Source organism: Streptomyces canus, assembly GCF_001514145.1.
GTDB classification, from domain to species: domain Bacteria; phylum Actinomycetota; class Actinomycetes; order Streptomycetales; family Streptomycetaceae; genus Streptomyces; species Streptomyces canus.
Genome location: NZ_KQ948658.1, coordinates 179,699 through 237,369, shown reverse-complemented (window position 1 = coordinate 237,369; position 57,671 = coordinate 179,699). Strand labels below are relative to the sequence as shown.

At 71.5% G+C, this 57,671-nt stretch carries 48 protein-coding genes (2 of these 48 running past the window's edge); 28 read left to right on the top strand and 20 right to left on the bottom strand.

All coding sequences use genetic code 11. The annotated features are described in order from the left end of the window. On the top strand, positions 1-1,882 hold the 3' portion of the coding sequence (pepN, locus tag AQJ46_RS10550) for an aminopeptidase N (RefSeq protein WP_059205822.1). 716 nt of this gene lie to the left of the window's left edge; only the last 1,882 of its 2,598 coding nucleotides appear in the window; the start codon falls outside the window, past its left edge; it ends in the stop codon at positions 1,880-1,882. A gap of 206 nt (positions 1,883-2,088) precedes the next feature. Then, positions 2,089-3,147: a hypothetical protein gene (locus tag AQJ46_RS10545; RefSeq protein WP_059205319.1), complete on the top strand. Its 1,059-nt coding sequence runs from the start codon at positions 2,089-2,091 to the stop codon at positions 3,145-3,147. An 86-nt stretch (positions 3,148-3,233) separates the two neighbouring features. Here AQJ46_RS10545 and AQJ46_RS10540 read toward each other — a convergent pair whose 3' ends face one another. The 6 genes from AQJ46_RS10540 to AQJ46_RS10515 form a co-directional block, all read right to left on the bottom strand. Then, entirely contained in the window at positions 3,234-4,418 is a 1,185-nt protein-coding gene (locus AQJ46_RS10540; protein ID WP_059205318.1) for a glycosyltransferase, read from the bottom strand. A 143-nt stretch (positions 4,419-4,561) separates the two neighbouring features. Continuing rightward, the gene (locus AQJ46_RS10535; protein WP_208616909.1) at positions 4,562-5,704 is read right to left on the bottom strand and encodes a serine hydrolase domain-containing protein; all 1,143 of its coding nucleotides are present in this window, start codon (positions 5,702-5,704) and stop codon (positions 4,562-4,564) included. A gap of 98 nt (positions 5,705-5,802) precedes the next feature. Next, positions 5,803-7,566, bottom strand: a complete 1,764-nt coding sequence (locus tag AQJ46_RS10530; protein WP_059205317.1) for a TIGR03767 family metallophosphoesterase — start codon at positions 7,564-7,566, stop codon at positions 5,803-5,805. 231 nt (positions 7,567-7,797) lie between these two features. After that, entirely contained in the window at positions 7,798-8,244 is a 447-nt protein-coding gene (locus AQJ46_RS10525; protein ID WP_059205316.1) for an NUDIX hydrolase, read from the bottom strand. 9 nt (positions 8,245-8,253) lie between these two features. Then, positions 8,254-9,135 (bottom strand): pyridoxamine 5'-phosphate oxidase family protein, encoded by an 882-nt coding sequence (locus AQJ46_RS10520; protein ID WP_059205315.1) that lies wholly within the window; start codon positions 9,133-9,135, stop codon positions 8,254-8,256. Positions 9,136-9,137: 2 nt separating this feature from the next. After that, on the bottom strand, positions 9,138-9,581 hold the full coding sequence (locus AQJ46_RS10515) for a VOC family protein (RefSeq protein WP_059205314.1): 444 nt from the start codon (positions 9,579-9,581) through the stop codon (positions 9,138-9,140). 123 nt (positions 9,582-9,704) lie between these two features. Here AQJ46_RS10515 and AQJ46_RS10510 point away from each other — a divergent pair, with 123 nt between their 5' ends. Beyond that, complete coding sequence (locus AQJ46_RS10510) at positions 9,705-10,247, top strand: CGNR zinc finger domain-containing protein (RefSeq protein ID WP_059205313.1); 543 nt, start codon at positions 9,705-9,707, stop codon at positions 10,245-10,247. Between the two features lie 242 nt (positions 10,248-10,489). Continuing rightward, entirely contained in the window at positions 10,490-13,783 is a 3,294-nt protein-coding gene (locus tag AQJ46_RS10505) for a S8 family serine peptidase (RefSeq protein WP_059205312.1), read from the top strand. Positions 13,784-13,844: 61 nt separating this feature from the next. Here AQJ46_RS10505 and AQJ46_RS10500 read toward each other — a convergent pair whose 3' ends face one another. Together AQJ46_RS10500 and AQJ46_RS10495 are read right to left on the bottom strand one after the other, a co-directional pair. Further along, positions 13,845-14,555: a hypothetical protein gene (locus AQJ46_RS10500; RefSeq protein WP_059205311.1), complete on the bottom strand. Its 711-nt coding sequence runs from the start codon at positions 14,553-14,555 to the stop codon at positions 13,845-13,847. A 1-nt stretch (position 14,556) separates the two neighbouring features. Then, positions 14,557-15,078, bottom strand: a complete 522-nt coding sequence (locus AQJ46_RS10495; protein WP_059205310.1) for a sigma-70 family RNA polymerase sigma factor — start codon at positions 15,076-15,078, stop codon at positions 14,557-14,559. Positions 15,079-15,283: 205 nt separating this feature from the next. Between AQJ46_RS10495 and AQJ46_RS10490 the strand changes: the two genes are divergently transcribed. Next, positions 15,284-16,300 carry an aspartate-semialdehyde dehydrogenase gene (locus AQJ46_RS10490; protein ID WP_059205309.1) on the top strand — a complete coding sequence of 339 codons (1,017 nt, stop codon included), beginning with the start codon at positions 15,284-15,286 and terminating at the stop codon, positions 16,298-16,300. Here the strand turns inward: AQJ46_RS10490 and AQJ46_RS10485 are convergent. Beyond that, entirely contained in the window at positions 16,297-16,776 is a 480-nt protein-coding gene (locus AQJ46_RS10485) for a DUF1203 domain-containing protein (RefSeq protein WP_059205308.1), read from the bottom strand. The genes AQJ46_RS10490 and AQJ46_RS10485 overlap by 4 nt on opposite strands. A 142-nt stretch (positions 16,777-16,918) precedes the next feature. Here AQJ46_RS10485 and pepN (AQJ46_RS10480) point away from each other — a divergent pair, with 142 nt between their 5' ends. Next, on the top strand, positions 16,919-19,495 hold the full coding sequence (gene pepN / locus AQJ46_RS10480) for an aminopeptidase N (protein WP_059205307.1): 2,577 nt from the start codon (positions 16,919-16,921) through the stop codon (positions 19,493-19,495). Positions 19,496-20,125: 630 nt separating this feature from the next. Here the strand turns inward: pepN (AQJ46_RS10480) and AQJ46_RS10475 are convergent. Next, positions 20,126-21,373: a M14 family zinc carboxypeptidase gene (locus tag AQJ46_RS10475; RefSeq protein WP_059205306.1), complete on the bottom strand. Its 1,248-nt coding sequence runs from the start codon at positions 21,371-21,373 to the stop codon at positions 20,126-20,128. Between the two features lie 356 nt (positions 21,374-21,729). Here AQJ46_RS10475 and AQJ46_RS10470 point away from each other — a divergent pair, with 356 nt between their 5' ends. Beyond that, positions 21,730-22,992, top strand: coding sequence for a HesA/MoeB/ThiF family protein (locus AQJ46_RS10470; RefSeq protein ID WP_059205820.1), 1,263 nt, complete (start codon positions 21,730-21,732; stop codon positions 22,990-22,992). After that, a complete protein-coding gene (locus AQJ46_RS10465) occupies positions 22,989-24,155 on the top strand; it encodes a hypothetical protein (protein ID WP_059205305.1) in 1,167 nt (388 codons plus the stop codon). The genes AQJ46_RS10470 and AQJ46_RS10465 overlap by 4 nt, the downstream gene beginning before the upstream one ends. Here the strand turns inward: AQJ46_RS10465 and AQJ46_RS10460 are convergent. The 3 genes from AQJ46_RS10460 to AQJ46_RS10450 form a co-directional block, all read right to left on the bottom strand. Further along, positions 24,145-24,903 (bottom strand): SDR family NAD(P)-dependent oxidoreductase, encoded by a 759-nt coding sequence (locus tag AQJ46_RS10460; RefSeq protein WP_059205304.1) that lies wholly within the window; start codon positions 24,901-24,903, stop codon positions 24,145-24,147. The two genes, AQJ46_RS10465 and AQJ46_RS10460, sit on opposite strands and share 11 nt — an antisense overlap. A gap of 77 nt (positions 24,904-24,980) precedes the next feature. Further along, positions 24,981-26,291 (bottom strand): sigma-70 family RNA polymerase sigma factor, encoded by a 1,311-nt coding sequence (locus AQJ46_RS10455; protein WP_059205303.1) that lies wholly within the window; start codon positions 26,289-26,291, stop codon positions 24,981-24,983. A 264-nt stretch (positions 26,292-26,555) separates the two neighbouring features. Further along, complete coding sequence (locus tag AQJ46_RS10450) at positions 26,556-27,278, bottom strand: GNAT family N-acetyltransferase (RefSeq protein ID WP_059205302.1); 723 nt, start codon at positions 27,276-27,278, stop codon at positions 26,556-26,558. Positions 27,279-27,636: 358 nt separating this feature from the next. Here AQJ46_RS10450 and AQJ46_RS10445 point away from each other — a divergent pair, with 358 nt between their 5' ends. Continuing rightward, complete coding sequence (locus tag AQJ46_RS10445; RefSeq protein WP_225887293.1) at positions 27,637-28,506, top strand: carbon-nitrogen hydrolase family protein; 870 nt, start codon at positions 27,637-27,639, stop codon at positions 28,504-28,506. Between the two features lie 179 nt (positions 28,507-28,685). Here the strand turns inward: AQJ46_RS10445 and AQJ46_RS10440 are convergent, their stop codons facing one another. Continuing rightward, positions 28,686-29,633 (bottom strand): EamA family transporter, encoded by a 948-nt coding sequence (locus AQJ46_RS10440; RefSeq protein ID WP_059205300.1) that lies wholly within the window; start codon positions 29,631-29,633, stop codon positions 28,686-28,688. Between the two features lie 104 nt (positions 29,634-29,737). Here AQJ46_RS10440 and AQJ46_RS10435 point away from each other — a divergent pair, with 104 nt between their 5' ends. Next, positions 29,738-30,250 (top strand): MarR family winged helix-turn-helix transcriptional regulator, encoded by a 513-nt coding sequence (locus tag AQJ46_RS10435; protein WP_059205299.1) that lies wholly within the window; start codon positions 29,738-29,740, stop codon positions 30,248-30,250. On the opposite strand, the gene AQJ46_RS10430 is transcribed toward AQJ46_RS10435, so the two are convergent. Next, on the bottom strand, positions 30,247-31,686 hold the full coding sequence (locus AQJ46_RS10430; RefSeq protein WP_059205298.1) for an FAD-dependent monooxygenase: 1,440 nt from the start codon (positions 31,684-31,686) through the stop codon (positions 30,247-30,249). The two genes, AQJ46_RS10435 and AQJ46_RS10430, sit on opposite strands and share 4 nt — an antisense overlap. A 113-nt stretch (positions 31,687-31,799) precedes the next feature. Here AQJ46_RS10430 and AQJ46_RS10425 point away from each other — a divergent pair, with 113 nt between their 5' ends. Beyond that, complete coding sequence (locus AQJ46_RS10425; RefSeq protein WP_059205297.1) at positions 31,800-32,393, top strand: TetR/AcrR family transcriptional regulator; 594 nt, start codon at positions 31,800-31,802, stop codon at positions 32,391-32,393. An 81-nt stretch (positions 32,394-32,474) separates the two neighbouring features. On the opposite strand, the gene AQJ46_RS10420 is transcribed toward AQJ46_RS10425, so the two are convergent. The 3 genes from AQJ46_RS10420 to AQJ46_RS10410 form a co-directional block, all read right to left on the bottom strand. Further along, positions 32,475-32,750, bottom strand: a complete 276-nt coding sequence (locus tag AQJ46_RS10420) for a hypothetical protein (RefSeq protein ID WP_059205296.1) — start codon at positions 32,748-32,750, stop codon at positions 32,475-32,477. A gap of 123 nt (positions 32,751-32,873) precedes the next feature. Continuing rightward, positions 32,874-34,928, bottom strand: coding sequence for a 4-alpha-glucanotransferase (gene malQ, locus AQJ46_RS10415; protein ID WP_059205295.1), 2,055 nt, complete (start codon positions 34,926-34,928; stop codon positions 32,874-32,876). Continuing rightward, positions 34,929-35,141: a hypothetical protein gene (locus AQJ46_RS10410; RefSeq protein ID WP_057609534.1), complete on the bottom strand. Its 213-nt coding sequence runs from the start codon at positions 35,139-35,141 to the stop codon at positions 34,929-34,931. It lies immediately after the preceding gene. A gap of 175 nt (positions 35,142-35,316) precedes the next feature. Here AQJ46_RS10410 and AQJ46_RS10405 point away from each other — a divergent pair, with 175 nt between their 5' ends. Genes AQJ46_RS10405 through AQJ46_RS10395 form a run of 3 tightly spaced genes read left to right on the top strand, consistent with a single transcriptional unit; the run spans position 35,317 to position 37,936 of the window. Next, the gene (locus tag AQJ46_RS10405) at positions 35,317-35,850 is read left to right on the top strand and encodes a PadR family transcriptional regulator (RefSeq protein ID WP_059205294.1); all 534 of its coding nucleotides are present in this window, start codon (positions 35,317-35,319) and stop codon (positions 35,848-35,850) included. Continuing rightward, a complete protein-coding gene (locus AQJ46_RS10400) occupies positions 35,847-36,545 on the top strand; it encodes an ABC transporter ATP-binding protein (protein ID WP_059205293.1) in 699 nt (232 codons plus the stop codon). Before AQJ46_RS10405 ends, AQJ46_RS10400 begins: the two co-directional genes overlap by 4 nt. Before the next feature lie 44 nt (positions 36,546-36,589). Then, complete coding sequence (locus AQJ46_RS10395; protein WP_059205819.1) at positions 36,590-37,936, top strand: hypothetical protein; 1,347 nt, start codon at positions 36,590-36,592, stop codon at positions 37,934-37,936. Between the two features lie 87 nt (positions 37,937-38,023). Here the strand turns inward: AQJ46_RS10395 and AQJ46_RS10390 are convergent, their stop codons facing one another. Continuing rightward, on the bottom strand, positions 38,024-38,560 hold the full coding sequence (locus AQJ46_RS10390) for an HNH endonuclease (protein ID WP_020116449.1): 537 nt from the start codon (positions 38,558-38,560) through the stop codon (positions 38,024-38,026). 282 nt (positions 38,561-38,842) lie between these two features. Between AQJ46_RS10390 and AQJ46_RS10385 the strand changes: the two genes are divergently transcribed. From AQJ46_RS10385 to AQJ46_RS10350, 8 genes are all read left to right on the top strand, one after another. Continuing rightward, positions 38,843-39,952 carry a mechanosensitive ion channel family protein gene (locus AQJ46_RS10385; protein WP_059205292.1) on the top strand — a complete coding sequence of 370 codons (1,110 nt, stop codon included), beginning with the start codon at positions 38,843-38,845 and terminating at the stop codon, positions 39,950-39,952. 147 nt (positions 39,953-40,099) lie between these two features. Further along, on the top strand, positions 40,100-40,936 hold the full coding sequence (locus tag AQJ46_RS10380; RefSeq protein ID WP_059205291.1) for a hypothetical protein: 837 nt from the start codon (positions 40,100-40,102) through the stop codon (positions 40,934-40,936). A 202-nt stretch (positions 40,937-41,138) separates the two neighbouring features. Then, positions 41,139-42,332 (top strand): ROK family transcriptional regulator, encoded by a 1,194-nt coding sequence (locus AQJ46_RS10375; protein WP_057609542.1) that lies wholly within the window; start codon positions 41,139-41,141, stop codon positions 42,330-42,332. 54 nt (positions 42,333-42,386) lie between these two features. Next, entirely contained in the window at positions 42,387-43,730 is a 1,344-nt protein-coding gene (locus AQJ46_RS10370) for an ABC transporter substrate-binding protein (RefSeq protein ID WP_059205290.1), read from the top strand. 2 nt (positions 43,731-43,732) lie between these two features. Beyond that, positions 43,733-44,674: a carbohydrate ABC transporter permease gene (locus tag AQJ46_RS10365; RefSeq protein WP_057609544.1), complete on the top strand. Its 942-nt coding sequence runs from the start codon at positions 43,733-43,735 to the stop codon at positions 44,672-44,674. A gap of 2 nt (positions 44,675-44,676) precedes the next feature. Continuing rightward, on the top strand, positions 44,677-45,570 hold the full coding sequence (locus AQJ46_RS10360) for a carbohydrate ABC transporter permease (protein ID WP_059205289.1): 894 nt from the start codon (positions 44,677-44,679) through the stop codon (positions 45,568-45,570). A gap of 6 nt (positions 45,571-45,576) precedes the next feature. Next, positions 45,577-46,842: a 6-phospho-beta-glucosidase gene (locus AQJ46_RS10355; RefSeq protein WP_059205288.1), complete on the top strand. Its 1,266-nt coding sequence runs from the start codon at positions 45,577-45,579 to the stop codon at positions 46,840-46,842. Further along, a complete protein-coding gene (locus AQJ46_RS10350) occupies positions 46,833-47,804 on the top strand; it encodes an N-acetylglucosamine kinase (protein WP_059205287.1) in 972 nt (323 codons plus the stop codon). The genes AQJ46_RS10355 and AQJ46_RS10350 overlap by 10 nt, the downstream gene beginning before the upstream one ends. Here the strand turns inward: AQJ46_RS10350 and AQJ46_RS10345 are convergent. Next, positions 47,792-48,382: an AAA family ATPase gene (locus AQJ46_RS10345; protein WP_225887292.1), complete on the bottom strand. Its 591-nt coding sequence runs from the start codon at positions 48,380-48,382 to the stop codon at positions 47,792-47,794. The two genes, AQJ46_RS10350 and AQJ46_RS10345, sit on opposite strands and share 13 nt — an antisense overlap. A 198-nt stretch (positions 48,383-48,580) precedes the next feature. Between AQJ46_RS10345 and AQJ46_RS10340 the strand changes: the two genes are divergently transcribed. From AQJ46_RS10340 to AQJ46_RS10315, 6 genes are all read left to right on the top strand, one after another. Next, on the top strand, positions 48,581-50,044 hold the full coding sequence (locus tag AQJ46_RS10340) for a hypothetical protein (RefSeq protein ID WP_079072211.1): 1,464 nt from the start codon (positions 48,581-48,583) through the stop codon (positions 50,042-50,044). A gap of 14 nt (positions 50,045-50,058) precedes the next feature. Beyond that, entirely contained in the window at positions 50,059-51,123 is a 1,065-nt protein-coding gene (locus AQJ46_RS10335; RefSeq protein WP_059205818.1) for a glutamate ABC transporter substrate-binding protein, read from the top strand. Positions 51,124-51,179: 56 nt separating this feature from the next. Then, positions 51,180-52,511: a hypothetical protein gene (locus AQJ46_RS10330; protein ID WP_059205284.1), complete on the top strand. Its 1,332-nt coding sequence runs from the start codon at positions 51,180-51,182 to the stop codon at positions 52,509-52,511. Positions 52,512-52,536: 25 nt separating this feature from the next. Continuing rightward, complete coding sequence (locus AQJ46_RS10325) at positions 52,537-55,071, top strand: serine/threonine-protein kinase (RefSeq protein WP_059205283.1); 2,535 nt, start codon at positions 52,537-52,539, stop codon at positions 55,069-55,071. Further along, positions 55,072-56,373, top strand: a complete 1,302-nt coding sequence (locus AQJ46_RS10320; protein WP_057609551.1) for a PP2C family serine/threonine-protein phosphatase — start codon at positions 55,072-55,074, stop codon at positions 56,371-56,373. A 110-nt stretch (positions 56,374-56,483) separates the two neighbouring features. Then, positions 56,484-57,671, top strand: the 5' portion of a protein-coding gene (locus tag AQJ46_RS10315; protein ID WP_059205282.1) for a vWA domain-containing protein. It continues 159 nt past the right edge of the window; 1,188 of the gene's 1,347 nt are visible here — the first part of the coding sequence; the start codon lies at positions 56,484-56,486; the stop codon falls past the right edge of the window.

The window sequence follows — 57,671 nt, the reverse complement described above, 5'->3', positions numbered from 1 at the left end:
CCTGGTCACCAAGCAGGGCCTGGACTTCTTCCACGACCACTTCGACTACCCGTACCCCTTCGGGAAGTACGACCAGGCGTTCGTGCCCGAGTACAACCTCGGCGCGATGGAGAACCCGGGGCTCGTCACCTTCCGCGAGGAGTTCATCTTCCGGGGCAAAGTCACCCAGGCGTCCTACGAGGGCCGGGCCAACGTCATCCTGCACGAGATGGCGCACATGTGGTTCGGCGACCTGGTCACCATGGTCTGGTGGGACGACCTGTGGCTGAAGGAGTCCTTCGCGGACTTCATGGGCACCTTCGCGAACGTCGGCGCGACCCGCTTCAAGGACGCCTGGATCACCTTCGCCAACCGCCGCAAGGCCTGGGCCTACCGAGCCGACCAGCTGCCCTCCACGCACCCCATCACCGCCGACATCCGCGACCTCCAGGACGCCAAGCTCAACTTCGACGGCATCACGTACGCCAAGGGCGCCTCCGTACTGAAGCAGCTCGTCGCGTACGTCGGCCAGGACGCGTTCCTGGAGGGCGCGCGGCGCTACTTCAAGCGGCACGCGTACGGCAACACGCGCCTCGGCGATCTGCTGTCGGTGCTCGAGGAGACCAGCGGGCGGGACATGGGCGCGTGGGCGCGGTCCTGGCTCCAGACGGCCGGGGTCAACTCCCTCACCCCGCAGGTGCTGCTGAGCGCCGAGGGGCGGGTCGACGAGCTGGCGGTCGTGCAGGAGGCGGCCGCTCCTGCCCCGGCGGACCACCCGGAGCTGCGGCCGCACCGGGTGGCGGTGGGCCTGTACCGGCGTACGCCCGAAGGGGCTCTGGAGCGGTACGCGCGCGCCGAGGTGGACGTCGACGGCCCGCGGACGGTCGTGGCGGAGCTGGCCGGTGCCGAGGCGCCGGAGCTCGTGCTGGTCAACGACGACGACCTGACGTACTGCAAGACCCGCTTCGACGCGGGGTCCCTGGAGACCCTGAAGTCGGGACTCGGTGATCTCACCGACCCGCTCGCCCGCGCCCTGTGCTGGTCGGCGCTGTGGAACATGACGCGGGACGCGCTGCTGCCGGCCAGGGAGTTCATCGACATCGTGCTGCGCTTCGCGGGCCGTGAGTCCGACATCGGCGTCCTGCAGATGCTGCACGCCTGGGCCGAGTCGGCGGTGGTGCACTACGCGGCGCCCGAGTGGCGCGAGCGGGGTGCGGGGCTGCTCGCCGAGGGGGCCGAGCGGGAGCTGCTCGCCGCCGGGCCGGGCAGCGAGCAGCAGCTGGCGTGGGCGCGGTTCTTCGCGCGGACGGCCGAGAGCCCGGCGGGCCTGGACCTGTTGCAGGGCCTGCTGGACGGCACGGCGGCCATCGACGGGCTGGACGTCGACCAGGAGCTGCGGTGGGCGTTCCTGCAGCCGCTGACCGTGTGGGGTCTGGCCGACGAGAAGGCACTGGCCGCCGAGCTCGCCCGCGACGACACCGCGTCCGGCAAGCGCCATCAGGTCCGCTGCCTGGCCGCCCGTCCGTCCGAGGCGGTCAAGGCGCAGGCGTGGGCGCAGGTCGTGGAGTCCGACGCGCTCTCCAACGCCCTGGCCGAGGCGACCATCTCGGGGTTCAACCAGCCGTCCCAGCGCAATCTGCTGGAGCCCTACTCGGAGAAGTACTTCGCGGTGATCGAGCGGATCTGGCAGGACCGTTCGATCCAGATCGCGATGAACACCGTCTCCGGGCTGTTCCCCTCCCTCCAGGACCCGCGGACGACGCTGGACGCGGCGGACGCGTGGCTCGCGGCCCACGAGGACGCGGCACCGGCGCTGCGGAGGCTGGTGCTGGAGGGGCGGGACGATCTGGCGCGGGCGCTGCGGGGGCAGGAGTGCGATGCGCAGGCCGTCAACCACGGATGACCTTTGGCCTGAGCTTGGGCTCCCGGTAGCCGTTACGAAATCCGTTCAATAGCAGCCGTAACCCCTGGCCTCACCCGAATGGACCAGGGGTTTTCACTCCCTGGTCGGCACCCGAACACCCGTCCTTTAGTACTGCCTTGTCCGTATTTGTCGACAGGCGTGTAACAGCGGTTATCGGGCGGTCCGAACGCGGGAATCTCCGCTGCATGAACCACAACGCCCCGCACCCCCCGCTCTCCCCCCGCCCCCTGCGTCACCTCTCCGAGGTGCACCGCCGTGTCGTGACGGCCGGCCGGCTCCGTACGAGCGGTGTCTCGGTCGCCGAAGCGAACGAGCAGTGCCGGCCCGGCGGCCCCTGGCAGCAGATCCTCCCGGGTGTCTTCCTGCTCCACCCGGGCCCGCCGACCAGCGAGGAGCGTCTGCACGCGGTGCTGATGTACGCGGCACGGGAGTCCGCCGCCGGGGTCCCGGCCCAGCCGGGCGCTCAGGAGCCGCACCGCCCGGTGTACACGGAGGCGATGATCACCGGCCTCGCGGCGCTGACGCTGCACGGCTTCAGCTCGACCCCGCCGCTGCTCTCCCTGGACCGGATCGACGTCCTGGTCCCGAGGATGCGCCGGCTGCGCTCGACGCGCGGCGCGCGGATCGTCCGCACATCGCCGCTCCCGGCCGCCGAACAGGTCACCGGCGTCCCGGTCGCCCCGGTCCCGCGCGCCCTCGCCGACGCGGTCACCGAACTGACGGACGCGGGCGCGGTACGCCGGCTGCTGACGGAGGCGGTCCGCGGCGGCCACTGCGAACCGGCCGCCGTCGTCCGGGAGCTGAACGAGGCCAGGCTGCTCGGCCGCCCGCACGTGGTGGACGCGGTGGACTCCCTGCTCGCCGAGGGCCGCGCCATCGCGGAGGACCGCCTGTACCGCATGGTCCAGGAGTACGGCCTCCCGGACCCGGTGTGGAACGTGGATCTGAGGCTGCCGGGCGGGCCGCACCTGGGCGGCCTGGACGCGTACTGGCCGGAGCAGGCGGTGGCGGTCGAGCTCGACACCCGCGCGCCCCGGCAGGGCCGTCGGCAGGAGGACGACGCCGTGTGGTCCGAGTACGCCCGCAAGCGCGAACACCTGGAGCGCCTCGGCATCACGGTCGTCCACGTCACCCCCCGCAAACTCCGCGACGCGATGGAACAGCAGGCGACGGTGATCCGTACGGCCCTCATGGCCTCCTGCGACCGGGATCCCGCCGCGTATGTCGTGGTGCTGCCCCGGTAGTGACGGACCGGGGCAGGACCAGGAGGGGAGAGGAGGGGCCACGGCGCCGGGGAGCCGGGGCCCCTCCTCGTCGCGAGCGTGCTGCGCTAGAACAGGTCGGGCAGCGCCGGGCGGGGGATGCCCGCGGCGGCGCGGTCCAGCAGGGCCGCGTACGACGCGATCATCCTCGTACGGCTGAAGCGTTCGCGGTTCGCCGTGAGGGCCGGAGCGAGGTCGGCGCGTGCGGCCGCCGCCTGTGACCAGGCCGTCGCGATCACCTCCGGGTCCGGGGCCGTGACCAGCCCGTGGCCCGCCACGATCGCCGCGCTGTCGCCGACGTCCGTCGCCACCGGGACCGCGCCGCACATCATGCCCTCGATCAGGCACAGCGGGGCCGCCTCGCCCCAGGCGGACGTGAGGGCGACGACGTCGGAGGCGGCGTACAGCATCTCCATGTCGCGCCGGACGCCCAGCAGGCGCACCCCCCGGTCCGCCAGGGCCGTCGCCCCTTGGAACGCCGTCGCGAGGTCCGTGGTGAGCCCGGGGTTCTCCGCCGTCATGCCCGCCCCGCACATCAGCACCTGTCCGTCCGGGACCCGGCCGAGCCAGGCGCGGGCGGCGGCGAGCAGCAGGGGGACGTTCTTCATGCCGTCGTAACGGGCGGCGAAGACGACCACGGGGGCCGCGGGGTCGATGCCGAGCTCCGTGCGGACCGCGAGGCGGCGGGCCGCGTCGGGGCGGAAGCGGAAGAGGTCGACGCCGTTGGGGATCACGTGGAGCAGGTGGGAGGGGATCCCGGCGGCCCGGTACGCGGCCCGGGTCGACTCGGCGCAGCAGACGCAGGCCACGACCGTGCCGTCGGCGATGGCCGCCTTCAGTTCGTCGAGGGCGGTGCCCTGGTTCTCCGGGTCGGAGCGGTGCAGACAGACCACGACCGGGCGGCGCGGCAGGCCCGCCTGGTTGAGCAGCGCCAGGGGCTGTTCCTTGAGGGAGAGGATGACGTCGGCGCCGGCCGTCGCCCGGGCTGTTCCGGCCAGCTCCGGGCCGGTGAAGTCGGCCGAAACGCCGTTGCCGTTAAACGTGCGGCCGAGGGAGGTGACGCCCACGCCGGCCGCGGTCAGCGCCCGGTAGCAGGTGTCGTCCTCCATCCGCTGCCGGGTCGCCTCCCGGTGGACCTCGCCGTGCAGGCTCAGCACCTGATGGTGCTGGCCGCCCTCGGTGAGGCCCAGCACGATGTCGCTGTGCACGATCCGGGCCCCACCGGAGAAGAAACCCTCGTACACCGACAGCACTCGCAGTTCGTGTCCCGTACGCACACGACCACCCGCCTTGCACACAGATCGAGCCATCCCCGTGAAGTGCGGGTTAGCCGATATGAGGCGGTACAGACATTACGTCCGGATGAACGGCGTGCTTCGGGTCCGAGTCGGTGCGACTACTCGCCACAAAACTCCGCCTCGACCACCGCGTCGGTGTCCCCCGACCAGTCGGCGTTGAAGTTGAAGGCGACGGAGTGCCGGCCGTCGGCCGTGGTCACGGCCACGGAGCTGGAGCCGTGAATGCCGCCGTCGTGGCCCCAGACGTGAACCCCACAGCTGAGCTTTCGGTCCATGAGACCGAGACCGTAGCCGGCGTTCGGGATGCCCTCGACGGCCACCGTCGTCTTCATCTCCTTCAGCTGCTTCGGCGGGAGCAGCCGGCCCTTCAGCAAGGCCGCGTAGAAGCGGTCCAGGTCGGCCGAGTCGGAGATCATCTCGCCCGCCGAGGAGGCGAGGGAGGGGTTCAGTCTCGTGACGTCGTACGTCGGCCCCGTCGCCGTCCGGGCCAGTTTGGAGTAGGCCCGGCTGCTGGGCTGCGGGACGGTGACACTCGTGCCCGGCACCGAGGTGGCGGTCAGGTGCAGCGGGTCGATGACGCGGTGCCGGATCTCCTCGCCGTACGACCGTCCGGTGACCTTCTGGATCACCATGCCGGCCACGACGTAGTTGGTGTTGGAGTAGTTCCACGACGTGCCCGGCGCGAAGTCCGGCTGGTGGGCCATGGCGACCGCGACGAGCTGCTCGGGCGTGTTCGTGTCGTAACGGTGCTCGAGGAAGCCGTCCTTGAGGAAGTACGTGCGCCCGAAGGTCTCGTCCGCGGTGTAGTTGAAGATCCCACTCGTGTGGTTGAGGAGCTGCCGGACGGTGATCCGGCTTCCGTCGTGGCCGTTGCCGTGGACCACGCCCGGCAGCCACTTCTCCACCGTGTCATCGAGCGACAGCCGCCCCTCCGCCTCCAGTTGGAGCAGCACGGTGGAGACGAAGGTCTTGGTGATGCTGCCGACGCGGTAGCGGTCGTCCACCGAACGCGGCGCGTGCGTCTTGAGGTTGCCGACCCCGGCGGTGGTCGACCAGGTGCTCCCGCCGTCCTTCGCCGTCAGCGTCACACCCGGGACGCCGTCCTGCACCGCGGCGCGGACGGCCTTCCGGGTGGCGTCATGGCCGCCGTCCCCGGCTCCGGCCGCCATCGCCGGCGCGGCGAAGCCCACCGTGAGCGCCACCGCCGCCGTCGCCACCACCACTGTCGTACGTACCGTCATGTCTTCCCCCTGTCCGGGCACGCTCGGCGAGCGTGATCGGCGGGAGAGACCCGCGCCCGCGAGGGAAGGTTGAGGTGATCAGAAGAGTTGATCCGTTTTCAGCCCTTCTTGAGGACCAGCTCCGTGTTCCGGTCCCCCGGGCCGCCGCCGAGCGTGCTGCTGGAGCCGGGGGCGTTGTAGGCCAGTTCGCGGTACAGGGCCGCGAGGCCGGTCTGGGAGAGGTCGGCGAAGTCGGTGCGGTGGGGGGCCGCGGACTCGACCAGGGTGGTGAAGACCGAGACGGTGCCGTCCTTGTTGTCGACCAGCTCGATGACCCGGGCGAGGTGCGGGAAGTCGATGTGGGAGGCGGTGGAGATCTCCCAGAAGGAACGGCCCCCGGGCGCCGAGTGGGCGGTGATCGCATTGCGGTGGATGTGCCCGTTGATCCAGGCCAGGACGTTGCTGTGGCCGGTGAGGAGGGCGACGACCTCCTGGCCGTTGTGGCGGCGCTCGCCCGGGTGGGCCGGGTCGGGGCGGGTGTTGTCCATCGAGTCGCTGGTGTGGTGGCTGAAGACGACGACGTAGGAGTCCTTGTTCTCCCGCAGCGTCCGGTCCAGCCACCGCAGCTGCTTGGTGCCGACGGACCCCTGGAAGTGACCGCCCGGGTCGGTGGTGTCGAGGCTGACGCCGATGACGTCGTCGGCGATGCGGAAGCTGTAGTACTGGGTGCCCGCGTCGAGGTTGGCGGTGGAGTAGCCGTGGCCGACCGGGCCCACGCCCCGGTGCGCGGGGTCGAGGTGGGCCGTGAGGTAGTCGCGGGCGGTGTAGGGGGCGCGCCGCTCGTCGGGGGTGATCGAGCGCATGTTCCGGGCGTGCGCCTTGAGCAGGTCGCGGAAGGCGTGGCCCTGGGGGTCGTTGCCCTTCCTGAGCATGTTCTGGAGCTTCTTCGACTCGGACGCGGGCAGCGACATGAGCTTCTTGCCGCCGACGGCGTACTCGGCGAGCCAGGAGTCGCCGTGGCCGAAGCAGCCCAGCGGCAGGCTGTCGTGGTTGCCGACCGTCGAGTACCAGGGGATGTTGAGGCCGGGGCTGTTGAGCTCCCGGATCGCCGCGGCCAGATAGCCCGTCAGGTGCGGGAAGCCGAGCTGCTTGTCGGCGTCGCGGGTGCTCGAGTCGGGCTGCCAGTACTGCTTGAGGCCGCTGTTCTGGACGCCCTCGTAGTGGCGCGGGTCCCCGGAGTTGGGGGTGACGCGGCCGCCGCTCATGACGGTGAGGAACCAGTCCAGCTCGGTGCGGGAGTTGTTGTCCGTGTTGTCGCCGGTCGTCATGGCGAACTGGAGCGGGGCGCCGGTGGCGGGGGCGCCCCGCAGGGCGTTGATCCGCTCGACGAGCGAGATCGCGCCCGGCACGGTCAGCGCCTCCTGGGGCCGCCAGGCGTGCACGTCGGTCGAGCGCAGGTACTCCAGGCGGATCGGGTGCTGGCTGTCCATCAGATGCAGGTCGGTGAGCTGCACGAACGCGGCCAGCGGGGTACGGCGGCCGGCCCGCCCGGCCTTCGGGGCGGCGAGGTCGGAACGCACCTTGCGGCTCCAGCCGGCGCCGTCGCCGAGGCGCCGGTAGCCGGAGCTCGTGCGCGGGGCGGCGATGGAGGCGACGGTGGTGCCGCGGGTGTACGGGGCGAGGGGGGCCGCGACCGGAGCGGCCTGGTGGACGGGCTGGGCCACCGGCGCCTCGGCGGGGCCGGCGGTCGTCGCGGCCTGGCTGTCGGTGGGCCGCAGGGCGTAGCCGACGCCCGCGGAGACGGCGGCCGCGCCCGCGGCGGCGAGGACGGTACGACGGTGGACCGCCGGCGTGGTGCTGGCGACAGAGCGTATGCGCGACATGGCGCGATCTCCCCGAGTGCGAACTGCGTCGGCAGTGGTCGCGGGAGTCGCTGGTGCGAATTTCCCGCTCGCTCTGGATGCTTGGCACCGGGAATGACCTGTGCGTGAACGAGACGGCAACGCGCAACGCCGATCACCGTACGTGGATCTTGGGCCACCCTGCGCGTTCGGGAGCGCTCGTCGAACGGCCCGGGCGCGGTCACTCCGTGTTCATCTTCCGGGGTACGACACCTATTCCGCGGGCCGCCCGGCAACCGGCCGCTCCCGCCACAGCCGCAGGCCGAAGTCGACCTGCGGCACCCGGTTGAGCCCCGGTACCGCGTCGAGGTCGTGCCACTGGGCCATGTCCGTGGAGCCGCCGACCTCGAACCGCAGTTCGCCGCCGGTAATGCGGGCCTCGTACACGAGCCCCACGTGGTGCCGGTCGACCGTGCGGCCGAAGCGGCGCCGGGACGGGAATCGCACCGACCGCACCCCGAGCAGGCCGGTGACCTCGACGCTGTATCCCGTCTCCTCCTCCACCTCCCGCAGGACGGTCTCGTGGGGATCCTCGCCATGGTCCATGCCGCCGCCCGGCAGCGTCCATTCCCGCCGGTCGCCGTCGATCCAGCGGGCGAGCAGGATCTGTCCGTCGCGGACGCATATGGCGTAGGCCGCCACCCTCAACGTCTTGCGCATAGGAGGAAGTTAGTGCGCCGGGTCCGGATTGGCCGGTGAGTATTCGGGCGCGGACCAGCGCAGGGGGAGCGCCGACGGGGTCTCGACGGTCTCCCGTACCGTGAAGCGGACCCTGCGGTCGTCGCCGAACTCGGTGCTCGCCTCGCCGGTCAGCTGGAGGACCGTGCCGGTCGTCCAGTCGAGGAACAGCAGGCCGGCCCGGGGGTCGGCGGCGAGGTTGCCGAGGGTCAGGAACATCGAGTTGCCCGGGTAGTCGCGCCAGCTGAGCTCGCCCGGTGAATCGACGCGCACGAAGCCGGGGTTGCCGCCCCGGTGGCTGACGTCGGCTCCGCCCTCGTGCACGGAGGCCAGGAAGAAGGTGTCGGCCGCCGACACGAACTCGGCCTGACCGGGGGTGAGTTCAGCGCCGTGCCGCGCAGTGCCTCGGTGCCGGTCGGCCACGACCTCGTACGACGTCCTTCTCTGCAGGTACTTCGGACAGTTGGAGAACACCTGGTCGGCCTCGATCGCGAACCCCCGCGCGGTGGGCCCGAGTCGGCCGTTGAGGCGCATACGGCGACGGGTGCGGGGGTCGAGGGCGATCGTGCCGACGGGTGTGCCGGGCGTGGCGAAGGCGGTGGCGAGGGGGTCGGCCGGGGACCAGCCGCCGGTGACGGAGATCCGCTGCGGGCCCGTCGCCCGGACGAAGCCCGGCGCCCCGGTGAGCGGTGACGCCCAGACCCGGCCCGTCGAGGGGTCCGCGGCGCCGGCGACCAGCAGCGGCTGAAGCTCCAGGAAGGCCGCGGCGACCTCCCGGATGCCCTGGCCGACCGAGCGGCCCACGTGATCCGCCTGCGCGCGCACGCCCACTCGGTCCTGCACGGCCCGCGAGCCCGCGTGATAGACCCCCATGACTAGAAGAACCCGCAGGTCGGAGCCGCACCGGAGGGAGCCGGGGACTCCTCGGCGCCGCTCGGCACGGAGATCTCCAGGCGGGTGCCGTCGGGGTCGTGGAAGAAGATGCCGCCCGACCCCGCGCCCTCGCGGTGGGCGACCACGCCCTCATAGGCGAAGTCCACCCCGTACGCCCGCAGCGCCTCCTCGTACTCCCTCACCTTCTCGATCGTGTCCGCTTCCAGGGCGAGGTGGTGCAGGCCCGCGCGCTGGGAGGCGTACGGCTGCCCGGCCTGCTGCCAGAGGGTGAGGGCGAGGTTCTCGCCGTCGCCGAGGAAGGCGTAGCGGCGGCCTTCCTCCTTGCCCTCGGCGAGTGGCGTGAAGCCGAGGACGTCCCGGTAGAAGGCGAGCGAACGGTCGAGGTCGGTGACGTTCAGGCCGATGTGGCCGGTGCGCAAGGTCACGGCTGTCCCCTTCAGCTTGGATGACTCGCTTATTTAACCCTTGTGAGTGACTTTAAAGGTTAGGAGCGGTGGATGCAACCGGTCACGTACTCTTGACCGGTTAGTACGGAAGGGAGCCCCCACATGCCCGCCACCCGCGACCCCCGCCCGCTCACCGGCGAGCCGCTCGCGCTCGACCTGCTCAACACGCGGTGGATGAGCGAGGGGACCCTCCAGGACCTCCTCACCGACGTCGACGGGCTCGCGGTGTGGCTCGACTCGACCGGACTGAGCGGCAGTTACACCCCCGACGACAGGATGCTGCGGCACGTCCAGCAGGTTCGGGAGGCCCTGCGCACGGCGGTGGACGGGTCACTGGAGAAGGGGGCGCCCCTGGTCGACGCCGTCCTGGAGCACGGGCGGGTCCGGGTCGCACTCACCCCTCAAGGGCCCGTCGAGCAGCCGGAGTTGAGCGACCCCGACTGGGGCCCCGCCTGGCTCGCCGCGCGCAACTACCTGGAACTGCTCACCGCCGCGCCGGACCGGATCCGGTCGTGCGCCCACGACGCGTGCGTGCTCCACTTCTTCGACACGTCGAGGAACGGCACCCGGCGCTGGTGCTCGATGGCGACCTGCGGCAACCGCGCGAAGGCGTCCCGGCATTACGCGCGCACCAAGGACGCTTGAAAAGGCTGACCAAAGGGCCCGTATCACGAATTGCCCGCTTTGGCGCACCCCTTCACCGATGTCCCCAAAGGGCATCGCGGGTTTTCCCCATACACCCATATCGATTCGGTCAACTCTCCCTAAACATCCTTCCCATGCGTAAAGCTGTGCGGTCATCCGGGGTCTTCTTCCGGATCACCGTGACCAGGACCGATCGGTCCCGGTCACCAACCCGCTCGTTCCTTTACCTACAAGGGATGCCGATGACCCTCACCCCCCAGCAGGCGCCGATATCGGGCGCGAGACGTGTGGCGCGCATAGCGGTGGCCGCCGGTCTGGTCGCCGCGCTCTCCGCGGCGGGGCCGATACCGATGGCCTTCTCCGCCGCCGCTGACGACGCCCCCGCCGCCTCCGACCCGGGCCTCAAGTCCGCCGACGAGAAGCTCGGTTCGGACGACGCCGACGCACTCGCCGAGGCCAAGGCCGACGGCGCCAAGAACATCACGCTGATGGTCGCCACCGCCCCCGGCAAGACCGAGCAGGTCGCCGAGGAGCTGGACGCGGTCAAGGGCGGCCTGGTGGGCCTCACGTACGACAAGCTCGGTTACGTCCGGGCGACCGTCCCCACCGCGAAGGCGGACTCGGCCATCGCCGCCGCCGCGAAGCTCTCGTCCGTGCACGGCATCGACGTCAAGCAGGACATCCCGCTGGACGACCCGACGCCGAGCGCCGACACCGCGAAGGGCGCCGCGCACAAGGCCACGAAGACCTACCCGGCGCCGAGCGCGAAGACCCCCGCCGAGAACCCGTACAACCCGTCCTTCGAGACGGGCGCCGTCGACTTCGTGAAGGACCACCCGAAGGCGGACGGCCGCGGGGTCACCATCGGCATCCTGGACTCCGGCGTGGACCTCGGCCACCCGGCGCTGCAGAAGACCACCACCGGTGAGCGGAAGATCGTCGACTGGGTGACGGCGACCGACCCGGTCTCCGACGGTGACGCCACCTGGCGGCGCATGACCACCGCGGTCTCCGGCCCGAGCTTCACCTTCGACGGCCGTACCTGGACGGCGCCCGCCGGGTCGTACCAGGTCAACCTGTTCCGCGAGGCCGCGACCACGGGCGGCGACGCCAAGGGTGACGCGAACCGCGACGGGGACACCACCGACACCTGGGGCGTGCTGTACGACAAGGCCGCCGGGACCGTCCGGGTCGACCTGAACAACAACCAGAACTTCGCCGACGACACCCCGATGAAGCCGTACAAGGACGGCTACCAGGTCGGGTACTTCGGCACCGACGACCCGTCGACCGACGTGGCCGAGCGCCAGCCGTTCGTCGTCGAGATCCGCAAGGACGTCGTCTTCGACGCCGCCGGCAACAAGGCCGACTACGTCAACATCGGCGTCATCGAGTCCGAGCACGGCACCCACGTCGCCGGCATCACCGCCGCCAACGGCCTGTTCGGCGGCCGGATGAACGGTGCGGCCCCGGGCGCGAAGCTCGTCTCCTCCCGTGCCTGCACCTGGACCGGCGGCTGCACCAACGTGGCGCTGACCGAGGGCATGATCGACCTCGTCGTCAACCGCGGTGTCGACATCGTCAACATGTCGATCGGCGGCCTGCCGGCGCTCAACGACGGCAACAACGCGCGCGCCGAGCTCTACACGCGCCTCATCGACACCTACGGCGTCCAGCTGGTGATCTCCGCGGGCAACTCCGGCCCCGGCGCGAACACCATCGGCGACCCGGGCCTGGCCGACAAGGTCATCTCGGTCGGCGCGACCATCTCCAAGGCGACCTGGGCCGCCAACTACGGCTCGGCCGTGGAGAAGAAGTACGCGATGATGCCGTTCTCCTCGCGCGGTCCGCGTGAGGACGGCGGCTTCACGCCGACCCTGTCCGCCCCGGGTGCGGCCATCAACACCACGCAGACCTGGCTGCCGGGTGCCCCGGTCGCCGAGTCGGGCTACACGCTGCCGGCCGGCTACTCGATGCTCCAGGGCACCTCGATGGCCTCCCCGCAGGCCACGGGCGCCTCCGCGCTGCTGATCTCGGCCGCCAAGCAGAAGCACATCGCGCTGACGCCGGCCACCCTGCGCACCGCCCTGACCTCGACCGCCGACCACATCAAGGGTGTGCAGGCGTACGAGGAGGGCGCGGGCCTCATCGACATCGTGGACGCCTGGGACTCCATCAAGGACGGCGCCACGGCTCACGACTACACGGTCAAGGCGCCCGTCGACACCGCGATCGACCAGCTCCTGAAGACCCCGGGCTACGGCACGGGCATCTACGACCGCGAGGGCGGCCTGAAGGCCGGCGTCAAGAAGTCGTACGAGGTCACCATCACCCGTACCTCCGGCGCCGACAAGGCGATCCGCCACGAGCTGCACCTGGAGAACAACGCCTCCGGCACCTTCTCCATCGTCGGCTCGGACGAGATCAAGCTGGGCCTGAACAAGCCGGTCACCGTGAAGATCGCCGCCAAGTCGCCGACCGCCGGCCTCAAGAGCGCGATCCTGGAGGTCGACGACCCGAGGACCGAGGGGATCGACAAGCAGATCCTCAACACGGTCGTGGTCTCCTCGCCGGTGAAGTACACCTACACCACGTCGAACACCGTGCAGCGCAACAGCACGCAGTCGTACTTCGTGACCGTCCCCGAGGGCGCCAAGTCCCTCGAGGTCGCGATCGGCGGGCTGAAGGACAAGAGCCAGACCCGGTTCATCGCCATCCACCCCTACGGCGTCCCGGTCGACAACACCGGCACCCCGTACTGCTACAACAACTACCTCGACGGCAACGGCTGCAAGCCCGACGCGCGTTCGTACGCGGACCCGCAGGCCGGTGTGTGGGAGATCGAGGTCGAGTCGCGCCGCACCTCGCCGCTGCTCGACAACCCGTACAAGCTGGACGTCGCCGTCTACGGCGCGCTCTTCGACCCGGAGACCGTGACCGTCCCCGAGGCCAAGGTCGGCACCCCGGCCACCGCCTCCTGGAAGGTGACCAACACGCTCGCCGCGATCGACGGCAAGCTGGCCGGCGGTCCGCTCGGCTCGTCCAAGACGGCCCGTCCGACCATCGCCGAGGGCGCCACCCAGACCACCACGGTCGAGGTGCCCGCGGGCGCGAAGTCGCTCGACGTCGCCATCGGCAACGTCTCCGACGTCTCCGCCGATCTGGACCTGACGGTCTACGACGCTTCCGGCGCCGTGGTCGGCCAGTCCGCCGACGGTGACTCGGAGGAGGCCGTCTCGGTCGCCTCGCCCGCCGCCGGCACGTACACCATCGAGGTCGCCGGCTACGCGGTCCCGGCCGGCTCCACGGCGTACGACTACCAGGACGTGTTCTTCTCCAGCACCCTGGGCACCGTCACCGTCTCCGACGCGCCGGTGAAGCTCGCCACGGGCGCCTCGACGACCGTCTCCGGCAGCGTCACCGCCCTGGCGGCCGCCCCGGAGGGCCGTGAGTTCTTCGGCCAGGTCAGCCTCGTCAACGCGCGCGGCACGGTCGCGGGCGTCGGCAACGTGAAGATCGAGAAGGTCACGCCGTAACACTTCTCCGTACGGCGACAAGGGGCGGGCGTCCGTGAGGGCGCCCGCCCCTTCGCGTGCCTCAGCAGGACAGCGTCCGCGACTCCGGCAGCGACGCGGTGATCCAGGCCCGCTCCCGGGCGATCGCCTGCTCCCCGACGACCCAGTGGTCGGGGCTCGGGGAGCCCTCGGACACGCCGAACAGGACGCGGGTGCCCTTGGTGAGGGGTTCGGGGAGGTCGTACTCGCTGATCACATAGGTGACGTGGTCGAGGTCCCGGGTCTTCTCGAAGTAGTGGCTCACGTCCACGGTGACCTGGAGTTCCCCGGTGGCGGGCAGCTCCTTGACCGCGGTCACCTCGCCCTCGGCGACCGTGGTGGCGCAGGCCAGGTACCGCGGGCTGCCGAAGCGGACGCCGGACTCCGCCTTGGAGGCCCCCGAGTCGTCGCTGGCGCCCGAGGTGATGTTCTGCACGCCGTTGTGGCCGGCCAGCCAGCCCAGTCCCGTCACCACACCGGCGACGGCGGCCGCCGCGAGGGTGCCGAAGGCGAGGGCGCGGGCACGGCGGCGGGCCCGGGAGGGCCGTAGCGGAACGGGTTTCGGGGCGGTCGGCGGCGCGGCGAGCGTCTCGCCGAGGATCCCGAGCTGCTCCCTCAGCAGGGCGACGTCGGCCTCGGCCGCCCGGTACTCGGCCAGGAACACGGCGTCCGCGCGGGCCTCGTCACCGAGCTCCTCGCCGGTGATCGCGGCCATGAGCGCGTCGGTGTCGTACGTCTCGTTCTCGGCGCTCATGTCACACCACCTCGTCCTCGTGCAGACGGGCGCGCAGGGCCCGCACCGCCGTGTGCAGGCGGCTCTTGACCGTGCCCTCCGGGACGCCCAGCTCCTGGGCGATCGAGCGCACCGGCAGGTCGGCGAAGAACCGCAGCACGAGGACCTGGCGCTGCTGGTCGGGCAGCTCCTCCAGGCCCTGGGCGACGGAGAGGGAGAGCACGCTGGTGTCCTCCCCGGAGGGGTGCTCGTGCTGCCTGAGGGAGGCCAGCCGCTCCCCCAGCCGCTCCTGGCGCTTCTTGGCCCGGTGCCAGTCCATGGCGAGGTTGGAGGCGACGACCGCGGCCCACGCGGACACGTCCCGTGGCGCCTCGTACCCCTTCGCCGCCCGCTCCAGCAACCGCAGGCGGACCTGCTGCACCCCGTCCGGCAGGTCCGCCTGCGGCACCCCGCCCAGGGCGAGCACGGCCCGCACCCGGCGTTCCTGCGCCGCGTCCAGGGGATCGTCCCCTTCTTGGACCCGGCGTGCCTTTCTGCGCAGCACAAGCCACCCCCTCACGCGTTTCCTCTACGACGCCGCGGCGCACGGAAACGTTCGCCGGATCCCCAGGAAAATCGCTGAGAGGTGTACGTCACACCGTCCGGCAGTCCATTCCTCGGGCATGGAGCGCAAAGAACTGGACAGGGGGACCCGGGTCGGCCGCATGATGGAAAAGCCTCGGTCAAGTGTGAAGAGATAGGGAGTCGCCGTGAGGGTCGGAATCGTCGGAGCCACCGGACAGGTCGGCACGGTCATGCGCGGGATCCTCAAGGAGCGCGACTTCCCGGTCACGGAGCTGCGCCTGTTCGCCTCCGCGCGCTCGGCGGGGTCGGTCCTGGACGGCGTGACGGTCGAGGACGCGGCGACGGCCGACTACACCGGCCTGGACATCGTGCTGTTCTCGGCGGGCGGCGCGACCTCGAAGGCGCTGGCCGAAAAGGTCGCCTCGCAGGGCGCGGTGGTGATCGACAACTCCTCGGCCTGGCGCAAGGACCCCGAGGTCCCGCTGGTCGTCTCCGAGGTGAACCCGCACGCGATCGCGGACCGCCCCAAGGGGATCATCGCCAACCCGAACTGCACCACCATGGCCGCGATGCCGGTCCTGAAGGTGCTGGACACGGAGGCGGGCCTGCAGACGCTGATCGCCACCACCTACCAGGCGGTGTCCGGCTCGGGCCTCGCGGGCGTGGCGGAGCTGCACGGCCAGGTGCAGAAGGTCGCCGCCGACGCGGACAAGCTCACCCACGACGGCGGGGCGGTCGACTTCCCCGAGCCGCAGGTCTACAAGCGCCCCATCGCCTTCAACGTCCTGCCCTTCGCGGGCAACCTCGTCGAGGACGGCCTGAACGAGACCGACGAGGAGCAGAAGCTCCGCAACGAGTCCCGCAAGATCCTGGAGCTCCCCGAGCTGAAGGTCTCCGGCACCTGCGTGCGCGTCCCGGTCTTCTCCGGCCACTCCCTGCAGGTCAACGCCCGCTTCGCCCGCCCGATCAGCCCGGAGCGCGCGACGGAGCTCCTGGCGGGCGCCCCCGGCGTGACCCTCTCCGACATCCCGACGCCCCTCCAGGCCGCCGGCCAGGACGCCTCCTTCGTCGGCCGCATCCGCCGCGACGAGACGGTCGAGCACGGTCTCGCTCTCTTCATCTCCAACGACAACCTCCGCAAGGGCGCCGCGCTGAACGCGGTCCAGATCGCGGAGCTGGTGGCGGCCGAGCTCAAGGGCTAGGCGCCGGGCCTGCGCACCTCGTAGAGGAAACAGCCGTACTCGACGGCCCGGACGTGGACGAGCGCCACGGACGGGTCGTCGAACGCGTTCCGGAAGGCGTCGTCGCCGACGGCCCCGACCAGCCGGCCGCCCAGAATGTGCCCGTCGGCGGAGTAGCGGCGCACGGTCCGGTGCGCGTCGGCGAAGGGGTGGCCGTTCCCGGCCGTCGGCCCGGCGCACTCCTCGGCGTGGAGGAAGACGGGGCCCTGCTCGTCGTACGCCCCCGGACGCGCCCCGGTCTCGGCCGCCCAGCGGCGCAGGGGGGCGTAGGAGACGAGGGCGATCCGCTCGCCGGGCTCGCTGCGGCGCAGACAGCAGCGCAGCGGCGCCCCGCCCTCGGCGTCGGTGAACGGGGCCATGGGGCGGCCGGCGTCGTCGGCGGTGCGGAGCTCCTTGAGGACCAGCGGTTCGACGGGGCGTGCGGTGTAGGTCGTCATGGGACCAGGCTGGCGCGGGCACGCGCGGACGACCGGCGGAATACGGACCTGGTGTTCGGGGTGGGCGGCGGCTCCCGGCGACGCGCGTCACATGGAAGGATGACCGAACCGCCGAACCTACACATAACGAGGAGATGACCGCGTGCCTGGCACAAACCTGACTCGCGACGAAGCTCGGCAGCGGGCGACGCTGCTCAGCGTCGAGTCCTACGAGATCGATCTCGACCTCTCCGGCGCGCAGGAGGGCGGTACCTACCGGTCCGTGACGACGGTGCGCTTCGACGTCACCGAGAACGGCGCCGAGTCCTTCATCGACCTGGTGGCCCCCACGGTCCACGAGGTGACGCTGAACGGGGACTCCCTCGACCCGGCGGAGGTCTTCGCGGACTCCCGTATCGCCCTGCCGGGCCTGCTGGAGGGACGCAACATCCTGCGGGTCGTCGCCGACGCCGCGTACACCAACACCGGTGAGGGCCTGCACCGCTTCGTCGACCCCGTCGACCAGCAGGCCTATCTGTACACCCAGTTCGAGGTGCCGGACGCCCGCCGCGTCTTCGCCTCCTTCGAGCAGCCGGACCTGAAGGCCACCTTCCAGTTCACCGTGAAGGCGCCGACCGGCTGGACCGTCGTCTCCAACTCCCCGACGCCGGAGCCGAAGGACGACGTCTGGGTCTTCGAGCCGACCCCGCGGATCTCGTCGTACATCACGGCCCTGATCGTCGGCCCGTACCACTCCGTGCACAGCGTGTACGAGAAGGACGGCCAGTCCGTCCCGCTCGGCATCTACTGCCGCCCCTCGCTCGCCGAACACCTCGACTCGGACGCCCTCTTCGAGGTGACCCGGCAGGGCTTCGAGTGGTTCCAGGAGAAGTTCGACTACGCGTACCCGTTCAAGAAGTACGACCAGCTGTTCGTGCCGGAGTTCAACGCGGGCGCGATGGAGAACGCCGGCGCGGTCACCATCCGCGACCAGTACGTCTTCCGGTCCAAGGTGACCGACGCCGCGTACGAGATGCGCGCCGAGACCATCCTCCACGAGCTGGCGCACATGTGGTTCGGCGACCTGGTCACCATGGAGTGGTGGAACGACCTGTGGCTGAACGAGTCGTTCGCCACCTACACCTCCATCGCCTGCCAGGCGTACGCCCCGGACAGCCGGTGGCCGCACTCCTGGACCACCTTCGCCAACTCCATGAAGACGTGGGCGTACCGCCAGGACCAGCTGCCGTCCACGCACCCGATCATGGCCGAGATCCGCGACCTGGACGACGTGCTGGTCAACTTCGACGGCATCACGTACGCGAAGGGGGCTTCTGTTCTCAAGCAGCTCGTCGCCTACGTCGGCATGGACGAGTTCTTCGGCGGCGTGCAGGCGTACTTCAAGCGCCACGCGTTCGGCAACACCCGGCTGTCCGACCTGCTGGGCGCGCTGGAGGAGACCTCCGGCCGCGACCTGGGCACCTGGTCGCAGAAGTGGCTGCAGACGGCCGGCATCAACATCCTGCGCCCGGAGATCGAGACGGACGCGAACGGTGTCATCACCTCGTTCGCGATCCGTCAGGAAGCCCCGGCCCTGCCCGCGGGTGCGAAGGGCGAGCCGACCCTGCGGCCGCACCGCATCGCGGTCGGTCTGTACGAACTCGACGGCGACAGCGGCAAGCTGGTCCGTGACGAGCGCGTCGAACTGGACGTCGACGGCGAGCTGACGGCCGTACCGGAGCTGGTCGGCAAGCGCCGTCCGGCGGTCGTGCTGCTCAACGACGACGACCTGTCGTACGCGAAGGTCCGCCTCGACGACGAGTCGCTGGCCTTCGTGACCGAGCACCTCGGCGACTTCGAGTCCTCGCTGCCGCGCGCGCTGTGCTGGGCGTCGGCGTGGGACATGACGAGGGACGCGGAGCTCGCGACCCGCGACTACCTCTCCCTGGTCCTGTCCGGTATCGGCAAGGAGTCCGACATCGGTGTCGTGCAGTCGCTGCACCGGCAGGTGAAGCTGGCGATCGAGCTGTACGCCGCCCCCAGCGCCCGTGAGGCCCTGCTGACCCGCTGGACCGACGCCACGCTGGCCCACCTGCGGGCCGCGGCGGCGGGCAGCGACCACCAGTTGGCGTGGGCGCGGGCGTTCGCGGCCACGGCCCGTACGCCGGAGCAGCTTGACCTCCTGGAGGGGCTGCTCAGCGGATCGCAGGTCGTCGAGGGCCTGGCCGTCGACACCGAGCTGCGCTGGGCGTTCGTCCAGCGGCTGGCCGCCGTGGGCCGCTACGACGAGTCGGAGATCGCCGGCGAGTACGAGCGGGACAAGACGGCGGCGGGCGAGCGCCACGCGGCGACCGCCCGTGCCTCGCGGCCGACCGAGGAGGCGAAGTCGGAGGCCTGGGCGCAGGTCGTCGAGTCCGACAAGCTGCCCAACGCCGTCCAGGAGGCCGTCATCGGAGGCTTCGTCCAGACGGATCAGCGTGAGCTGCTCGCGCCGTACACGGACAAGTACTTCGAGGTGGTCAAGGGCATCTGGGAGTCCCGCTCGCACGAGATCGCCCAGCAGATCGCGGTCGGCCTCTACCCGTCGCTCCAGGTCTCCCAGGAGACCCTGGACAGGACGGACGCCTGGCTGACCGCGGCCGAGCCCAACGCGGCCCTGCGGCGGCTCGTCTCCGAGTCCCGCGCGGGCGTGGAGCGGGCGCTGAAGGCCCAGGCCGCGGACGCGCAGGCCGGTCAGTAGCACGGCGGGAGGCGGATGACCCCGGTCATCCGCCTCCCGCACACACCGGCCGGGCGGTGCCCAGCATCGGCGCACGCGCAACCAGGCCGCCCTCAGCATCGGCACACGCGCAACCGGCCGTGCTCAGCATCGGCGCACACGCACCCTGGCCGTGCTCAGCTTTCCCCACCCACCTGGCGGGCCGTGGCGAGCACCGCACACGCGCACCCCGACCGTCCCCAGCATCGGCACACGCGCAACCGGCCGTGCTCAGCCTCGACACACACCCCGACCGTGCTCAGCTTTCCCCACCCACCCACCTGCCGGGCCGTGGTGAGCACCAGCACACGCGAACCCCGACCGTCCCCAGCATCGGCACACGCGCAACCGGCCGTGCTCAGCCTCGACACACACCCCGACCGTGCTCAGCTTTCCCCACCCACCCACCTGCCGGGCCGTGGTGAGCATCGGCACACACGAACCCCGGCCGCCCTCAGCATCGGCACACGCGCAACCGGCCGTGCTCAGCCTCGACACACACCCCGACCGTGCTCAGCTTTCCCCACCCACCCACCTGGCGGGCCGTGGCGAGCACCGCACACGCGCACCCCGACCGTCCTCAGCACCGGCACAAACGCAACCCGGCCGCGCTCAGCTCTCCCCGCACACCAGCCGCGCCGTGGTGAGCATCGTCCTCACATGCAGCCCGGTCTGCACGGCCACCGGCACCCACCGCAGGTCGTACGTCTTCTCCAGTTCCCGGCTCCACTCGCGCACCAGGTCGTCGAGGATCTCGGCGGCCCGGGGGTCGGTGCGGGCGAGGGCGCGGCTCGCCATCGCCGCCACTCTGAGCGGGATGCGGCGGGCCGAGATGCCCCGGGTCGCGAAGTGGCCGCGGAACCGCCCGGGTTCCTCCGCGGCCCAGCTCTCCACGATCGACGGCGCCACGTCGAGGAGTTCCCGCGCCGCGTCCCGCAGCGGCGCGAGATCCTCCGGTACGGCCGCGTCGAGCCGTGTCCCGAGCACGGCCGCGAGCTCCCGGCTCCGGCCCAGCAGCACCTCGCCCAGCCGCGCCCTCTCGCGGTCCGGGTCGGTGACGGGCCGGGCGTCGCTCACCGAGGGAACGGCCCAGGCGGGGGTCTCGATCAGGGTGGTCAGGGTGCCGTGGCGGCGGGGATGGAACCAGGTGCTCTCGGCGACGAACCCGCTCGGATCGCGCTCGCCCTCGCCGTGGCCGTCGGGCAGCACCAGGACGCCGGGCGGGTCGAGCCGCCAGTCGGGGCCGTCGACGGGGTGGCGGTCGACGGGGACGCGCAGCCGCGCCGCCGTGTCCCGGAAGGCGTCCGCGGCCCCCGGTACCTCCCGGGTCATCATCACGAAGGCGCCGCCGAATTCGATGCCGTGCAGGGTGAACTGGGCGACCGGCCGCAGCTCGTCGAGGAGCCGGACCAGGGCGGCCGACTCCGGGAGCGGCTTGCCGGGAGGCATGGGCAGGGACTCCGGCTGACGGGCGAACGCGGGCCGGTAGAAGTACCGGTGACATTCCGTCAGTGACGGCTCCGGCTCCTCCGGCTGCCAGCCGTGCGCGAGGCGCGCCCCGTCGGGGTCGAGGCAGAGCAGGAAGTGCCAGGTGCAGCCGAGGGTTTCGAGCAGACCGGGCCGGCGGGCGAGCAGGGCGGCGAGCCGCAACGCCGAGGCCCCGCCCACCGGTTCGTTGGCGTGGGCGCCGGCGACGGAGAGAATGTGGCGGTCGCCGTGTCCCGCGGACAGCAGCCACAGCGGGCGTCCCGCCCGGCTCTCCCCGACCTGGCCCAGCCGCAACAGGCCGGGGGCGGCGCGGACCAGCGCACGGGCCCTTCGCTCCAGTTCGTCGACTGCCGGATAGAGCGAAGTCCGCACGCCGGTCCTCCGAACGCTGGTGATCCGATCAAGCACCCTGGGAATTACTGTCCCCAGTGGTCTCTTTCTTGTCCAGCGGGCGAATCACGATCTTGACAGGCATGTGAACTCCTCTCAGCTGCCGCCGTTGCCGCCGCTGTCCCCTGTGGTCTCCTTCTTCTCCAGGGGGCGTACCACGATCGCTTCCGGCATATCAACTCCTCGCTGCAGTACGGGATTTGACCTTTCCGAAGCGATCACTGACCGCTCTTGTCAAGGCTGTGCCGGTGGGGTCAGAGTGTCAAGAAGGTGTACGTGTGAAGGAGGGGGCCGGGGTGGCGGAGGCGGTGACGGTCGAGGCGTTCGGGCGGCCCCGGATCAAGCCCGAGCACCGCGCCTACCGCACGGTCGACGGCAACGTCCGCGTCGGCAGCGTGATCCACGGCATCGGCGCGGAGATCGCGGATCCGCAGGGCTGGGTGTGGACGCTGGTCGAGGCGATGGACGGCTCGCGAGGGCCGTCGGAGGTGGTCGCCGAGGTCCTGCGCACTCACCCGGATCTGCCCGGCGAGGACGCCCGCCAGGCGATGGCCGACCTGCTGGCCGCCGGTTTCGTGGACGACGCCCGGGCGTCGGTGCCGGTGCCGCCCCGCGAGGAGGACCGCTACAGCCGTGGTGTTCCCCTCCTCCGCTGGATGGACCTCGCTCCCCGCACCAGCCCCTGGGACGCCCAACTCCGCCTGCGCAAGGCCCGCGTCCTCCTGATCGGTGTCGGCGGCACCGGCGGCCACGCGGCCCAGGCCCTGGTCGCCTCCGGAGTCGGGCACGTCCACTGCGTCGACCCTGACGTGGTCGAGCTCTCCAACCTCAACCGCCAGCCCCTGTACCGCGAGTCCGACCTCGGCCGGCCGAAGGTGGAGGCGGCGGTGGCGACCCTGCGGGCACTGAACTCGGACGTGACGGTGACCGGGGAGCGGAGGGAGGTGGCCCGGCCGGAAGACCTGGCGGAGCTGGTGGCCGGACCACGACAGGCGGGGCGACCCCCGGGCGGGCCACCACCGGTGAGAGCCGCCGGCCGGGACGCGGAGCACCGCACATCCGACGGACGGCCCGGACACGCCGACCCGCCGTCCGGGACCGCCGACGGGCCCGGGCGAGCCGTCTCCTCGTCGATGCCCGCCCCTGCTCTCCCGCCGTCCCGCTACGACCTCCTCGTCCTCGCCGCCGACCGCCCGGACGCGATCCGGCGGTGGACCAACCGGGTCTGTCTGGCGGCCGGGCTGCCTTGGGTCGACGCCGGTTACCGGGGGCCTCTCGTGACCGCCGGGGTGTACGTGCCCGGGCAGGGGGCGTGCTGGGAGTGTCTGCGGGACGGGGAGATCGCCCGGCGGGATCTGCGGCTCGGGCCGGGACAGGACCCCGAGGTCGCCTCGCCGCGGATGCCGTGGAACCCGGCGAGTGCCGTCACCGCCGGGCTCTCGGGGGCCCTGCTCGCGCATGCCGCCCTCGCCCTGCTGACCGGGGTGCCCGCGATGGAGCCGGGCTTCCGCTTCGGCGTGAACCTCATGCTCCCCGGCGACCCCGTCCACCAGCGCACCCCTCGCCACCCGGACTGCCCGGCGTGCGGGGAGCGCGCGTGAACCGGGTACGGCTGCACGCGCTGGACTCCCGCCCCGACGGCGACGAGTGGATCGTGGGCCGCAGGGCGACCGGCCGTTTCGTCGCCCTGCCCGAGGTGGGCAAGCAGGCCCTGGACCTGCTCGGCCAGGGCCTCACCCCGGACGAGGTCGGCGAGCGGCTGCGCGCCCGCACCGGCGACGACGTCGACGTACCGGACTTCGTGGAGGCCCTGCTCGGACTCGGGTTCGTGGCGGAGGTCGACGGCCGCGTGATCGACCAGGAGCCGCCACCGACACCGACGTTGGCGTGGATACGGCCCCGTCATGTGCGCTGGTTGCTGAGTCCCGCCGTCCCCGTGGCGGTCGCCCTGCTGATCGCGGTCACCCTGCTCACCCGCCCTCCGGTGCCGCTCGACTACCGGACCCTGCTGTGGAGTGCCCACGGCAGCGCGGTCGTCGCCCTCGGCGCGGGCGTCGGCTGGGGTCTGCTGCTGCTCCACGAGTGCGCCCATCTGCTGACCGCCCGCGCGACCGGAGCGGCGGGGCGGATGCGGCTCGGGACCCGACTGCAGTTCCTGGTGATGCAGACGGACATCAGCGGGATCGAGCTCGCCCCGCGCCGACACCGGTTGACCGCCTACCTCGCCGGCATCGCGACCAACCTGACCGCCGCCTCCCTGGCCGCACTCGCCGCGGGCGTCACGACCGGCACTCCCCGCCGTGTCCTCGCCGCCGTGGCCCTGCTCGCCCTGCTACCGCTCCCCTTCCAGCTCATGGTCTTCATGCGCACGGACCTGTACTTCGTCCTCCAGGACCTCACGCGCTGCCGCGATCTGTTCGGGGACGGGGTGGCGTACACGAGGTACCGGGCCCGGCGCCTGCTGCGACGCCGGGGCCGCCGTACCGACGACCGGGACCCCAGCCTCGGACTGCCCGCGCACGAACGGCGGGCCGTACGCGTGTACGGCGTGGTGCTGGTCGTCGGCACCGCGCTGTGTCTCGCGTTCTTCGCGGCCGTCACCCTGCCCGCCGACCTCACGCTGTTCGCGCGCGCGGCGGTCAAGTCGGGCACCGGGCGGTCGGCTGGGGACCGGCTGGACGGGATCGCCGTCGTCGTCGCGCTCGGCGGGCTGCACGCCCTGTGGCTGCGCACGTGGTGGCGGGGCCGCAGGCTCAGACGCTGACCATCCCGCCGGTGGCGTTGACGAACGTGCCGGTGATGCCGCCCGCGTGGTCGGAGGCGAGGAACACGGCGGTGGCGGCGATCTCGGCGAGGGTGGGGTTGCGGCGGGTCATGCGCATCCCGGCGAGGTGGTCGATGATGCCCTGGACGGCACTCTCGTCGATGGCCGGGTTGACCGCGGCGAGCTTCTCGACGGTGAACGTCTCCGGTACCCCGGCCACCCACAGGCCCACCGCCCGCACCCCGCTCGGCCCCAGCTCGATCGCGAGGTTGCGCACGAGCGTGTCGATCGCCCCGTCCGCCGGGCCGGTGCCGCCCATCATCGGACTGCCGTGCGCGGAACCGCTGTTGAGGGCGAGGATCACACCGGATCCGCGTGCGGCCATCCGGCGTCCCGCGGCGCGGGCGGTGAGGAAGTTGGCGCGCAGGCCGTTGGTGACCGGCCGCAGGAAGTCCTCGGCGGCCATGTCGACCAGCGGCGCGCCCTGCACATCGCCGCGGGTGACGAGGTTGATGGAGATGTCGATGTCCCCCACCCGCTCGGCGTGCGCCTCCACGGCCGCCTCGTCCAGCGCGTCCACGACGGCGACCTCGGCGTCCTTGATGTCGGCGGCCACGGCCTCCAGCGTCTGCCGGGTCCGGCCGACGAGGTGGACCCTCGCGCCCTGCTCGGCGAAGGCGCGGGCAACGGCCCCGCCGATGGAACCGCCGGCGCCGTACACGATCGCGGTCTTGTCGGTCAGCAGCATGGTGAGCTCCTCGGAAGTGGTGCGTACGTGACGTTCATGCAGACGTATGACTCCGCGGATGCTCATCGGTCGGGAGGTCACAGCCGCAGCGGGAGTCCGAACGCGGGGAAGAGATGCGGCTCGAAGGAGGTGATCTCCACGATCCGGTCGCCCGGGCCGGCCGTGTCGAAGCGCAGGACGTCCAGGACCTGGGCGCGGTAGACGCTGGTCCCGGGCCTGCGGACGTAATTGCCCACCGCGAGCTGCCCGTTGGCGCGGGTGGGCAGGCTGCGCCAGTGGCCCAGGAAGGCCGGTGAAGCGGGGTCGAGGCTGACCCGCACGAAGTCGACGAGCGCGTCCCGGCCGGTGAACCAGAACGGGTTCGGCGGCATGGTGAGGACGACGTCCTCGGCCAGCAGCGCGGCCATCGCGTCGAGGTCGAGCCGCTCGACGGCGGCCATGTACCGCTCCAGCACGGCCTGCTGCTCTCCGGTAGGGGCCGCGGGCCGCCAGTCGGCACGCTCCCTCGGCAGGTGTGCGCGCAGGGTCGGCCGGGCCCTCTGGAGTGCGCTGTTGACCGAGGCCACGCTCATCTCCAGGGCCTCGGCGGTCTCCACGGCGGTCAGTCCGAGCGCGTCCCGCAGGATGAAGGCGGCCCGCTGCCGGGCGGGCAGATGCTGGATCGCGGCCAGGAGGACGAGCTCCAGGGTCTCCCGGGAGACGGCGGAGGCCTCCGGCAACTCCCCTTCCGCAACCGGCAGTTCGCCATCGGGATAGGGCTGCAACCAGGTGACACGGGCGGGTGGTTCACCGTTGCCGTGGTTCATCCCCGGCACCGGCTCATAGCGCTGTGGGCGGCGCGCGGTCCGCCGTAGAAGATCCAGACAGGCGTTGGTGGCGATCCGGTACAGCCAGGTCCGCGCGCTCGCCCGCCCCTGGAACCCGCCCCGGGCCCGCCAGGCCCGCAGGAAGGTCTCCTGCACGAGGTCCTCGGCCTCGTCGTACGACCCCGTCATGCGGTAGCAGTGCACCTGGATCTCACGGCGGTACTGCTCGGTGAGGGCGGCGAAGTCGGTTTCGGCGAGTTCCGTAACGGGAGTGGGTGTGACGGAATCCCCGCAGTCCTCGGTGGTGTCGCGTGCGGTGCGGGCCACGCGCCTCAACTGTGCGACGGAAGCGGACAGTTCGGCGACGGTCGAGTAGAGGGCGTCGGCGGGCTGCGGCACCAGCCGGCCGGCCTGCCGCCCGATGTCGTCGATGAGACCCTGCACGGTGAGACCTTCCGGCTGCCGCCGTTCCCGGTAGGCCTTCTGCCGACAGGCGGCGGAGCAGTACACGGAGCCGCGGCCCGTACGCCCGGCTCGCGCGGCGAGCGGCTTCCCGCACACCGGACAGACGTCTTCGGGCACGTGCGCCTCCGGGAGTTCCGTAACGCGGGATCGGGGTGACGTTATAACGCCCCCGGCGTCACCCGCAGAGCTTCCGGCGCCCTGGCGCCCCTGCCGTCGCGGCGCCGTTGTCTTCGCCGGGGCCGAACGTCCGGACGGCAGTGGACCGCCCGCCGGCCCGATTGAGCAACACGACTTTCCGTCAGCGGTACGTGAGCCATCAACCCGGGACAGCCGAGCACCACGAGGTGCCACGGGCCGCTTCCCTCGCCGTGCGTCCGCTGATCAGACCAGCCGGATGCTGAGCTGGAAACCGAGCTCGCTGAACCCCAGCGCAATTGCCGCCTTCCTGGACGCCGGGATCCTGGCCCGCCACTGAGGCAGAAGGTCCTGCGCGAGCGCATACCGGACCGCGGCGGACCCGGTTGCACGGGCAAGGCCCTTCCCACGCCAGTCAGGCGAAGTCAGCACGCTCACGTGAGCCGTCGATCTCGGCCATGCGCGATAACCGGCGGCAGCAACAACCTGACCGTCGACCCGCAGGACGAACGCGGGCGAGGTGATGTCGGCGAGGCCGGCCTCGCCGGCGTCCTCCGCTCCGGCGGCCTGTTCCAGGGCGTCCAGGCTCGCATGACCGGCGGGCAGTTCCTCCACGCGCAATTCCGCAGACGCCGACGGCCTAAAGCCGTCGGCCGCGACATGGGCGAGTGCGGCAGGCCCAAGAACCTCACCGATCGGGAGAACTTTCCCGACCGCTTCCGGGTCCGTCAGCTCGTCGGCAGGCAGCTCAACCACGGCCTTACGGATCCGAGCAGCGGCCTCTTCGCTCGGAGCCGTCACGATGGCCGCCCCACCCAGGACCACGATGCCCACCCATCCGGGCGGACAGAACCTCGACCGGGGAGAGACGACGACGCTGACCTCGCCCGCCGCGCCGAACGAGACCGGCGCCGACGCGAGCTGCTGCCACAAACCTTGGGCCCTGACCAGCAAGAGATCCTTTGGCATGAACCGATCCTGCCAGGCCCGCGGGATCGAAGGACGTTGACGGGGTCTGCGGGTGACGGCATGATGACCGACTGCGTGGCCTACGCCGAACCTCCCGCGACCGTCCCCAGCACGGTCTCCTGCCGGAGGCAAAGGGACCAGCGTCTCAGGTCGTTGTTGCAGCCCGATCGCCTCGTGCGAGGTTGCTGGGGAGCCGTCGCTCAAGGCGTGGAAGGCCGCGATGACAGCCCGTAGAAACTTCAAGCGCCAGGTGCGTGCCCGCGCAGCGAAGACCGGCGAGTCCTACACGTCCGCCCTGCGGCACTTCCTTCCGACTCCCTCAGGAGACGTCATGTCGGAAGCAAGGAACTTCAAAAGCGTGCGGCTCGCCGTAGCGCAGACCCCCGTACGCGAGGACCCCCGAGACGTTGAAGCGCTGCGCGAAAGCGGGCGTGAGGTCCGTGCTCTGATGCGCGAGGCCGGCGCTCAGGGAGCGAGGATCGTGCATTTTCCGGAAGGCGCGATCTGCTTTCCCAGCAAGCTTGTCATGTCCGTCGACGGCCCGGACGCGGTCGGCCCGGCGGACTGGGACCGGTGCCGGTGGCCCGTGCTCCGATCGGAGTTGGCCGCGATCGCCGAGCTGGCCCGCGAGTTGCGGCTGTGGACGGTGATCCCGTCGGTGCACCGCTTGAGCGGCCCGAACCGCCCGCACAACAGCCTCTATGTCATCTCCGACCGCGGCGAGGTCGTCACGCGTTATGACGAGCGCCTGCTGTCGAAGACGAAGGTCTCCTACATGTACTCGCCGGGCGTCTCACCGGTGACCTTCGAGGTCGACGGTGTGCGCTTCGGCTGCCTGCTCGGCATGGAGATCCACTACCCGGAGTTGTTCGCGGAATACGAGAGGCTGGATGTCGACTGCGTCCTGTTCTCCACAAGCGGCACCCCGGGGAACACCGCCGCCCAAGCACAAGGCCACGCCACGGTCAACAGCTACTGGGTCAGCCTGTCAGTGCCCGCACAGCACAACGCACCGTCCGGAATCGTCGCTCCCAACGGCGACTGGCTTGCGCGGTGCCGCGCGGACGGCTCGCCATCGGTAGCCGTCGTGAACCTCGACGACAGTTCCGAGGCCGCCGCCGACGCAGTGACCTACGGGCGCCCCTGGCGTCGTGAGGCACGCTCGGGCATCTACTCGGAGCATCAGGTGAGCGACCCGCGCAGCGAAGACCGGACATCGGCCTTCTAGCTCAGAACCAGAATCCGCGGGGTTCGCGGCGCACGGGATGGCTCCGGGCGCCGCGAACACCTCGGTTTCAGTCCGTCCCGCACCTTGGCGGAACAGCGGACGAGTTGACAGCCAGGGCCGCACCCCCAACCCGCAGCGCTTCCGGCTTCCAGCGCCCTCGCGCCCCCGCGTCGGACCCGTCAGATCTGCCGCAGCGCCGTACTCGCCGGGTCCGCCTGTCGGGGGTTGACTTCACCGGGGCCGAACGACCGGCCGGCAGTGGGCCGCACGCCCAGCTGTCCCGCCACCGTCGCGCCGAAGGCCAGTGCCATGCCCGCCAGTTGGACCGGCGTCAGGCTCTGGCCGAGTGCCGCCCAGCCGACGACCGCGGCGGTCAGCGGGGACAGCGGGCCGAGGAAGGTGACCTGGGTCGCGGTGAGACGGCCGATGCCGCGGAACCAGAGCCAGTACGCCACCGCCGTGTTCGCCAGCGCGAGGTAGAGGTAGCCGCCGACCGCAGGGCCGTCGAGGGCGGGCGGGGCGCCCTCGACGAGGAGAGCGAGGGGCGCGATGAGCAGGCCGCCGGCGGTGAGCTGCCAGGCGGTGAGGGCGAGCGGGCCCACGCCGTCGGGGCGGCCCCAGCGCTTGGTCAGCACGGTGCCGGCGGACATGGAGGCAGCGGAGGTGAACGCCGCCGCCACGCCGACGACGTCCAGGGCTCCGGCCGCCTTGAGCACGACCAGGCTGACGCCGAACGCGGCCACTAGTCCGGTGAGCACGCTCCTGGCCGTGGGCCGCTGTCCCAGCAGCACCGCCGACAGCCCGACGACGATCAGCGGCCCGACCGACCCGACCACCGCGGCCATCCCGCCCGGCAGCCGGTACGCCGACAGGAACAGCAACGGGAAGAAGGCCCCGATGTTCAACGCCCCGAGCACGGTCGCCTTCCCCCACCACACACCGCGGGGCAGCACCCGGGCGAGGCCGAGCAGCACCAGCCCGGCGGGCAGGGCGCGCATCAATCCGGTGAACAGGGGACGGTCGGCGGGGAGGAACTCGGTGGTGACGGCGTAGGTGGTGCCCCAGGAGACGGGGGCGAGGGCGGTGAGGAGGACGGTGGCGGCTCGGTTCATGGTCGGTGTACTCATGGGTCCCCCTCGTAACTGGCTTGGCGACAAGTAGCTTACCCCTAAGCTACTTTTCCGCAAGTCACTTTCTTGCGGGCGACCCTGAGCCTGCGGATACTCGGCACATGAGTGCACAGCGCAAGGACGCCGTCGACACGATCATCGACCAGTGGGCGGCCGTGCGGCCCGACCTCGACACCAGGGCCATGGAGGTCTTCGGGCGGATCTACCGCCTCTCCCGCGCCATGGGCGACCGAGCGGAGAAGGCGTACGCCCCCTACGGCATCTCCCGCGGCGAATTCGACGTCCTCGCCACTCTCCGCCGCGCCGGCGAGCCGTACACCCTCTCCCCCCGCCAGCTCTCCTCGACGCTGATGCTCACCACGGGCGGCATGACGGGCCGTCTCGACAAACTGGAACGCGCCGCCCTCCTTCGCCGCTCCCCCGACCCCCACGACCGCCGAGGCCTCCAAGTGACCCTGACGGAGAAGGGGTTGACCGTCATCGACGAGGCGGTGGGAGCGGGCCTGGCGGCCCAGACGGTGGCCCTGTCCACCCTCGACGACGAACAGGCCGGCCAACTGGCCGACCTGTTGCGGGAGTTGCTCGCAGGAACTCAGGGATCACAGCAGCATTAGTCACCCACGTGGGCGGCCAACGCCGCCTGCACGGCCGCTTCGTCCGCGTCCTCCGCCGCCCACCCCACATACCCGTCAGGCCGTACCAGCACGGTCGTGCGGCGTCCACTCGCCCAGCGCTCCACCGTGAGGCGGCCCTTGCGGGCGTCCCGGTCGTCGTGGCCCTCGGGGGTGATCAGGACGAAGTGGCCGCCGCGCAGGGACTCGTGGAGGCGGCCGCCGTCCGCGAGAGCCACGTCGGGGACGCGGGTGCCGGTCAGGGGGTGGGAGCCGCGGGGGGCCGCGTACCGGTAGCCGATGCCGGTGAGCCGGCCGAGCATGCGGCGGCGGGCCGGGGTGGCGTGGTCGAGGACGGTGGTGAGGAGGGCGCGCAGGGCCAGTTCCCAGGGGCGCTTGGCCATCGCGAGGCGGACGATGCCGCCGCTGCTGCGCAGGACCGACCTGCCCACGGGGTGGCGTTCCGACTGGTAGGTGTCCAGGAGTTCGGGGCCCGCGTGGCCGCCCATCACCTGGGCCAGCTTCCAGCTCAGGTTCGCCGCGTCCTGGAGGCCGGTGTTCATGCCCTGGCCGCCCGCCGGGGTGTGGACGTGGGCGGCGTCGCCGGCCAGGAAGACCCGGCCCACCCGGTAGGCGGGGGCCTGGCGTTCGTCGCTGTGGAAGCGGGACATCCAGCGGGCGTCGTGCATCCCGAAGTCGCGGCCCAGGGCGAGCCGGGTGACCTCCTTGATCTCGTCGAGGTCGAGGGGCTCGCTGTCGGGGACGTCGCGGGCGCGGTTCCAGGCGATGACGCGGTGGTAGCCGTCGCCGAAGGGGGCGATGAAGGCGAAGGCGTCACCCACGGCGTTGACGGTGAGCAGGGTCTCGGGCCGCTCGGCGAGGCGCACGTCGGCGAGGACCACCGAGCGGATCACCGAGTGACCGGGGAAGGGCAGACCGATCGCGTCGCGTACGGCGCTGCGCATGCCGTCGGCACCCACGAGGTACTCGGCGCGGAGGGACTCCGTGGACCCGTCCGGACCCCTGACCTCGACCGTCACGCCGTTCCCGTCCTGGGACAGGCCCGTCACCTCGGTCTCGTACCGGAAGTCGACGCCGGCCTCCACCGCCCGCCGCTCCAGGGCCTTCTCGACCTCGTACTGCGGGAGGACCAGAAGGTGGTGGAAACGGGAGGGGAGGTCGTCGAGGTCGATGGTCAGGCGGCCGAACAGGCGCAGTGTGTCCAGACGCTGCCCCAGCGCCTCCAGGTCGTCGGCCAGGGCCCGGGCGTCGAGCTGTTCGAGGGTGCGGGCGTGCAGGACGAAGGCGCGCGAGAGGTTGCTGATCCTGTGCGGGCGCCTCTCGACGACGGTGACGGGGACACCGGCGGTGGCCAGGTCACCGGCCAGGAGCAGGCCGGTGGGGCCGGAGCCGACGACGATCACGGGGGTGTCGTTCATGGTGGCCTCCTGTTGCCAACGCTTGTTTGCCAACACTCGTTGACGAAAGTAGCGCGGCCGTCCCGACGGGTCAACACTTGTTGGCCAACGAGTGTTGGCATAGGCTCACGGGCATGAACGGCAGCAACAGCGCAGACCCCGGCTCTTCAGGCGTGCGTCGCCGCTCCGACGCCACCCGCACCGCGATCCTCGCCGCCGCCCGTGAGCGTTTCGCCGCCGACGGCTACGAGCGGGCCACCATCCGCGCCATCGCCAGGGACGCGCGCATCGATCCGTCCATGGTGATGCGCTATTACGGCAACAAGGAGGGCCTGTTCGCGGCGGCCGTCTCCGTCGAACTGGAGCTGCCGGAGCCCGGCTCACTGCCCCGGCACGACATCGGCCGCGCCCTCGTGACGCGCTTCCTCGACCTGTGGGAGGAGAACGAGGTGCTCACCGCGCTGCTGCGGGTCGGCGCGACCAATCAGGCGGGGGCCGAGCGGATGCAGGGCGTCTTCCGGGAGCAGGTGATGCCGGTCGCCCTGCTGGCGTGTCCGGACCCCGAACAGGCTCCCGCGCGGGCCGCGCTCGCCGCCACGCAGCTGCTGGGGCTGGCGCTGACCCGGTACGTCCTGCGGTTTCCGCCGACCGTGGCACTGACGCGCGAGGAGATCGTGGCGTGGCTCGCGCCCACGGTGCAGCGGTATCTCACGGCGCCGAGCCCCTGAGAACGCGCCGGGGCGCCGGCCTCGCCCACGTACGGCTGAGGCGCGTACGAGTGGCGGGGTCGGCGCCCAGGCGACGTGGGGTCAGGCCTTGGAGGCGGCCTTGGGCTTGCTCTTGGGGGCGAGCACGCGGTGCTCCGCCTTGGACTTGTCCAGGACCATCACCAGGCCGGCGATGACCGCGAACAGCCCGAGCGGGGCCACGACGAAGAGGCCCAGCGTCTCGATGACACTCAGGCCCGAGCCGGGGTCGTCGCCATCGTCGCGGACCAGCGCGGAGGCGGGGGACGACATGAGCAGCATCATCAGCGTCGTACCGGCCACCAGGGCGCCGGCGCGCAGGGCGTTCTTCTTGTCCACGGAGTCAAAGTATCCAACCGCGGTTCGGGCCGCGCGCCCGGGGTGCCGTATGAGGCGCCCGGGCCTTGCGAGCGCCCGCCACTACGGCGCCGGCAGCCCGCCCCTGACGCCCACAGCTCACCCCTACGGCACCCGCAGCACCTCCACCAGCGCATGCAACCGCGGCGACGCCGCCAGGTCCTCCAGCGTCACCACCCGCCCCTCCCCGTCCGCGATCGGCAACCGCCAGTTCGGATACTGGTCCCACGTCCCCGGCAGGTTCTGCGGCCGGCGGTCCCCCACCGTGTCCGGCAGCCAGATGCCCACCATCCGGGCCGGGGTGTTCAGCAGGAACCGGTGGACGGCCTGGATCTGGGCCTCCTCCGAGGAGGGGTCGGCGCCGCCCCCCGTGCCGTGCAGCAGACCGAGCCGGGCCAGCAGCTCCAGCCACTCCCCCGCATCCGCCGAGGCCTCCGCGCGTTCCTCGTCCAGCGGCCGGGTCAACAGGCCGAGGCTGTCCCGGAGTTCGACGTGCTCACCGGTGAGGCGAGACGCCGTCGGCGGCAGGTCGTGCGTGGTCGCCGTCGCCAGACAGTCCGCCCGCCAGCGCTCGGGCGGCAGCGGACGCCCGTCGCCCTCCCAGTCCCGTTCGAACCACAGCACCGACGTCCCCAGCACGCCGCGCTCGCGCAGCACCTCCCGCACACCGGGTTCGACCGTGCCGAGGTCCTCCCCGATCACCACCGCCCCGGCCCGCGACGCCTCCAGGACAAGCACGGCGAGCATCGCCTCCGCGTCGTAGCGGACGTATGTGCCCTCCGTCGGCGGCCGCCCCTGCGGGACCCACCACAGCCGGAACAGGCCCATGACATGGTCGATGCGCAGCGCGCCGGCGTACCGGAACAGGGCCCGCAGCAACTGCCGGTACGGCGCGTACCCCGACTCCGCCAGCCGGTCCGGGCGCCACGGCGGCAGCCCCCAGTCCTGGCCGCGCGCGTTGAAGGCGTCCGGCGGCGCTCCTACGGACATCCCGGCGGCGAAGTACGCCTGCTGGGCCCACGCGTCCGCGCCCTCGGGATGCACGCCCACCGCGAGGTCGTGGACGACACCCACCGGCATCCCCGCCTCCCGCGCGACCCGCTGGGCGGCGCCGAGCTGGCTCTCGGTGAGCCAGGCGAGGCGGGAATGGAAGTCGACGCGGTCCATCAACTCACCGCGGGCGCTGGCCGTCTCGGCCGAGCGCGGGTCGCGGAGGCCGGCCGGCCAGCGGCTCCAGTCCGAGCCGTGCACCTCCGCCAGCGCGCACCAGGTCGCGTGGTCCTCCAGGGCCTCGCCGCCCTCGGCGAGGTAGTCGGCGTAGGCGGCGCGACGGCCGGGTCCGAGAGGGACCTCGCGGACGAGTTCCAGCGCGTCCCGCTTCAGCTCCCACACCGCGTCCCGGTCGATCAACGCGCCCTTGTCCAGCACCGCTTCCCGCAGCCGCTCGGCCCGCTCGCGCAGGGCCCGCAGCCGGTCGGGGTCCGCGACCTGGACGTACTCGGGAATGTCCTCGATCCGCAGATGCACCGGGTCGGGGAAGCGGCGCGAGGACGGCCGGTAGGGCGACGGGTCGGTGGGGGCGCCGGGCACCGCCGCATGCAGCGGGTTGACCTGGACGAAGCCGGCGCCGAGGGCGCGCCCCGCCCAGGAGGTCAGTTCGGCGAGGTCGCCGAGGTCACCCATGCCCCAGGACCGGTGCGAGAGGAGGGAGTAGAGCTGGACGAGCAGGCCGTACGACCGCCCGGGCGGCGACGGCAGCCGGGGCGGGGCCACGATCAGGTGGCCGTCGGCGGTGCGGCCGTCGGGGGCGGTGGCGGTCAGCCGGTGGACGCCGGGCGGGAGTTGGTCGGCGGCGGAGCGGGTCTCGCCCTGTTCGGTCGCGATACGCAACCGGGTGCCCTGGGGCAGGTCGGCCACGAAGGCGGGCGGGCTGCCGCCCCAGCACACCACCGTCGGCGGCAGCAGGCGCTCGCGCAGCTCACGCTCACGGGCCGCGAGCGCGGCGGCCGGGTCGCCCGCATCGACGCCGAGGGCGGCCAGGGCCAGCGTGACGGCGGTGGCGGAGGCGGCGACCGTACGGTCCGGGGAAGGCTGGTAGGAGGTCGCGACGCCGTACGACTCGGCGAGGCGGGACAGCTCCGGACCGGGGGGCGCCGTCATCTACGGCTCCAGGTATGCGTCGGACTCGCTGATCAGGTGGGCGGCGTCGGCGAGCGGCGGTTCGCTGGTCAGGGGCTCGGCGTCGGGCAGGGGCGGTTCGCTGGTGAGCGGGGTCTCCGTGCAGGCGCCCTCGGCGCTGAAGACACAGAAGTGTTCAGCGGGCGCCTCGGGTTTGGACAGGGCCGAGAGCAGAAGGTGTGCCGATGCGGCCACGGGGGCCTCCTTGTCGAGTACGACGACGGGGGTTACCGCAGGCCTACCCACAGGACGCGACGGCAGACGTACCGGAGGGGAGAACGTGCTTTTCATCATGGTGCGCCGATCACTCATCCCTTGATCACCCGATCACTATTCACTCAATACATATACGTGATGCATACTGATCGCCATGAGCACCCGCCACATCCTGCTGGGGCTGCTCGCCGGAGGGCCGAGCCATGGCTACGACCTCAAGCGACGCCACGACGACCGTTTCCCCGAGGCCCGTCCACTGGCCTACGGGCAGGTCTACACGACCCTGCAGCGCCTGGTCCGGGACGGTCTCGCCGAGGTCGACGGAACCGAGTCGGACGGCGGCCCGGAGCGCACCAGGTACCGCTCGACCGAGGCGGGGACGCGTGAACTGGACCGGTGGGCCGGGCAGATCGCCCCGCCCGCGCCCTTCGTGACCAACGAGATCTTCGCCAAGGTCGTCGTCTCGATCCTGGCCGGCGGCGACCCGGACGCCTATCTCCGGGCCCAGCGCGCCGCCCACATGGCCCGGATGCGGGAGCTCACGGCGGTCAAGACCGCCCACGGGGCCGACCTCGCCACCGTGCTCTCGGCGGACTACGCCCTCAACCACCTCGATGCCGACCTCCGCTGGATGAACACGACGGCGGCCCGGCTCACCACTCTGACCGCGGAGGTCGACGCAGCATGAACACCACGGGGGAGAACCCGGTGCCGCTCCTCGCGGCCCGCGACCTCGTCAAGGCGTACGGCAGGTCCGAGGCCCTGCGGGGCGCCTCGGTCGGGCTGGACGCCGGCGAGATCCTCGCCGTCACCGGCACCAGCGGCAGCGGGAAATCGACCCTGCTGCACTGCCTGGCCGGGATCGTGCGGCCGGACGCCGGTTCGGTGTCCTACGGCGGTGCGCGCCTCGACGAACTGCCCGAGAAGCGGCTGAGCGAGCTGCGCCGGACGGAGTTCGGCGTGGTCTTCCAGTTCGGGCAGCTCATCCCCGAGCTGACGGCGGTCGACAACGTGGCGCTGCCGCTGCTGCTCGCGGGCGTCTCCCGGGCCGACGCCCACACGCGGGCCGGTGAGTGGCTGGAGCGGTTCGGGGTGCGCGGCCAGGCCGGTCTCCGGCCCGGCGAGATGAGCGGCGGCCAGGCCCAGCGGACCGCGCTGGCCCGCGCCCTGATCACCCGGCCGAAGGTGGTCTTCGCGGACGAGCCGACCGGCGCGCTGGACTCCCTGTCGACCGAGCAGGTCATGACGGCCCTGGTCCACACGGCCCGCGAGTCCGGCACGGCGGTCCTGCTGATCACCCATGACGCCCAGGTGGCGGCGTACGCGGACCGCGAGGTACGGATGGCCGACGGAGCCGTGGCCCCGGTGGGGGTGACGGCGTGACACGCGACCTCAGGACCAGCGGCGTCCTGGTCACCGATCTTCGTATGGCCTGGCTGCTCACCCGCGGTTCCGACCGGCGGGAGTGGTGGCGGGTCGGGCTCACGGCCCTGGGCGCGGCGCTCGCGACCGGGTTCGCGCTGGCCGCCGTCTCCCTCGCCTCACTCCAGGGGCAGTACGCCATCCCCGTCGGCGCGGGTCTCCTCGACGAACCCGGCACCCGCGCCGGCGTGATCGTCAGCCTGCTGCTCCTGCTGGTGCCCGTCCTCGGTTTTCTCGGCCAGTGCGCCCGGATCGGAGCCGTGCACCGCGACCGGCGTCTCGCGGGGCTGCGGCTGGCGGGCGCCTCGTCCGCCCGGGTACGGCGGATCTCCGCGCTGGAGACGGGCCTGGCCTGTCTGCTCGGTTCGGCGCTCGCGACGGTCGTCTCGGTGGTGGTGCTGCTGGGCCAGTGGCAGAGCCCGACCGCTCTCACCTGGGCCGGGATCGCGGTGATCGGCCTTGGCGTGCCGGTGCTGGGCGCGAGTGCGGGTGCGCTGGCACTGCGCCGGGTGGTCGCCTCCCCGCTGGGATGGGTGCGGCGGGTGCGGTCGCGCTCGCGACGGACGTCGGGGCTGCTGTCCGCGGGCGGAGTGCTGCTCGTGGCCGCCCTGGCTCCGGTCGCCGTGGCCGTGACCTCCAGCGGTAGCCCGCGCGGCAGCAGGTCGCCGTTCGAAGGTGGACCGCTGATCGTGGCCGGTCTGCTCGTCGTGGTCGGCGCGGCCGCGGTGGGACTTGTCGGGGGGACGGCGGGGCTGATGGGCCGGGTGCTCGCGCGCCGGGCCCGTACGGCGGCGACGCTGATCGCGGCGGAGCGGCTGCGCGAGGACCCGTGGGCGGCGGCCCGTACCCATGCGGCGGTGCTCCTGGTGACGGCCGTCGGGACGGGCTTCGTGGGCGTCCGTCAGGCACTGAACGCCGAGCTGGACCAGACGCGGTACCTCGCGGCGGACCGCTCCTTCTACACCGCAGGCCTGGACCTGACCGCCGCCGCGATCCTCGTCGCCCTGGCGATCACCCTCGGCGGCCTCGCGGTCGGCACCGTCGAGTCCCTGGCCACCCGGCGCCGGGGCCTGGCCGCGCAGGCAGCCGCCGGGGTGCCGCGCGAAGTGCTCGGCCGGGCGCTGCTCCTGGAGACCGCCCTGCCGCTCGCCCCCGCACTCCTGCTGGGCGGGGCCGGAGGCATGGCGATCGGCGTCTGGTACGCCCGGCTCACCATGAACGGGTCACCCGGCACGCCGTACGCCGCCCTCCTGGTGCCGCTCGGGGTGTACGCGGCCTGCCTCCTGGCCGCCGCCACCTCGCTGCCGCTGCTGAACCGCTCGGTCCGTCCGGCGGAACTCAGGTACACGTGAGCCGGTGATCTTCCGGTCCAGGAGGTACGGGGGGCCTCCTGGGCCGGAACCCTGCCGCGTGCGGCAACACAAAAGCCCGGATCGTCGTCAGGCAGAGATGCCGTCGATCCGGGCCATGGCGTCTTCGGCGCCGTACGGTTGCAAGTACGGCAGCCAGCGTGGGTCCCTGTGCCCGGTGCCGATGATGCGCCAGGCCAGACCGGTGGGCGGGGCGGGTTTGTGGCGCAGCCGCCAGCCGATCTCGAACAGATGCCGGTCGGCCTTCACATGGTTGCAGCGCCGGCAGGACGCCACCACGTTGTCCCAGACGTGCTTGCCCCCGCGGCTGCGCGGGATGACGTGGTCGACGCTGGTTGCGACGCCACCGCAGTACATGCACCGGCCCCCGTCGCGGGCGAAGAGCGCCCTGCGGGTGAGAGGAACGGGCCCCCGATAGGGAACCCGGACGAATCGCTTGAGCCGGACCACGCTGGGTGCGGGGACTGTGACGGTCGCGCTGTGCATGAAGGCGCCGGATTCCTCGAGGGAGACCGCCTTGTTCTCCAGGACGAGGACGAGCGCGCGACGGAGCGGTACGACGCCGAGGGGCTCGTACGACGCGTTGAGTACCAGGACATGCGGCACGGATGCCTCCTTGGGCGTCGGCGGCGCGTGGCTCGCGCCGGGACGAACTGAGGTCAGTCTCCCCTCTCGACCGGGAGAAACGCCACCATGTGCCGGTAACGGGCTGGGAGTGTTTTCGACCACACCTTTCTTCATCCCCAGGTGAGAGCCGTCTCTCCCCCGGACATTGCAACGATCCACACACGATGCACCGTTAGTGTGGTGAGCCTGCTTTACCGGTGACCTTTTCGTGACCTTGACCGCCCTACCGGAAGGCAGACGCAGCACCTGGAGGTACCTGCCGTGTCCTTGTCCGCCGTCCTACTGGCCGCGAGTCCGTCGCCGTCGCCGTCCCCCTCGGACACCTCGACGCCGGCCGTGCCGAGTCTCCAGGACGCCCAGGAGAGCGCGACGAACGCCGCGAGCTGGGTCGAGCAGAACTGGTCGACCTGGCTGGCGATCAGTCTGCGGGTCCTGCTGATCCTGGTGATCGCCGGGGTGCTGAGACTGGTCGTGCGGCGGGCCATCACCAAGCTCATAGACCGGATGAACCGCACCGCCCAGGCGGTCGACGGCACCGCGATCGGGGGCCTCCTCGTCAACAACGAGCGCCGCCGGCAGCGCTCGCAGGCCATCGGCTCGGTGCTGCGCTCGGTGGCGAGTTTCATCATCATGGGCACCGCCGCCCTGATGGTCCTGGGCGCCTTCGAGATCAACCTGGCCCCGCTGCTCGCGTCGGCCGGTGTCGCGGGTGTGGCGATCGGATTCGGCGCCCGCAACCTCGTCACGGACTTCCTCTCCGGCGTGTTCATGATCCTGGAGGACCAGTACGGCGTCGGCGACACCATCGACGCGGGCGTGGCCTCCGGCGAGGTCATCGAGGTCGGCCTGAGGGTGACCAAGCTCCGCGGCGACAACGGCGAGATCTGGTACGTCCGCAACGGCGAGGTCAAGCGCATCGGCAACCTCTCCCAGGGCTGGGCGACGGCCGGTGTGGACGTGACCGTGCGGGCCTCCGAGGACCTCGACAAGGTGAAGCGGGTGCTGAGCGAGGTCGCCGAGAAGATGAGCAAGGAGGAGCCCTGGAACGAGCTCCTGTGGAGCCCGATCGAGGTCCTCGGCCTGGACAGCGTCCTGCTGGACTCCATGGTCGTGCGGGTCTCCGCCAAGACGATGCCCGGCAAGTCCCTCACGGTCGAGCGTGAACTGCGCTGGCGCATCAAGCGCGCCTTCGACGAGGCGGACATCCGCATCGTCGGCGGCGCGGCCGTCCTCGCCGAGGAGGAGGCCGCCGACCCGACCGCGGCGGTCGCAGCACCGTCGGTCTTCTCCAACTCCGAGTCCCCGCAGGCCGCGGCGGCCTCCCCGCTCGCGCCGGCACCGGGGGTGGCGCAGCGGCCGGCGGCGAAGTAGCGGTCGGCGGTGAAGCAGCGAACTCTCACCGTCTTCACGTGACCCCCACGTTCCGGTCACGGATGTGATCGTCTAGCGTCGCCCCCACAGCGGGCCCTTGTTCTGGAGCGCAACGCCCAGGGGCCCGCTTCGAATGTGGGGAAACACATGAGAAAGCTCGCCATAGGCATCGCCGCGTCCGGTGCCCTGGCACTGACCGGTCTGGTCGCGCCCGCCGCGTCCGCGGCCGACTCGCCCGACCTGGTCTTCTCCGCCGTCACGGTCAACAGCGGCAAGGCGGTCGTCGTCGGCACCGCCGCCACCGTGAAGGTGCCGGTGACGTACACGCTCACCCGCCCCTCCGACCTGACGGTCGACTACAAGACCACCTTCGCCGGCATCCTGCTCTACCGGGGCACGCTCAGCAGGATGGCGAACGAGATCGACCCCGAGGACGCGCCCACCTGCACCACGACCGCGACGACGGACACCACCGTCACCGAGTCGTGCAAGGAGACCCTGGCGCTCGACCCCGAGAACCTGTACTCGGCCTCGGACGCCACCACCTGGAAGGCTGCCGGCCTCTACAGCAAGATCGACCAGGACGACGACGACTCCGACGGCCACATCCACCTCGGCTACGACTACGACGCCTGGGGCCCCCTCGGCAGCGGCGTCCAGATCAAGCGCGCCGCCAGACTCACCGTCAACGCGTCGCCCGAGCCGGTGAAGAAGGGCGGGACCATCACGGTCACCGGCAAGCTGACCCGGGCCAACTGGGAGACCGGCACGTACACGGGTTACACCACCCAGAAGGCCACCCTTCAGTTCCGGGCCAAGAGCGCCACCAGCTACACCACCGTCAAGACGGTGACCTCCGGGACCGGAGGCGCGCTGAAGACGACGACGAAGGCCACCAAGGACGGCTACTACCGCTACGTCTTCGCGGGGACGACCACCACCGGCTCGGCGACGGCCGCCGGCGACTACATCGACGTCAGGTAGGCGCTCACTCCCGCCTCTCGATCGCCTCTCGATCACCCTCGACCGCCCCCGCAGGTAACGACTCCGTTTCCTGCGGGGGCGGTTTGTCGTTCCCCTCTTGACGGACAGGTGGTCCAGACCTATGTTCCGTGCATCCGATAGGAAACCTTCCTAACAGTCGCCGGACAGTACAGTCGTCCGGCAGTCACGGAGAGGGGCACCCATGGCAGGCACACCACGCACACTCCGCGCCATGAACGACCGTGCCGCGCTCGACCTCCTGCTGGAGCACGGCCCCCTCTCCCGAACGCGGATCGGCAAGCTCACCGGCCTCTCCAAGCCGACCGCGTCCCAGCTCCTGGCCCGCCTGGAGGCGTCGGGCCTCGTCCTCGCCACCGGTACCACCGAGGGCAGGCCCGGTCCCAACGCCCAGCTGTACGAGGTCGACCCGACCGCCGCGTACGCCGCCGGGCTCGACGTCACCCCCGAACGCATCCTCGCCGCGGTCGCCGACATCACCGGGCGCACCGTCGGCTCCTTCGCACTGCCGACCCCGGGACGCCGACCCGCCCAGCCCGTCGTCCAGCAGGTCACCGACGCCCTCGACGGGGCGGTCAAGGCGGCGGGGCTGGCCCGCGGCGACGTCCACCGGCTCGTCATCGGCACCCCGGGCGCCTTCGACCCGGGCACGGGCCGGCTCCGCTACGCCTCCCACCTGCCGGGCTGGCACACCCCCGCCCTCCTCGGCGAACTCGCCGCCGCCCTGCCCATGCCGGTCGAGTACGAGAACGACGTCAACCTCGTGGCCGTCGCCGAACAACGGCTCGGGGCGGCCCGCGGGCACGAGGACTTCGTGCTGCTGTGGAACGAGGGCGGTCTCGGTGCCGCCCTGGTCCTCGGCGGACGGCTGCACCGCGGCTGGACCGGCGGCGCGGGCGAGGTAGGTTTCCTGCCGGTTCCCGGAGCACCCCTGGTGCGGCAGGTGAGGAAAGCCAACAGTGGTGGCTATCAGGAGCTTGCGGGCTCCCAGGCCATCCCCCACCTCGCCCGTGAGCTCGGCATGACGGACATCCCCTCGGGGCCGTACGCCGAGGTCGCCGCCGCCCTCGTCGAGCGTGCCGCCACCGAGGACACCGTCCTGAACCGGCTGCTCCTGGAGACCTACGCCACCCGCCTGGCCACCGGTCTCGCCTCCCTCGTCTCCGTCCTCGACCCCGAACTCGTCGTCCTCAGCGGCGCCTCGCTCACCGCCGGCGGCGACACCCTGCGCGCCCTCGTCCAGGCCGAGCTGGAGGAACTGGCAGCCTCCCGCCCCCGGCTGGTCGTCGGCGACGTCCATGAACACCCCGTGCTGCGCGGCGCGCTGGAGAGCGCGCTCGCGGCCACCCGCGACGAGGTCTTCGACACCTCACGCTGAACCCCCGTACCCACCCCCCTCTTCCACGCCGTCCCGTCCCTGGGAGATCCCGTCATGCGCACAGCCATACCCTCAGTCGCCCGAAAGGCGGCCTTTGCCCTGACCGTGTCCGCGGTGCTCGTCACCACCGCCTGTACCGGTCAGTCCTCCTCCGGCGCCGAGGACGACGCCTCGAAGGAGACGACCATCAACTTCTGGCACGCCTGGAGCGCGGACTCCGAGGTCAAGGCCGTGAAGACGCTGGTCGCCGGTTTCGAGAAGGCCCACCCCAACATCCACGTCAACGTCGTCGGCAACATGACCGACGACAAGATCAACCAGGCGCTGCGCACGGGCGGCGGCAAGGCCCCGGACGTCATCTCGTCGTTCACCACGAACAACGTGGGCAAGTTCTGCTCCTCGGGTGCGCTGGTCGACCTCAACCCGTTCTTCAAGAAGTCGGGCGTCGACCCGGAGAAGACCTTCCCGGCCGCGATGAACGAGTACACGCAGTTCGACGGCGACCGCTGTGCCGTGCCGCTGCTGGGCGACGCGTACGGGCTCTACTACAACAAGACGGCGTTCGAGAAGGCCGGCATCACCTCGCCGCCCAAGACCTGGTCCCAGTTCGAGGCGGACGCCAAGAAGCTGACGATCACGCAGGGCAGCACGTACAAGCAGCTCGGTTTCATGCCGAACTACCACGGCTGGGAGACGACGACCGAGCACTACCTCGGCCAGTTCTCGCCGAAGTACTTCGACTCCAGCGGCAAGTCGAACGTCGCGAAGGACCCCGCGTTCAAGGCGGCGTTCACCCTCCAGAAGAAGCTCGTCGGTGACCTCGGCGGCTTCCAGAAGCTGGAGAAGTTCCGCGCCACGCTGGGCGACGAGTGGGGCCCCAAGCACCCGTTCCAGACCGGCCAGGTCGCCATGCAGCTCGACGGTGAGTGGCGGCTGGGCATGGCCGTGGACGCCAAGCCCGGCTTCGAGATCGGTGTCGCCCCGCTGCCCGTCCCCGACGACCAGGCGGACCAGTACGGCAAGGGCTACATCACCGGCACGATCGCCGGCATCGCCGCGAACAGCACCAAGCAGAACGCGGCCTGGGAGTTCGTCAAGTACATCACCACGGACACGGACGCGGTCGTCGGCTTCTCGAACGACATCCACAACGTGCCGTCCACACTGGCCGCCCTCAAGTCGCCGAAGCTGAAGTACGACCCGCGCTTCAAGACGTTCCTGGACATCGCGGCGAACCCGAACTCGTCCTCGTCCCCGGCGTCGATCAACGGCGGTGTCTACCTCGCCACGATCCAGAATTTCGGCTACGACTACGAGAGCGGCAAGGCCACCGACCTGGACAAGGGCCTCGCCGACACGGCCCGGCAGATCGACACGGACATCGCGCAGGCGAAGTAGCGATGAGCACCGTCACACTGGCGTCGAAGCGCCGCAGGTCGGCGCTTCGCACGGCCGCCTTCATGTCGCCCTGGTTGATCGGCTTCACGGTCTTCTTCGCCTATCCGCTGCTCTCGACCGTCTACTTCTCGTTCATGCACTACGACGGCTTCAAGCCGCCGACCTGGAGCGGGACGAAGAACTGGACCTACGTCTTCGAGCACTACCCCTACTTCTGGCCGGCCCTGCGCAACACCCTGTGGCTGGTCGTGGTGATGGTCTCCCTCCGGGTCGTCTTCGGCCTCGGGGTCGGCCTGCTCATCACGAAGATCAAGACGGGCACCGGCGTCTTCCGGACGCTCTTCTACCTGCCGTATCTGGCCCCGCCCGTCGCGGCCACCATGGCCTTCGCGTTCCTCCTCAACCCCGGTACGGGACCGGTGAACTCGGTCCTGGAGAAGGTCGGCATCCCGGCCCCCGGCTGGTTCAACGACCCCACCTGGTCGAAGCCGGCCCTCACCCTGCTCGCCCTGTGGGGCATCGGCGACCTGATGGTCATCTTCATGGCCGCGCTGCTCGACGTGCCGCAGGAGCAGTACGAGGCCGCGGAGCTGGACGGGGCGTCGGCGTGGCAGCGGTTCCGGTTCGTCACCCTTCCCAACATCTCGCCGATCGTGATGTTCGCCGTGGTCACCGGCGTGATCCAGACGATGCAGTACTACACACAGCCACTCATCGCCGGAAAGGTCGCCTCGGGGGTGATCCAGGGGGCGGGCACGCAGTTCGAGCCCGGCTATCCGGAGAAGTCCACGCTGACCCTCCCCCAGCTCGTCTACAACCTCGGCTTCCAGCGCTTCGACTACGGCTCCGCGTGTGTCGTCGCCCTCGTCCTCTTCGCCCTGTCGATGGTGTTCACCGCGTTCCTGATGCGGCGCCGGGGCGGCCTCATCCAGGCAGGTGACTGACCATGACCCAAGTACTGGACCGGCCGGTGGAGTTGAAGACCCCGGCCTCCCCCGCCGAGCGCACCGCCCGGCGCAAGGCCGCCCTGGAGTGGGTCGCGGTCCACTCCCTCGGCCTGGCCGCGGCCCTCTTCTTCACGCTGCCCTTCGTGTTCGTGTTCCTGACCTCGCTGATGAGCGACACCCAGGCCCTCAGCCGCGACCTGATCCCGCACACCTGGGAATGGGGCAACTACCAACGAGTCTTCGACACCCCGGGCTTTCTGACCTGGTGGCGCAACACGCTGATCTACGCGGGACTGGGAACAGTCCTTACGGTCGTGTCGTCGATCCCGGTGGCGTACGCGCTGGCCAAGTTCCGCTTCCGGGGCCGCAATCTCTCCCTGATGCTGGTGATCTCGATGATGATGCTGCCGCCGCAGGTCGTCATCATCCCGATGTACCTGTTCTGGGCGAAGCAGCTCGGGCTGTCGGGCACCCTGTGGCCGCTGATCATCCCGATGGCGTTCGGGGACGCGTTCTCGATCTTCCTGCTCCGGCAGTTCCTGATGACGATCCCGAACGAGTACGTGGACGCGGCGAAGGTCGACGGCTGCGGCGACTTCCGCACCCTGATACGGGTCGTGATCCCCATGGCGAAGCCCGGGATCGCCGCGGTGGCCCTCTTCCAGTTCTTCTACGCCTGGAACGACTACTTCGGCCCGCAGATCTACGCCTCGGAGAACCAGAACGCCTGGACGCTGAGCTACGGCCTGGAGTCATTCAAGGGCATGCACCACACCGACTGGAACCTCACCATGGCCGCGACCGTGCTGGTCATGGCCCCCGTGATCCTCGTGTTCTTCTTCGCGCAGAAGGCGTTCGTCGAGGGCGTCACGCTGACCGGAGTGAAGGGTTAATCAGGCATGAAACTCACCGTGGTCGGCGGAGGCTCGACCTACACCCCCGAACTCATCGACGGCTTCGCCCGCCTGCGGGACACCCTGCCCGTCGAGGAACTCGTCCTGGTCGACCCGGCCGCCGAGCGCCTGGAGCTGGTCGGCGGGCTCGCGCGGCGCATCTTCGCCAAGCAGGGCCATGACGGCCGTATCGTCACCACGTCCGACCTGGACGCGGGCGTGGAAGGCGCCGACGCGGTGCTCCTCCAGCTCCGCGTCGGCGGCCAGGCCGCCCGCCAGCAGGACGAGACCTGGCCCCTGGAGTGCGGCTGCATCGGCCAGGAGACGACCGGCGCGGGCGGCCTCGCCAAGGCGCTGCGCACGGTCCCGGTGGTCCTCGACATCGCCGAACGCGTCCGCCGCACCAACCCGGACGCCTGGATCATCGACTTCACCAACCCGGTCGGGATCGTCACCCGCGCCCTCCTCCAGGCCGGGCACAAGGCGGTCGGGCTGTGCAACGTGGCGATCGGCTTCCAGCGGAAGTTCGCCGGGCTGCTCGGCGTCACCCCCTCCGACATCCACCTCGACCACGTGGGCCTCAACCACCTCACCTGGGAGACCGCGGTACGGCTCGGCGGCCCGGAGGGCGAGGACGCCCTGCCCGAGCTGCTCACCGAGCACGGCGACGCCATCGCCGGCGACCTGCACCTGCCGCGCCCCCTGCTGGACCGGCTCGGCGTGGTCCCGTCGTACTACCTGCGCTACTTCTACGCACACGACGAGGTCGTACGGGAACTCGGCACGAAACCGTCCCGTGCCGCCGAAGTGGCGGAGATGGAGCGGCAGTTGCTCACGATGTACGGCGACCCGGCCCTGGACGAGAAACCGGAGCTGCTCGCCAAGCGGGGCGGCGCCTACTACTCGGAGGCGGCGGTCGACCTGGCCGCCGGGCTGCTCGGCGGGGGCGGCAGCCCCTACCAGGTGGTCAACACCCTCAACCGCGGCACGCTGCCGTTCCTGCCCGACGACGCGGTGATCGAGGTGCAGGCGGCGGTGGGCCCGAAGGGGCCGACCCCGCTGGCGGTGCCCGCCGTGGACCCGCTCTACGCGGGCCTGATGGCGAACGTGACGGCGTACGAGGACCTGGCGCTCACGGCGGCCCTGCACGGCGGCCGGGACCGGGTCTTCAAGGCGCTGCTCGCCCATCCCCTCGTCGGCCAGTACGCGTACGCCGAGGGGCTCACCGACCGACTGATCGCACACAACCGGGAGCATCTCGCGTGGGCCTGACCGCAAGTGTCCTCGCCGTCGACGCGGGCAACAGCAAGACCGACGTCGCCGTCGTCGCGGCCGACGGAAGCGTCCTGGCCACGGCCCGCGGCGGCGGTTTCCGGCCGCCGGTGGTGGGCGTCGAGGCGGCCGTGGACGTGATCGCCGACGCGGTGGGACAGGCGTTCACCGCAGCCGGGGTCGGGTCGGTGGACCACGTCTCGGCCTGTCTGGCCAACGCCGACTTCCCCGTCGAGGAGCAGCAGTTGGCGGCCGCCCTGCACGCGCGCGCGTGGGGCGTGGAGGTGGAGGTCCGCAACGACACCTTCGCGATCCTGCGGGCCGGCGTCACCGAACCGCGCGGGGTCGCCGTGGTGTGCGGCGCGGGCATCAACTGCGTCGGCATGCGCCCCGACGGCCGTACCGCCCGCTTCCCCGCGCTCGGCCGGATCTCCGGCGACTGGGGCGGCGGCTGGGGCCTCGCGGAGGAGGCCCTGTGGCACGCGGCCCGCGCGGAGGACGGGCGGGGCGTCGGCACCGACCTCGCGCGCGTGCTCCCGCGGCACTTCGGGCTGCCGTCGATGTACGCCCTCATCGAGGCCCTGCACCTGGAGGACATCGCCCCCGCCCGCCGCCACGAGCTGACGCCGGTGCTCTTCGCCACGGCCGCCGCTGGCGACCCGGTGGCCCGCTCCCTCGTCGACCGCCTGGCCGACGAGGTGGTGTCCATGGCGACGGTGGCCCTGACCCGCCTCGACCTCCTCGACGAGGAGACACCGGTCCTGCTCGGCGGCAGCGTCCTGGCCGCCCGGCACCCCCAACTGGACGACGGCGTGCGGGAACTCCTGGCCGCGCGCGCCCCGAAGGCCGTCCCCCGGGTGGTGACGGCGAGTCCGGTCCTGGGCGCGGCACTCCTCGGCCTCGACCGGGCCGGGGCGTCCGCGGAGGTCCAGGCGAGGACGCGGGCGTACTACGAGGCCTGAGCGAGCACCGCGTCGGCCACCTCGGAGACGGACCTGTCCTTCCCGGCGTCGACGCGGGCCGGCCCCAGCCGGTCCACGGCCTCCACCGTCAGCGACTGGTAACGCACGCTGCGGGCCAGGAACTTGTCCATCAGGAACCATTCCTCCCGCGTCGCCGCGTCATAGCGCCCGGCCGTACGGATCCGGGCGCGTACGACGTCCTCGTCAGCGGTGAGCCATACGGCGGCGGTGTGCGGCACGTCCAGCGTGGCGACCCGCTCCGGCCGGAGCGCCGAGCCCTCCAGGACCAGGCCCGGTCCGGTGGCGTGCGTCCTGACCAGCTCCTCGATACGGGGCCAGAGCCGCGCGTAGTGGGCGAGGACCGAGTCGATCAACTCGTCGACGGCGAGCGTCGCGTGGTGCTCGGCCACATGCGGCGGCACCTCCCGCTCCGGCGTGCGCCAGGGGCGCCCCGGATGTCTCGCCAGCAGGTCCGTCGACCGATGCTCGAAGCCGAGCCGGTCGGCCAGCGCCCCGGCGACCGTGGACTTGCCGGTATGGGACGTTCCGCCGATCATCACCACTCGCACCCCGCGCACGAGGGCGACCCTACGCGCCCCCGGGGGAACCGAACCGATTCCCCTGGCGTATTCATGGGCAAGGGGTGGTGCGGGGGGATGGCCGGGCCGTCGCAGGCGATCCGCTGCGGTTCGATCAAGATCCAGTGAAGCCCGGTGCGGATGTCGGTCCCGGCAGCGATACTTGCGGCGAGGGATGACCATGGGGGAGGTCAAACGGTGACACACCCGCCGAAGAGCAGCACGGCACCACCGGGTTCCGGCGTGCCCACGATCCCGGCCGTACCACCGCAGCCGGGACCCCCGGCCCAGCCACCGCCCCCGCCCGCCCCGGAGGCCCCCGCGGCGCCCGCCCGTCGTACGGCCTTCGCGGAAGGTCTCGACCAGGTGCGCGCGGCCGCCACCACCGAACCGGGCCGGCTGCGCATCATCGGCGCGGCGCTCGCCCTGCTCGTCGTCCTCTTCGGCGCGGTGACCGCGTGGCAGACCAACGAGCGGGCCGCCGCGGCGGACGACGTGCTGCACAAGAGCCAGCCGCTCAGCAGCGCCGCCGCCGACATCTACCGCTATCTGGCCGACGCCAACACCGCGGCCTCCAGCGGCTTCCTGGCCGGCGGCCAGGAGACGGCCGACTCCCGCAAGAAGTACGAGGAGGACATCGACCTGGCCGCGGCCGGTCTGATCAAGGCGGCCTCGAACTCCGACCCGGACTCGCCCGCCGCGAAGACCGTGGCCGAGCTCAACACCCTGCTGCCGGAGTACAAGGGCCTGGTGGAGCGGGCCCGTACGTACAACCGCCAGGGCTTCCCGGTCGGCGGCGCCTATCTGCGGTACGCCAACGAGAAGATGCAGGAGGAGATGCTCCCGAAGGCGCAGAACCTCTACACCAGCGAGAACCAGCGGCTGCGCGCCGACTACGCCGACGCCACGCCCTACCCGTGGGCCGCGATCGGCCTCGGTGTCCTGGCCCTCGCCGGGCTCGCCTGGGCCCAGCACCGCAACTACCGGCGCACCAACCGGGTTCTCAACCACGGCCTGGTCGCGGCCACCGCGACGGCGACCGTGGTGCTGCTGTGGCTGGTCGTCGGCCACACCGTCGCGCGCGCCGGGCTCAACGACTCCTACGACCACGGAGTGCGCTCGCTCAACGTGCTGCACGACGCGCGGATCGCCTCCCTCAAGGCCCGCGGCAACGAAAACCTCACGCTTGTGGCCCGCGGCGCCGAGACGGTCACCAAGAAGAACGCCCAGGGCGTGGACGTCACCTACGACGCCTACGACTTCGACTTCGACAAGGACATGGACACCCTCGGCAAGGGCCTGGCGGAGGCGTCGAAGCTCGCCGACGACAGCAGCGGCAAGACGCCGGTGATCGCAGCCGAGGGCAACATGACGGTGTGGAAGCAGCGTCACACCGCGGCCCGCGCGCAGGACGACAACGGCAACTACGAAGAGGCACTGAAGCGGGTCATAGGCGGCAAGGGCGCCACGGGCGAGTGCTTCGACAGCGTCGACGACAACCTCGCCAAGGCCCTGACCCACGAGGAGAAGGAGTTCGCGCGGTCGGCCGGTGACGGCCTGGGCGCGATGACCGGACTGCCGGCGGGCGCCGCCGTCCTGGCCGTCCTCGGCGCGGCCGGCGCGGTGCTGGGCATCGGGCGCAGGCTGTCGGAGTACCGGTGAGAGGGGGCGTGACGATGCGGATGCGCGGACGTGTGCGGACCGGTCTCAAGGGCTGGGGCGGTGTCGGGGCGATGGCGGTCGTCTGCGGCCTGGTGCTCGCCTTCGCGCTGCTCCTGCCGGTGGCCCGGTCGCAAGGCGACGGCAGCACGGGCACCGGCGGGCCGGGCGTGACCCGTGCCGATCAGGTCGCGGACGACGGCCCCTGTACGAATCCGGCGATCAAGACGCACCCGGAGGACCAGACGCTGTCCCCGTCGAGCGCGGACGGCCCGACCATAGACAAGATCAAGGCCCGGCAGGGCGAGAAGCGCAAGCTGATCGTCGGCGTCGACCAGAACAGCTACCGCTGGGGCTACCGCAACCCCAACGGCGGCCCGACGGCCGACCTGGAGGGTTTCGACATCGACCTGGTGCACCGGATCGCGCAGGACATCCTCGGTGACCCGAACGCCGTGCAGTTCAAGGCGATCCCCACCAACCAGCGCATCCCGGCGATCCAGGCGGGCCGGGTCGACATGGTCGTCCGCACGATGACGATCAACTGCACCCGCCTGGGCCAGGTGGCGTTCTCCGCGCCGTACTTCAAGACGGGCCAGCAGGTCCTGGCCCCCAAGTCCTCCGGCATCACGGGCTACAACGGGACGCTGGCGAAGCAGCGGATCTGCACGGCGGAGGGCTCCACGGCGAACACCGAGCTGGTGGACGCCAAGAAGGCGAAGGAGCTGGTCTCCTCCGCGGTCATCTCGCCCCCCGTCCCCAACCAACTCGACTGTCTCGTCAGGCTTCAGCTCGGTGAGGTCGACGCCGTGGTCACCGACGGCGCGCTCGCCGCGAGCCAGGCCGCCCAGGACCCCACGGTCGAACTGAAGGGCTCCCCCTTCACCACCGAGTACTACGGCGTGGCGATGAGGAGCGACGCCGACGATCTGGTACGCCGGGTCAACCAGATCCTGGTGGACTACCGCAAGGACACCACCGACGGCTGGCAGGCGTCGTACGACAGGTGGCTGTCGGCCACACTGAACGAGAGCTCGGCGAAGTCGGAGCCGCCGCCACCGAAGTACCTGCGCAAGAACTGACGGATCCGCAAAGACAGACAACCACCCAGTAACCCTTCAGCAGCGAGAGGTGATCGATGGGCGTCACGGGACCCCCCGGGCCGGTGATGGACCGGGACGAGGTGGACCGTGCGCTGGCGCGGCTCGGCGCGGAGCACGAGGCGATAGAGACCTCGCTTCTCGCCCTGCAGGACCACGCGGGCCGCCGGCTCCTGGAGGGCGCCGAACTCACCGGCGTCACCAAGGAGCGCTGGACGTCCGCCGACGCCTCGATCACCCTGCTGTGGGCGTACTTCGACGCGTACTCGGACGCGTTGCGCTCGGCCCGCGAGATCCGCTCCCGCCGCCGCTGGTCCAGCCGCGAGGACCTGGTGGAGCTGACCGAGCTGCTGCGCGGCGAGTCGGTCACCGTCGCGGGCTCGGCGACCGCCACGGCCAACGCGCCCACCCTGCACGGCAATTCGGGCAAGCTGAGCGAGCGGTTCTCGCTGGTGACGCTCGTCGAGCGGATGAACGACCTGTACGCGTCGAGCCTGGACATGGTCGTCGCCGCCGACGCGGTGTGGTCGGCGCTGCCCGCGCGGATAGATCTGCTGGCCGCCGAACTCCAGCGCACCCGCCGGCTCGCGCACTCCGTCGGCGTGCGCCCCGGGGAACACCCGGCCGGCGACGACCTGGAGCGCATCACCCGCGCGCTCACCTCACTGCGCGAGCAGGTGATCTCCGACCCGCTCGCCTTCTGGCGGCAGGCGCAGGGCAGTTCGGCACCCGGGGGCGGAAGGCCGGACACCACGGCGTACGACCGTGAGGCGCGCGCCCTGGACGACGTGCGCCGGGAGATCGACGCCGTGCTCACCGTCCGGCAGGACGCGGAGGCCCGGCTGGTCAAGCTGCGGGACGTGCTCTCCCGCGCGGACCGTACGCTCGCCGAGGCCCGCACCGCGCGCGGCGAGGTCCTCGCGAAGATCGCCGCGACGGAGGTGCCGGTCGTCAGCGGACCGCCGACCGTGCTGCAGGAGCAGCTGGCGACGGCCGCCGAGTACCGCAGACACGCCCAGTGGCACCGCCTGTCCCCGCTCCTGGAGTCCCTGGAGGAGAAGGCGGAGGACGAACTGCTGCGCGCCCGCGAGTCGTTGACCGCGGTCACCGCGCCGCTGGCGGTCCGCGCGGAGCTGCGCGGCCGTCTCGACGCGTACAAGGCGAAGGTCGCCCGGCACGGACTGGCCGAGGACCCGTTCCTCATCGAGCGCTACGACGCGGCCCGGCGGATGCTGTGGAGCGCGCCCTGCGACCTGCGGGTCGCCGAACAGGCCGTGCTGCGCTACCAGCACGCGGCCGCCGAACTGCTGGGAGCCCCGCGAGTACCGCAGCAGAGCGGTCCCGAAGACCGTGGGGGGCCCGGAACATGAGTGACCAAGGGGGTGCGGCGACGTCATGAGTCAGGAACAGCAGCCCTGCCAGCGGCCCGGCTGCGACGGTACGTACGAGGACATGGGCGGCGGCGAGCTGTACTGCGACACCTGCGGTCTCGCGCCGGTCGTCTCGGCCGAGGGAGGCCGGGCCGGCTCGGCGTCCACCGGCAGGGGCTCGCAGGGCAGCGGCACTTCGCGCGCCACCGGCCGCGCTTCCTCGCGTATGTCCTCGCAGTCGTCGAAGTCCCGGCGCTCGGTGTCGGGACGGCTGTCGCGCTCGGTGTCGGGGAAGTCCACGGGCCGTTCGGTGTCGGTGCGCAGCTCCGGCTCCGGCACCGGTTCGAGCGGGCGCGGCCGGCTCGGAGCGGGCCTTGTCGAGGTGCCCGGGGTGCCGCGGCCCGACCCGCGCGAGATGGTTCTGGAGAACCCCGAGGTGCCCGAGCGCAAGCGGTTCTGCTCGCGCTCCGACTGCGGGGCACCGGTGGGGCGTTCACGTGGGGAGAAGTCCGGGCGCACGGAAGGCTTCTGCACGAAGTGCGGCCACCCGTACTCGTTCGTGCCGAAGCTGAAGTCCGGTGACGTCGTGCACGGCCAGTACGAGGTCGCGGGCTGTCTGGCGCACGGCGGCCTCGGCTGGGTCTACCTCGCCGTGGACCGCGCGGTGTCCGACCGCTGGGTGGTCCTCAAGGGCCTGCTGGACACCGGCGACCAGGACGCGATGGCCGCCGCGATCTCCGAGCGGCGCTTCCTCGCGGAGATCGAGCACGCCAACATCGTGCGGATCTACAACTTCGTGGAACACCTCGACCAGCGCACCGGCTCGCTCGACGGCTACATCGTCATGGAGTACGTCGGCGGCAAGTCGCTCAAGGAGATCGCCAACGACCGCCGCACCACCGGCGGGAAGCGGGACCCGCTGCCCGTCGAGCAGGCGTGCGCGTACGGCATCGAGGCCCTGGAGGCGCTCGGCCACCTCCACAGCCGCAACCTCCTGTACTGCGACTTCAAGGTCGACAACGCCATCCAGACCGAGGACCAGCTCAAGCTCATCGACATGGGCGCGGTGCGCAGGATGGACGACGAGGAGTCGGCCATCTACGGCACGGTGGGCTACCAGGCTCCGGAGGTCGCGGACGTGGGCCCGTCGGTCGCCTCCGACCTGTACACGGTCGCCCGCACTCTGGCGGTGCTGACCTTCGACTTCCAGGGCTACACCAACGTCTTCGTCGACTCGCTGCCCGACCCCGACCACATCGAGGTCTTCCGCCAGTACGAGTCGTTCTACCGGTTGCTGGTCCGGGCGACCGACCCGGATCCGGCCCGCCGTTTCGCCTCCGCGCAGGAGATGTCGGAACAGCTGACCGGGGTCCTGCGCGAGGTCGTCTCGCTGCAGACGGGCCGTGCGAGGCCTTCCCTGTCGACGCTCTTCGGCCCCGAAGTCCGCGTCACCGACACGGAGTTGTTCCCGAAGCTGGACGGAGAGGTGTCACGGCTGGGGACGCGGGTGCCTCCGGCCGGGCGGCGGAGTCCCAAGAATGCCGCCCCCACATCCGCTGCTCTTCCGGTCGGCACCCCGGGTCCCGAGCGGCCCGGCGGCGGAGCCGTCACCGCCGTCGTCAAGTCCGCCGACGCCCCCGCGGCCGCCCTGGCGCTCCCCGTCCCCCACGTCGACCCCTCCGACCCCAACGCCGGTTTCCTCGCCGGGCTCATGACCACCGCGCCCGCCGAGCTGCTCGGCGCCCTCGCGGCCGCGCCTGCGGCATCCGCGGAGACCCGCCTGCGGCAGGTGCGGGCCTGGCTGGAGAACGGCGACGCGCACACCGCGGACGAGTCGCTGCGGCGGCTGGAGGAGGAACGGCCCGACGACTGGCGGGTGGTCTGGTACCGGGGCGTCGCCGCCCTGGTGACCGGCGACCACGAGGCCGCCGCGCTCGCCTTCGACGCGATCTATGACGCCTTCCCCGGCGAACCCGCCCCCAAGCTCGCCCTCGGCCTGTGCGCGGAGGTGCTCGGACAGCTCGACAACGCCGCCGAGTACTACCGCCTGGTCTGGTCGACCGACCCCAGCTATGTGAGCTCCGCGTTCGGCCTGGCGCGTGTGCAACTCGCGACCGGGGACCACCGTGGAGCGGTGAACACGCTGGAGTCGGTGCCGGAGTCCTCCATCCACTACACCGCCGCCCGCGTGGCCGCCGTCCGCGCGCGGTTGCGTGGACGCACCGCGACCGCGGGCGACGTACCCTTCCTGGACGACCTGACCGCCGCCGCCGGGCAGGTCGAGGCGCTGGACGCGTACGGTCTGGATCCGGCGCGCCGCGAGCAGCTGTCTGCGGAGGTGCTGGGCGCGGCCCTGGACTGGATACTCTCCGGTGGCCAGGACTCCGTCGCCCCCGCCGCCGCGGGACGGGCGCTGCTCGGCAGCGGACTGGACGAGCGTGGACTGCGCTTCGGCCTGGAGCGTTCGTACCGCACGCTGGCCCGGCTCGCGCAGGGCGGCGAGGAGAGGATCGACCTGGTGGAACGAGCCAACCGTTACCGCCCCCGGACGTGGGTGTAGTTGATGTCGCAGATGCCCCAGCTGTCCGCCTGCCCCAGCTGCGAGTGGCCGCTCGAATCGGGCGACCGTTTCTGCGGTGCGTGCGGATACGACCTGTCCGCCGTGCCGGCACGGCCGGACGACAGCCCGACCATCGCCATGAACGGCGCGCCCCCCGGCGGCCCCTGGCCCGAGGTCCCACACCCGCCGGCGGAGGTCCATCTGCCGGCCGACCTGCAGGGCACCGAGTCGGGCGAGCACGCATTGCCTCCGTCGGGGCCGGTCGTGGGTTCGCCGGTCTCCCCCGTCTCCGGCGTGCGCTTCGACCGCTCGCCGGAGCCCGACGAGTACGTCCTGCAGGCGCCCGACCCGCGGGTGGCCGCGGGACCGCCCACCCCGGCCGAGGGCACCAAAGTGTGCGTGGCCTGCCGCGCGGGCCGGGTCGACGACGACGGCTACTGCGAGAACTGCGGGCACGCCCAGCCGCGTGAGCGCGACCACATGGAACAGGAGGCCGGTCCGATCGCCGCCGTCAGCGACCGCGGCCTGCGCCACCACCGCAACGAGGACGCCTTCACCCTCGGCACCAGCGTGCTGCCCGACGGCTCGCCGGCCACCTTCGCGGTCGTCTGCGACGGCGTGTCCTCCGCGACCCGCCCCGACGACGCCTCCCTGGCCGCGTCCCGGGCCGCGGCCGACGCGCTGCTGGCCGCGCTGCCGCAGGGCACACACCCCCAGCAGGCGATGCACGAGGCGATCGTCTCCGCCTCCCGCGCCGTCAACTCGCTCGCCGCGGAGCCCGCCACGGCCCGCGAGCACCAGCCGCACCAGAACGCCCCGGCGTGCACGATCGTCGGCTCGATCGTCACCCCGAGCCTGCTGGTCGTCGGCTGGGTCGGCGACAGCCGGGTCTACTGGGTGCCGACCGACCGCAGTTCACCCCCGGCCCGGCTCACCGAGGACGACTCCTGGGCCGCCCAGATGGTCGCCGCGGGCCTGATGAACGAGGCCGAGGCGTACGCCGACGAGCGCGCCCACGCGATCACCGGCTGGCTCGGCGCGGACGCCTACGAACTCGACCCGCACACCGCTTCCTTCAAGCCGGACCGGCCTGGTGTGGTGGTGGTGTGCACCGACGGCCTGTGGAACTACGCGGAGGCGGCCGACGAGATGGCGGAGGCCGTACCGGCCGACGCCGCCGCGCGTCCGCTGCACACCGCACGGGTCCTGGTCGGCCACGCCCTGGACGGCGGGGGCCACGACAACGTAACAGTGGCCGTCGTGCCGTTCCCGACCCCTCCGCAGGGGGCAGGATCGGCCTGAGGCCGCATACGGGGAATGCGCCGCGGCAGTATCGCCGGACCGGAGGGGACCGGTCCGCAATCAGTCATCGCCCCACGGATGTGGGGTTCGCGAGGGGGATTTGAGTAGGCATGGCCAATTTCTCGAAGTCGAACGCGCCGCAGTTCTCGATGGACGTCTACCAGAACGAGTACCTGCCGGAGGGCGGCCGCGAGGTCAACGCGATCGTCACGGTGACCTCGACCGGCGGCGGCACGATCGGAAGCGCGGTCGCGGCCCCGCACCTCTGGTCGGCGGAACAGGGACCCTCGGCCGCGGTGGCGCTCATGGTCGACTGCTCGGGCTCCATGGACTACCCGCCCACCAAGATGCGCAACGCCCGCGACGCCACCGCCGCCGCCATCGACACCCTGCGCGACGGTGTGCACTTCGCGGTGATCGGCGGCACGCACGTGGCCAAGGAGGTGTATCCGGGCAACGGTCGTCTCGCGGTCGCCGACGCCACCACCCGTGATCAGGCCAAGCAGGCGCTGCGCAAGCTCAGCGCGGGCGGCGGTACGGCCATCGGCACCTGGCTGCGCCTCGCCGACCGGCTGCTGTCCTCGGCGGAGGTGGCCATCCGCCACGGCATCCTGCTCACCGACGGTCGCAACGAACACGAGTCGCCGGAGGACCTCAAGGCCTCCCTCGACGCCTGCGCGGGGCGCTTCACCTGCGACGCCCGGGGCGTGGGCACCGACTGGGAAGTGAAAGAAGTCACAGGGATCGCCTCCGCCCTGCTCGGCACCTCCGACATCGTCGCCGACCCGGCGGGCCTCGCCGCGGACTTCACGCAGATGATGGAGGCGGCCATGGGCAAGGAGGTCGCGGACGTCGCCCTGAGGGTGTGGACCCCGGTCGGCACCACCATCAAGTTCGTCAAGCAGGTCGCGCCCACGGTCGAGGAGCTCACCGGCCGCCGCACCGAGGCCGGTCCGCGTGCCGGGGACTACCCCACCGGCTCCTGGGGAGACGAGTCCCGTGACTACCACGTCTGCGTCGAGGTCCCGGTCGCGAACATCGGCCAGGAGATGCTCGCGGCCCGGGTCTCCCTGGTCGTCCCGCAGCCCGACGGCTCCACGCAGAACCTGGGCGCACAGGGTCTCGTCAGGGCCGTGTGGACCGACGACATGGTCGCCTCGACGTCGATCAACCCCCAAGTCGCCCACTACACCGGGCAGGCCGAACTGGCACAAGCCATCCAGCAAGGGCTCGATCTGCGCAAGGCGGGCGATATCGATGGAGCAACGGCCAAACTGGGCCGGGCCGTCCAGCTCGCG

Bases quoted from the DNA above. Each gene is read 5' to 3' on its own strand.
- AQJ46_RS10545 (WP_059205319.1), top strand. From the start codon at position 2,089: ATGAACCACAACGCCCCGCACCCCCCGCTCTCCCCCCGCCCCCTGCGT.
- AQJ46_RS10535 (WP_208616909.1), bottom strand. From the start codon at position 5,704: ATGACGGTACGTACGACAGTGGTGGTGGCGACGGCGGCGGTGGCGCTC.
- AQJ46_RS10530 (WP_059205317.1), bottom strand. From the start codon at position 7,566: ATGTCGCGCATACGCTCTGTCGCCAGCACCACGCCGGCGGTCCACCGT.
- AQJ46_RS10525 (WP_059205316.1), bottom strand. From the start codon at position 8,244: ATGCGCAAGACGTTGAGGGTGGCGGCCTACGCCATATGCGTCCGCGAC.
- AQJ46_RS10520 (WP_059205315.1), bottom strand. From the start codon at position 9,135: ATGGGGGTCTATCACGCGGGCTCGCGGGCCGTGCAGGACCGAGTGGGC.
- AQJ46_RS10510 (WP_059205313.1), top strand. From the start codon at position 9,705: ATGCCCGCCACCCGCGACCCCCGCCCGCTCACCGGCGAGCCGCTCGCG.
- AQJ46_RS10505 (WP_059205312.1), top strand. From the start codon at position 10,490: ATGACCCTCACCCCCCAGCAGGCGCCGATATCGGGCGCGAGACGTGTG.
- AQJ46_RS10500 (WP_059205311.1), bottom strand. From the start codon at position 14,555: ATGAGCGCCGAGAACGAGACGTACGACACCGACGCGCTCATGGCCGCG.
- AQJ46_RS10485 (WP_059205308.1), bottom strand. From the start codon at position 16,776: ATGACGACCTACACCGCACGCCCCGTCGAACCGCTGGTCCTCAAGGAG.
- AQJ46_RS10460 (WP_059205304.1), bottom strand. From the start codon at position 24,903: ATGCTGCTGACCGACAAGACCGCGATCGTGTACGGCGCCGGCGGTTCC.
- AQJ46_RS10450 (WP_059205302.1), bottom strand. From the start codon at position 27,278: ATGCCAAAGGATCTCTTGCTGGTCAGGGCCCAAGGTTTGTGGCAGCAG.
- AQJ46_RS10440 (WP_059205300.1), bottom strand. From the start codon at position 29,633: ATGAGTACACCGACCATGAACCGAGCCGCCACCGTCCTCCTCACCGCC.
- AQJ46_RS10435 (WP_059205299.1), top strand. From the start codon at position 29,738: ATGAGTGCACAGCGCAAGGACGCCGTCGACACGATCATCGACCAGTGG.
- AQJ46_RS10430 (WP_059205298.1), bottom strand. From the start codon at position 31,686: ATGAACGACACCCCCGTGATCGTCGTCGGCTCCGGCCCCACCGGCCTG.
- AQJ46_RS10425 (WP_059205297.1), top strand. From the start codon at position 31,800: ATGAACGGCAGCAACAGCGCAGACCCCGGCTCTTCAGGCGTGCGTCGC.
- malQ (WP_059205295.1), bottom strand. From the start codon at position 34,928: ATGACGGCGCCCCCCGGTCCGGAGCTGTCCCGCCTCGCCGAGTCGTAC.
- AQJ46_RS10405 (WP_059205294.1), top strand. From the start codon at position 35,317: ATGAGCACCCGCCACATCCTGCTGGGGCTGCTCGCCGGAGGGCCGAGC.
- AQJ46_RS10400 (WP_059205293.1), top strand. From the start codon at position 35,847: ATGAACACCACGGGGGAGAACCCGGTGCCGCTCCTCGCGGCCCGCGAC.
- AQJ46_RS10395 (WP_059205819.1), top strand. From the start codon at position 36,590: ATGGCCTGGCTGCTCACCCGCGGTTCCGACCGGCGGGAGTGGTGGCGG.
- AQJ46_RS10380 (WP_059205291.1), top strand. From the start codon at position 40,100: ATGAGAAAGCTCGCCATAGGCATCGCCGCGTCCGGTGCCCTGGCACTG.
- AQJ46_RS10375 (WP_057609542.1), top strand. From the start codon at position 41,139: ATGGCAGGCACACCACGCACACTCCGCGCCATGAACGACCGTGCCGCG.
- AQJ46_RS10370 (WP_059205290.1), top strand. From the start codon at position 42,387: ATGCGCACAGCCATACCCTCAGTCGCCCGAAAGGCGGCCTTTGCCCTG.
- AQJ46_RS10365 (WP_057609544.1), top strand. From the start codon at position 43,733: ATGAGCACCGTCACACTGGCGTCGAAGCGCCGCAGGTCGGCGCTTCGC.
- AQJ46_RS10360 (WP_059205289.1), top strand. From the start codon at position 44,677: ATGACCCAAGTACTGGACCGGCCGGTGGAGTTGAAGACCCCGGCCTCC.
- AQJ46_RS10355 (WP_059205288.1), top strand. From the start codon at position 45,577: ATGAAACTCACCGTGGTCGGCGGAGGCTCGACCTACACCCCCGAACTC.
- AQJ46_RS10335 (WP_059205818.1), top strand. From the start codon at position 50,059: ATGCGGATGCGCGGACGTGTGCGGACCGGTCTCAAGGGCTGGGGCGGT.
- AQJ46_RS10330 (WP_059205284.1), top strand. From the start codon at position 51,180: ATGGGCGTCACGGGACCCCCCGGGCCGGTGATGGACCGGGACGAGGTG.
- AQJ46_RS10325 (WP_059205283.1), top strand. From the start codon at position 52,537: ATGAGTCAGGAACAGCAGCCCTGCCAGCGGCCCGGCTGCGACGGTACG.